This window comes from Candidatus Ruminimicrobiellum ovillum, assembly GCF_002392975.1.
GTDB classification, from domain to species: domain Bacteria; phylum Elusimicrobiota; class Endomicrobiia; order Endomicrobiales; family Endomicrobiaceae; genus Ruminimicrobiellum; species Ruminimicrobiellum ovillum.
In genome coordinates this window covers 239,469-297,139 of record NZ_DGIC01000009.1, presented here as the reverse complement: position 1 = coordinate 297,139, position 57,671 = coordinate 239,469, and the positions used below count along the sequence as shown (strand labels likewise).

Below are 57,671 nucleotides of genomic sequence, written 5' to 3'. Positions count from 1 at the left end.
GTATATATCGGAAGAAATACTCTTCCCATAATAGCTTTTCATCTTTTTAGTTTTAAAGTAGTAATGTTGTTTCAATTATATTTTGGCGTTATTAAATTTGAACAACTTGCAATTTTAAACGGAGTAAATAATAACAATTTATGGTATGTTTTCTACGTCTTGATCGGTGTTACTGTTCCTCTAATGATTAATTTTGCTATTCAAAAAATAAAAATTTTTTTAATTAAACACAGTACTCTTCATAATATAATTAAAAAGTAAGAAACATAATAATAAAAAAGATATGAGAATATATCGTTTTTTGCTTTTTATCTCTATATATTATATATTATGAAGATATAATTATTATTAACTGGGGGGTATTTATGAATGACGATATAAAAGATATTGCAATGAGAATAAGAGATTTAAGAGATATTGCTAACATTTCTCAGGAAAGTTTAGCAAAAGCGCTTAATATTGATGTTGAAACTTATGAACAATACGAGTCGGGTCAAACGGATATTCCTATAGGAATAATTAAAAAAATTGCAGAAAAATTTAAAGTTGAGTTCATAACCCTTATTACGGGACAAGAACCTCATTTAAACAGATATAGTGTCGTGAGAAAAGGTAAAGGAGTGGCTGTAGAAAGAAGAAAAGAATACGATTATCAAGATATAGCTTACGGATTTACCAACAAAAAAGCTCAAATATTTTTGGTAACGGCAAAAGACAGAACAAACGAAAAAGAATTGAAACCTTATTCACACGACGGACACGAATTTGATTATGTATTGGAAGGGACATTGAAAGTATATTTGGACGGAAAATCCGTAGTTTTGGAAGAAGGGGACTGTTTATATTTTGATTCGAATTGCAAACATTATATGACGGCAGTCGGCGGTAAAACAACAAAATTTATAGCAATAGTTTTTTAAAATTTGCAGAGCAATTTTTTGAGGTATAGAAGGATAGAAGGATAGAAAAAGATATTTTGTCATCCCGCACTTGATGCGGGATCTCGTAGTTACTCGTTTCCATACATCCATACTTCTATACATCCATACATCAAAAAAACACAAAGTGTTTTTTAAGGAGCAAGGAAATGATATTAGATAAATATGCAAGACGAGATTTTAAATCTTATGAAGATTTTTTTGAAAATTTTAAAATAAATGTTCCGGAAAACTTTAATTTCGGATTTGATGTGGTTGATGCAACGGCGGATGAAGAACCGAATAAAAAGGCTTTGGTATGGTGCAACGAGCACGGCGAAAACAGAACATTTACTTTTTCGGATATGAAAAAAGAAACAAACAAAGCCGTAAACTTTTTTAAATCTTTAGGTATTAAAAAAGGCGACTTTGTTATGCTTATTTTGAAGAGAAGATTTGAATATTGGATAAGTTTGGTTGCATTACATAAACTTGGTGCCGTAGCAATTCCCGCAACACACTTGTTGAAAGAAAAAGATATTTCTTACAGAGTAAATGCAGCAGATGTTAAAATGATAATAGCGGTGGATTTTTCTGATTTGTTGCAAAGAATAGACAATTGTCAAAAAGATTGTCCTACATTGAAACATAAAGTTGTTGTAGCAGGTAAAAGAGACGGTTGGTACAGTTTTACCGATGAAGTTGCAAAACAGTCCGATGTCTTTGAAAGACCTACAGGTGCTGAAGCAACACATAACGATGACAAAATGTTGATATATTTTACGTCGGGAACAACAAGTTTACCTAAAATGGCATTACACGATTTTACTTACCCGTTAGGCCACATTTTAACAGCAAAATTTTGGCAAAATGTTGAAGAAAACGGTTGCCATTTAACACTTGCGGATACCGGTTGGGCAAAAGCCGCGTGGGGTAAAATTTACGGTCAATGGATTTCAGGGTGTGCGGTATTTGTTTACGATTTCGACAAGTTCCATCCTACCGATGTTTTGGATATTATATCCAAACATAACATTACATCTTTTTGCGGTCCTGCAACCGTTTACAGATTTTTAATTAAAGAAGATTTATCAAAATATGATTTTTCAAAATTGAAATATTGTTGTGTAGCCGGTGAAGCTTTAAACCCTGAAGTTTTCAATAAATGGGAAAAACTTACGGGTCACAAAATTATGGAAGGATTCGGACAAAGCGAAGGCCCTATTTTGGTAGGAAACTTTGTTTGGATAAAACCGAAACCGGGTTCAATGGGAAAACCGTCACCTACATTCAACATAGATATTGTTGATGATGACGGAAACCCCTGTGAAGACGGTAAAGAAGGTAATCTTATAGTTAGAATGCCGGACGGCAAAAAACCTACGGGACTTTTCTGCGGATATTATAAGAGTCCCGACAAAACAAAAGAAGTATGGCACGACAATATGTATTTTACGGGCGATGTCGTTTATAAAGATGAAGACGGCTATTTCTGGTTTGTAGGAAGAGCCGATGATGTTATAAAAAGTTCCGGATATAGAATCGGGCCTTTTGAAGTTGAAAGTGCTTTAATGGAACATCCTGCGGTTTTGGAATGTGCAATTACCGCAGTTCCTGATCCTGTCAGAGGTCAAGTTGTTAAAGCAACTATAGTTTTGGCTAAAGGTTATCATGCAAGCGACTCTTTGGTTGTTGAATTACAAAACCATGTTAAAAATGTTACCGCTCCTTACAAGTATCCGAGAGTAGTTGAATTTGTTGATGAGTTACCTAAAACAATCAGCGGTAAAATAAGAAAAGTTGCAATCAGAGAAGCAGATAAAGCAAAGCATGCAGCAAAATAATTCGTTATATTTCTTATAAAATTTGAGGAGACATAAATGTTACCTAAAGGTTTTTATTGCGGCGGTTTACACAGCGGTATAGCAAAAAGCAAAAGTAAAAATGATTTTGCATTGTTTTATTCCGACAGTCCTTGCACTGTTGCGGGAATGTTTACGGGCAGTTTGGTTAAAGCTGCACCTGTTTTAATAGATATAGACAGAATAAAAAAATACAGATTGTTTCAGGCAATCGTTGCAAATTCCGGCTGTGCAAATGCTTGTACCGGTAAACAAGGTAAAAGAGATGCTTTAATAGTTTGTAAAGAAGTAGCAAAACATCTAAAGATATCCGATACGGATATCTTGGTAGCATCAACCGGTGTTATAGGTGATTTTTTACCGGTAGATAAGATGGTAAAAGCAGTTCCTCAACTTGTAGAAAATATTAAGAAAAAAGATGAACTTGCAGCAGTATCGTCAATTATGACAACAGATACTTACCCTAAATATATTTCCAAAAAAATTAAAGTTTCAACAGGTGAAATAAAAATTTGGGCATGTACAAAAGGTTCGGGAATGATTCATCCCAACTTACAGGGACTTCATGCAACGATGTTGTCTTTTATTTTAACAGATGCTCAGTTATATCAAAAACAATTACAAAAAGTTACGGAAATTGCAGTTAAACAATCTTATAACTGTATTTCTGTTGACGGTGATACATCTACAAACGATACCGTTTTGGTTTTGGCAAACGGGCAAAGTAATACAGGAAAACTTGATGCAAAAGATTTGGAAATATTTCAACAAGCATTAAACAAAGTTACTTTAAAGTTGGCAAAAATGATGGCAAGTGACGGTGAAGGTGCAACAAGAATGATAGAAATTTTTGTTAAAAATACCAAGAAACACGAGGATGCCGAAAAAATTGCCGCAACCGTTGCAACATCTCCGTTGGTAAAAACAGCGTTGTTCGGTTCGGATGCAAATTGGGGAAGAATCCTTGCCGCTCTCGGCAGAGCTGGGGTAAAAGTAAATCCCGACAAAGTTGATATTTATATAGGTGATGTTCTAACCGCTAAAGACGGTATGGCGGTAAAGTTTGATGAAAAAAAAGCAAAAAAAATATTGCAACAAAAAGAATGTATAATTACCATAGATGTGAAATCCGGCGGTAAGCAGTGGGCAAGATATTATACGTGCGATTTCTCTTACGATTATGTGAAAATTAACGGTTCCTACAGAAGTTAAAAAACAGAAATATTTCGGCTGCAATTTTGAAACGCAAGGTCTTGAGTATTATAATACATACACATCGTCCTTGCGTTTCTTCATTTCGCACAAAATATTTTCTGCTTTTTCCTGCCCATAGATTTTTATGGTTTTAATAAAAATAAAAAGCGAGAACAGAAATATTCTCGCTTTTTTCATTGTTGTTAGTTTGTCATCCCGCACTTGATGCGGGATCTCGTAGTTAGTCGTTAATTATAAATTATAAATTGTCGTTTCGTCGTTTCGTCATCCCGCACTTGATGCGGGATCTCTCTGTTGCTGTTAGCTGTTAATTACTAATTGTCGTTTTAAACATATTGTCTCTTCCCAAAACATTTGACGGATCAAGAGACAACTTAAATCTTCTCATTTCTTCTATACCTTCTTTACCGAGCATTGCAAGTAAAAAAGGGTGTTTTACTTTGCCTATCCCGTGTTCGGCAGTAACGGTTCCGCCGAGACTTACGGCTTTTTGTGCAATTTCAAGATATATTTTTCTGCATTTTTCGTATTCTTCTTTAGTTGAAGCGATAATATTTGCATGTAAATGACTTTCGCCGATATGCCCGAAAGTTAAATTAAAAAGTTTATTTTCCGTAAATTTTTGTTCGCAAAAATAAATCATCTCGTGTAATTTATCGTGAGGAACGGCAACATCCGTTCCTACTTTCGGAATTTTATTTTTCTTTACGATTTCGTTTACAACTTCCGGAATTTTATGTCTGAAAATTCTGAATTCTTCCTGTTCTTTAGCATTTGATGCAAACCAAACATCATCTGTATTTATTCCGTATTTTTCTATAATATTTATCCACTTTTCCATTAAAGTATCATAAGTTTCTTTTGTACAATCTTGTTCAAATAAAATTCCCGCATCTACATTGTTCGGAATAATGGGATAATAAGGTTTTATTAAATTAAGTGCATTTTTATCGAAATATTCTACAGACATTGCATTTATATCCAATGAACCTGTTTTTTTATTCTTTTCGGAAAGCTCTCTCACTTCTTTTACAAAATCCCACGATGTCTCTTTTTTATTAAAAAATATTATTCCGCCGAATAACATTTCAAACGGTCTTATTAAAATAAGTTCCGCCGAAATTATTACACCAAGTGTTCCTTCATGGCCGATAAATATATCAATTAAATCCGCATTTTTATAGTTGTAATATCCTGCGGCATTTTTAATATGAGGTAATTTGTATTTCGGTAATTGTAGTGTTTTTGCCCCTAAATTTGTTTTTAATATAACTGTTCCGTTATCGTCGGCAAAAGTTTCACCTCTTTTGATTTTTGCAAAAGAACCGTCACAAAAAACTATTTCTATTGCATTTATATATTTTCTTGTTGTTCCGTACTTAAATCCTCTGCCGCCTGAAGCATCGGTTGAAATATTTCCGCCGATAGTTGCATTTTTTTCCGTAGGATCGGGAGCATACATCCAACCTTTTTGTAAAACATAACTTTTTATTTGATTTACGATTGCACCGCTACCCACGGTTATTAATGCTTTATCTTTAGATACTTCTTGAATTTGTCCTATGAAATTAAACTTTTCCGTGGATAAAATTATTCCGCCGTAAGCAAGACATCCGCCTGTTACACCGGTACATCCGGCAGCTACCGTTACGGGAATTTTTTTATCGGAACATTCTTTTAATAGCAAAGAAACATCTTCTTTAGTTTCCGGAATAAAAAGTTTATCAGCATTTGCTCCTATCATTCCCGAAGCATCTTCTAAATAGTGATTAAAAGTATCTTTATCTGTTTTAATAATCATGCCCGTATTATACCATTTTTTTGTTTTTTCTTCTTTTTAATATTTTTAAATTTTTCAAACGAATAGCTTTAGTGCTTGAAAATGAGAAATTTAAAAATTATCTTTTTCTCTCTATACCTCTATACATTGCCGTTTTCTCTCCAATTTAATATAATAAACATTAGCAATTATTTTAGAGGTATATATGGCAATTTTAAAAATAGTGAAATACGGTGATCCCGTATTAAGAAAAAAAACAGCACCTGTAACGGAAATTACCGACGATATTATACAATTGGCTGAAGATATGTTGGAAACAATGTATGCTGCTCCCGGTGTAGGCCTTGCCGGTCCGCAGGTCGGAGTTTCTTTACAAATTTGTGTTATAGATGTTGTCCCGGAAGGAAAAAGAAACCCTATAGTTTTAATAAACCCGAAAGTTTTATCGGGAGAAAATAAAGTTGAATTGGAAGAAGGTTGTTTGTCTTTTCCGAAAATCTATGAAAAAGTAAAAAGATGGAATAAAGTTCGGGTAGAATATGTTGACTTAAAAGGTAATTTAAAAGAAGTTGAAGTTGAAGGTTTTTTAGCTAAAGCGTTTCAACACGAAATAGATCATCTTAACGGCAAAGTTTTTATAGATTATCTTCCCGATTGGAAAAGAAAACTCGTCGAGAAAGAAATAAGAAGAAGAAAAAAAGGAAAGAACTGGTGAGAATAATATTTTTCGGAACTGCAAACATTTCTAAATATTTTTTGGAAAATATAGATAGTAAACATGAAATAGTATCTGTTGTTACCATGTGCGATAAACCTGTCGGAAGATCAAACAAAATAAAACCGCCTGCGGTAAAAGAATATGCCATAGAAAAAAATATTCCATATATACAAGTTGATAAGTTTAATGATGAAATTGCACAACAAATAAAAGATTATAATGCCGATGTCGGTGTAGTTGTGTCTTTCGGAAAAATTATTCCCGAAAAAGTTTTTACGGCGCCTAAATACGGATGTTTCAATATACATTTTTCATTACTTCCCAAATATAGAGGAGCATCTCCGGTTCAACAAGCTTTAATAGACGGTTGCACAAAAACAGGAGTTACGGCTTTTTATATTGAAAAAGGTTTAGATACGGGAAATATTTTGTTGCAGAAGGAATTGGATATAGATTTAAAAGATACGTCTGAAACTTTGTTCGATAAATTAAATATTTTGGGCGTAAAAGTAATGAATGATGCTTTAGCTTTACTTGACAGCGGTAACTGTTTAGCTAAAAAACAGGAAGGGGAACCTTCTTTTTGTTCCGTGTTTACAAAAGAAAACGGAAAAATAGATTGGAATAAGTCTGCAACCGAAATTTACAATTTATATAGGGGGCTTTATTTGTGGCCGAGAATATTTTGCAGTATCGGAGACGGTAGAATGTCCGGTAAAACAATGAAAATATTAGAGTGTAGTATAGCAAAAGACTTGTCAAACAAGCAGCCCGGGACTATACTTGAAATAAAGAAAGGTTTGGGTTTTACTGTAAAGTGCGGTAAAGATTCTTTGTTTGTAACAAAAGTTCAGCCGGAAAGTAAGGCTCAAATGTCTGCTTTTGATTTTGTAAACGGGGCTCAAATTAAAGTTGGAAGTTTGCTGTTATAGAAAATCAATAATTTATTGATAAATTAAATGTTTTTTTGCTTGACAATATCAGCAACTTTTTATATTATAAATTATGGAAAAATTTGAAATTGACGAAGCTTTGTACGACTCTTTATGTAAAAAGTTAATTAAGACAAGAAAAGAATATAATGATTTGAAAGACAGGTATGCTAAGTTGGAAGTTGAAAATAAGTTTCTTACAAAAGAAATTAAAAATTTAAAAGAAACGAATGTTAAGTTATTGAAATTTCAGGATAAAAAAGAAAGAATAATCAGCAAAATAAAAAAAGTATTGGCAAAGATAGATAATATATAAGGATAAAGATGGTAAATATAAACAGAAAAATAATGGGAATTCCCGTTAATATTATTGACAACGAAATAACAGAATTCGATGCGAATTGTGCTGTTGAGTTGGCAAATAAAATATATGGGCAGGTACAAAAAGAGCATAGTGATATTATGGATACATCCATATTAAGAGCTTATGCAATTTTTAAGATTGTGTTGGAATTACAAACAATCAAGGGTAATCAAGAAGTATTTTTAGATACAAATACTAAAAGAATGAAAGAGTTAATAAAATTGGTTGAATCAATAGATTCTCCGATTTAAAATATATAGAAATATATACCCTGCATTGTTGGTGATTTTTAGTTAGAGTATTTATTCCGATGAAGTTCTTTAGGAGAAAATACATGCGAGTTATGCAAATCAGCATAAACCATGTTTCTCACTTATAAAAAAGGGCTTTAAATACCTAACGGACACGGCAAGTGCGGGGGTTTTTCTTTTTTACAAGACATATATAAATTATATGCTTTTTTGTATAAAAGTTGTGAGGTAAAAAATAATGAATGAATTACAGAATTCGGAAAAGAGTAAGATAAGATACGATTATCTGAAAATCAGAGACAGATTAGAACCGACTTTAAGGTTTGCTTACAGTAATATAATTTTGTCTAGGATAAAGAAGTTAAAAGAGTATCAGGATTCTCAAATGGTAATGTTTTATTTATCTTACGGTTCGGAAGTTGTTACCGATATGATGATAAACGAATTTTTGTTGGACGGTAAGGATGTTGCTGTTCCCGTGATTCAAAATCCGGGAGACGGTATGATGACAGCTGTTAGAATCAATAAACTTGAAGATTGTTTTGATAAAGTTTACGGAATCAGGCAACCGGAATTTAATGAAGATGAAGTTGTGGCTAAAGAAGATATTGATTTGATTTTTGTTCCGGGAATAGTTTTCGATACTAACGGTTACAGGGTCGGTTACGGTAAAGGCTATTACGACAGGTGGCTTGAAGGAACCGATATTTCAAAAAGAATAGGGCTTGCTTTTGAAATACAATTAACGGACAAGATACCTAACGGGAAATACGATTTGCCAGTAGGCAGAATTTTAACGGAAAAAAGAGTAATAGACGTTTCTAAAACTTATAAAAAATAAATATATATACAGGAGCTTAGGGTATGGATATAATTCTTATATCAGGTTGTATTGCAATAGGTTTTATAGTAGGTTTTATTTTAAGGTATGTGTTTGCAAAATTTGATGCAAATTCGGTAGAACAAAGAGCGGATAATATAATTAATGAAGCTAAGATAAAAGGTGATGCAAAAGCTAAAGAAATTATAATGGAAGCAAGAGATAATGCCGAAAAAGAAAGGAAAGAAGCGGAAAAGGAAATAAGAGAGAAAAAAGTTGAAATTCAAAACACGGAAAAAAGATTAAATCAGAGAGAAGATAATCTTGACAGAAAAATGGATTCTCTTGATAAAAAAGAAAGAGACTTGCAACAAAAAGAAAAAAATGTCGAAAATAAAGAAAAAAATATAGAACAAAAAATTGCCGAAGTGGAACAAATAAAGAATGAACAAAAAACCATTTTGGAAAAACTTTCCGGTTTAACAAGAGAAGAAGCAAAAGAAAGATTGGTAAAAGAAATGGTTGATGAAGCAAAAAGAGATGCTGCGATTTTAGGACAAAGAATAGAACAGGAAACAAGAGAGAACGCCAACAAAAAAGCAAAGGAAATTCTTTCCATTGCCATTCAAAAAGTTGCTGCCGATCACACTGTTGATACGACAACTTCCACCGTTCAAATTCCCAACGATGAAATAAAGGGAAGAATTATCGGTAGAGAAGGCAGAAATATCAAGGCTTTCGAACAGGCAACCGGTGTGGATTTAATTATAGACGATACTCCCGAAGCAATTACGATTTCGGCTTTTGACGGCGTAAGAAGGTTTGTTGCCAAAAAAGCATTGGAAAAACTTATTGCCGACGGAAGAATTCATCCGGCAAGAATAGAAGAAGTTGTTCAGAAAATGCAGAAAGAAGTTGAAGAAATGATAAAAGAAACCGGTGAACAAGCCGCAATAGATTCCGGTGTTCCAGGGTTACATCCTGAAATTATAAAATTACTCGGAAGACTTAAATTCAGAACTTCTTACGGACAAAATCAGTTGCAGCATACGCTTGAAGTTACTTGGCTTGCAGGCGCAATAGCAGGTGAACTCGGACTTGATGTAACATTCTGTAAAAAAGCGGGACTTATGCACGATATAGGTAAAGCCGTTGATCATGAGGTAGAAGGAACTCATCATCAAATTTCCGCCGAACTTGCAAAGAAATACGGTGAATCACCTAAAATGGTAAATGCTATACTTGCTCATCATGAAGGTTTTGCGGAACCGCAAAGTCCGGAAGCTTTTGTTATTATAGCGGCTGATGCTATTTCTGCGGCAAGACCGGGTGCAAGAAGAGAAACAATAGAAAATTATCTTAAGAGACTTGAAAAACTTGAAGCTGTTGCAAAAGAGTTTAAAGGTGTATCAAGCGCTTATGCAATTCAAGCCGGAAGAGAAGTCAGAATATTGGTTGAACCTGAAAATATAGACGATACTCAATCACAAATATTGGCACATGATATAGCAAAGAAAATTGAAAACGAATTGGAATATCCGGGACAAATAAAAGTTACGGTTATAAGAGAAGTAAGAGCACAAGATATAGCAAAATAAGAATTTTTGTTTGGCAAAAATTTGAGGTATAGAGGGATAGAAGTATAGAAGTATAGAAAAAGACATTTTGTCATCCCGCACTTGATGCGGGATCTCGTAGTTACTCGTTTCCATACATTCATACTTCCATTCATCCAATCTTCAAAAAAATCCGCAGGATTTTTTAATGGTTGATTTATTTGATTTTCAAAACAATGCCGAAGATGAAAAAGGCGATGACGGAAGATTGATTTATTCCGTTACTCAAATAAATAGTGAAATAAAAACTATTCTTGAGGATTCCTATCGTTCTGTTTGGATTTGCGGTGAAATATCCGGATTTAAACAATATTCTTCGGGACATATGTATTTTAGTCTTAAAGATGAAAATTCTCAAATTTCCGCTGTTATGTTTTCTTTTCATAACAAAAATTTGAAAATAGAATTGAAAGACGGTATGCAGGTTTTGGTGTATGGTAAGATAACCTCTTACATAAACAGGGGAACATACCAAATACAAGTTTATCATGTTGAAGAAAAAGGAATAGGTTCTTTACGGGAAGCATTTGAAAAATTAAAAAAGAAGTTGGCACAAGAAGGATTATTTGACAGTTCTCATAAAAAAGAAATACCTTACTTAGTGAATAAAATAGGAGTAGTAACATCAAAAGACGGTGCTGCTTTGCACGATATATTATCTGTTTTGGATAGAAGATTTTCCAATGTTGAAATTTTAATATATCCCGTAAGAGTTCAGGGAGAAGAAGCGAAGTTTGAAATATCAAATGCAATACGGTATTTGAACGAGAATCATAAAGAACTTGATGTTTTGCTTGTAGGCAGAGGCGGCGGCTCTTTGGAAGATTTGTGGGCTTTTAACGAAGAAATTGTCGCAAGAGCTATATACAATAGCGATATTCCGATAATTTCTTGCGTAGGGCATGAAGTTGATTTTACGATAGCGGATTTTGTAGCCGATTTAAGAGCGCCTACTCCTTCGGTAGCGGCGGAAATTGTAGCCAAAAACAGAACGGATTTGGAAGAAAAACTTTCGATGATAAAAAAAAGAATTGTTAATAATATAACAAATATCGTCGAATTGTATGATGAAAAAGTTAAATTCTTTAAAAATTGCAGAGCATTATCGAAACCTTACGAAATATACGAAGAAAAAATTCAGTATATTGATGAGTTAAACGAAAAATTAATTTTTAATATAAATAATTTAATTTTAAATAAGCAACAAATTTTAAAATTAAATACACAAAAATTGGATTTGTTGTCACCGTTAAAAACATTGAGCAGAGGATATTCCGTTTGTTTTAAAAACGGGGAAGTTGTAAAAAAAACGGACCAAGTTGTTAAAGACGATATTTTAAATATTAATTTGTCCGACGGCAGTATAAAAACAAAGGTTTTGTAAGAGGAAAAATGAAAAAGAATACAAGTTTTGAAGCTTCTTTGAAAAGGTTGGAAACTATTGTAGACGAAATGGAAAATTCTCAACTTGATATAGATAAAGCGATGAAATTGTTCGAAGAAGGAATTTCTTTGGTAAATCAATGTTCTTCAAAACTTGATGAAACAAAGAAAAAAATAGAAATTCTTGTTGAAAAAAACGGTAAACTCGAAAAAGAAAATTTTGTTAAAAAAGAAGGAAACAATGAAGAAAAATAAAGTGCTCGATTTAAAAAAATATTTAAAAGAAAAAGGTAAATTAGTAGACAAATTGTTGAAAAAATATTTGCCAAAAGATAATTCGATAATATCTCAGGCAATGAGATATTCGGTTCTTGCCGGCGGTAAAAGATTAAGACCTGTATTTGTAATGCTCGGTGCGGAAAGTTTTAAACTTGATATAAAAAAAATAGAACCTGCGATTTGTGCGGTTGAATTTTTGCATACATATTCTTTAATTCACGATGATTTGCCTGCAATGGACAATGATGATTTAAGAAGAGGAAAACCTACGAGTCATAAAAAGTTCGGTGAAGCCGCGGCAATACTTGCAGGTGATGCTTTACTTACGGAATCGTTTAATTTAATAGCTAAATCAAATGTCCCCGCAGACAGAATAGTAAAGGCAATAAAAATGTTTTCAGATTATTCCGGATATCAGGGAATGATCGGCGGTCAAGCGGAAGATACTATAGAAGCCGGAAAATGGAATAAACAAAATGTTTCCTTTTGTAAAAAGAAATTGGAATATATCCATATACACAAAACATCGGATTTGATAAAAGCGAGTTTGTTGATGGGCGCAATGCTTGCGGGAGCAAAAGATAAAGATTTAAAAGCTCTTGAAAAATACGGACACAATATAGGTATAGCTTTTCAAATAGCGGATGATATTTTAGATGTTTATGCGGATAAAAAATTGTTAGGGAAAAACGGTAGTGATGCCGATAACGATAAATTGACCTATTTAAGACTTTACGGTAAAGAACAGTCCGAACAAAACGCAATAAAATTGATTGATGAAGCAAAAAAATCAATTTCAAAGTTCAAAGTTAATAAAGAAGTTTTTGAAAGTTTGGCAGATTATATGATAAACAGAAAATTTTAAGGTACGAATAAATGTCTATAATGGATAACATATCATCGCCTAATGCAATAAAAATAGTAAAAAAAGATTTGTTGCCTGACCTTGCACAAGAAGTAAGACAGGAAATAATAGAAACCGTATCAAAAACAGGAGGACATCTTGCATCAAGTTTAGGTGTTGTTGAATTGACAATAGCTCTGCATTATGTTTTCGATGTTGAAAAAGATAAATTTATTTGGGATGTCGGTCATCAGGCTTATGCACACAAAATTCTTACCGACAGAAAAGAAAAATTTAACACATTAAGGCAGTATCAAGGTATAAGCGGTTTTCCCAAAATTTCTGAATCAAAGTATGATTCTTTCGGAGCAGGTCATGCTTCGACTTCAATTTCCGCGGGTTTGGGTTTTGCCGTTGCAAGAGATATACAAAAAGAAAATTATAAAGTTGTATCTATAATCGGTGACGGTTCCATGACGGGCGGTCTTGCTTTTGAAGGATTACAAAATGCGGGAACACTCGGAAAAGATATGCTTGTTATCTTGAATGATAACCAAATGTTTATTTCTCAAAAAGTTGGAGTTTTGGCGGGATATTTTGCAAATATTTTAACCGCTGCGGGTGTCAAAAAAATTGAAGAGAGTGTTTTAAAAATAGTTTCGAAATTAAAATTTTTAAGTTTTAATTCCATAAAAAAGTTGGTTAAAAGATTTAAAACAATTCTCTTTCCGGGACTAATGTTTGAAGAAATGGGATTTACTTATGTAGGTCCTATAGACGGGCACAACATAAATCAATTAATTGAAATATTAACGAAGGTTAAAGAATTTAAAGGTCCGGTTCTTTTGCATATAGTAACAAAAAAAGGTAAAGGATATAAACCCGCGGAACAGGATCCTACAAAGTTTCACGGTATAGGACCTTTCGATATTGAAACGGGGAAAACTCTTTCTTTAAAAAAAGTTACATATACCGAAGTTTTTTCAAAAGCTATAGTTAAACTTGCACAAAAAGATGAAAAAATTGTTGCAATAACCGCAGCTATGCCAGACGGAACGGGATTAAAAGATTTTTCAAAAAAATATCCCGACAGATTTTTTGATGTGGGAATAGACGAAGCTCATGCAGTAACTTTTGCGGCGGCACTTGCCGCGGGCGGTTTAAAACCCGTTGTTGCAATATATTCCACATTTATGCAAAGAGCACTGGATAATATTATTCACGATGTTGCATTGCAAAATCTTCCGGTTGTTATGATGCTTGATAGAGCGGGGATTGTAGGGGAAGACGGAGCAACACATCACGGAGCATTCGATTTATCTTACTTAAAATATATACCGAATTTAACCGTTATGGCTCCGGCAAACGAAACCGAGTTGCAGGATATGTTAAATACGGCATTAACATTAAAAAATCCGTCTGTAATAAGATACCCGAGAGGCAGCGGAACAAGAATCGCTTCTTTCCAAAGAGATTTTGATGTGTTGGAAGTAGGTAAAGCAAAATTGGAAAAAGAAGGTAAGGATGCTTGTATAGTTTGTTTGGGTAACGTTTTACAGGTTTGTTTGGATGCTGCAAAAGATCTTGAAAGTAAAGGTGTCTCTGTATCCGTATTGAATATGAGATTTTTAAAGCCGTTTGACGAACAGGCAATAAAAGATGTTTTAAAATATACGAATAAAATTATAACCGTCGAAGAAGGTTCTTTGATAGGCGGTATGGGAGAAACTGTAAAATCCGTGTTGTCCGGAACCGGTGCAAAAATTTATTCCATAGGTTTACCGGATAAATTTATAGAACACGGAAAACAAAGTTTAATAAGAGAAAAATATGGTTTTTCCGTAGAGAATATAGAAGAACAAATTTTAAAATTAATTAAGGAAGTATAGAGGTATAGAAGAATAGAGGTATAGAAAAAGATATTTTGTCATCCCGCACTTGATGCGGGATCTCGCAGTTAGTCGTTTCCATACATCCATACTTCCATGCATCCATACCTCAAAAAACACGGAGTGTTTTTTATAGTGAAAAAAAGATTGGATGTTTTGATTTTTGAAAAAGGTTTAGCGGAAACCCGTTCAAAGGCGCAGGCTCTTGTTATGGCAGGAACCGTTTCGGTTAACGGACAAAAAGTAACAAAAGCGGGAACACAAGTCAGCGATGAAGATTTAATAGAAATAGAAAAACAAAATCCTTATGTGTCCAGAGGCGGGCTTAAGTTGGAATCTGTTTTAAAATTATTTGAAATAGATTTTACCGATAAAATTTGTATTGATATAGGTGCATCTACAGGCGGTTTTACCGATTGTATGTTGCAGCATGGTGCAAAAAAAGTTTATGCCGTAGATGTGGGAACGGCTCAGCTTCATTACAAGTTGAGAAACGATTCGAGAGTAGTTAATATTGAAAATGTTAATTTCAGATATTTTGATAAAAGTTTATTAAAAGACGATATTGATATAATAACGATAGATGTTTCTTTTATTTCGTTGGACAAAATATTGCCTTTGGCAAGTGAAATAATAAAAAAAGACGGGCTTATTGTTGCTATGATAAAACCGCAATTTGAACTTGAACCGGGTGAAGTAAAAAAAGGTGTTGTTCGTGATGAAAATTTAAGACAAAAGGCAATAGATAGAATAAAAAGATGTGCCGAAAGTTTGAAACTTGAAATTTTGAAGGAACAGGATTCCGGTGTAAAAGGTCCTAAAGGCAATTTGGAACATTTTGTGTTATTAAAAAAATAACAAATATATAGAGGATAAAACAAATGCAAGAGTACAATGTTAGTGAAGTTGAAAAGAAATGGCAAAAAGTTTGGGCAGATAAAAAAGTTTTTAAAGCTCAAAAAGATTTGTCGAAAGAAAAATATTATATTTTGGTAATGTTACCGTATCCTTCCGGAAATTTACATATGGGACATGTAAGAAATTACAGTATCGGTGATGTTTTTGCAAGATATAACAGAATGACAGGTAAAAATGTTATTCACCCTATGGGTTGGGATGCTTTCGGACTTCCTGCGGAAAATGCCGCAATAAAACATAATATCGCGCCTGAAAAATGGACAAAACAAAATATTGCAAGAATGAGAGAACAGTTAAAAATGCTCGGTATATCCTACGATTGGGACAGAGAACTTGCAACATGTGATGTTGAATATTATAAGTGGAACCAATGGATATTTTTGGAAATGTACAAGAAAGGTCTTGTGTTCAGAAAAAAATCCAATGTTAATTGGTGCCCGTCTTGTAAAACGGTTTTGGCAAACGAGCAGGTAAGTGAAGGTCAGTGCTGGAGATGTCACAGCAATGTAGAACAAAAAGAGTTGGAACAATGGTTTATAAAAATTACTCAATATGCGGATGAATTGCTGGAAGGACATAAATTGTTGTCGGGGTGGCCGGAACAGGTATTATCCATGCAGAAAAACTGGATAGGAAAATCTCACGGTGCACAAATGAAGTTTGATATTGCAGGTTCCGATAAAAAATTGGAAATTTTCACAACAAGACCGGACACAATTTTCGGTGTAACATTTATGGTCGTTTCACCGGAACATCCGATGTTAAAAGAATTTAAATCTCAAATTAAGAATTGGGACGAAGTGGAAAAATATATTAATGCAAGTTCATTAAAATCAAATATCGAAAGATCGTCATCAAAAGAAAAAACAGGTGTAAAACTCGACGGTGTTTCTATAATTAATCCGGCAACGGGCAAAAATGTACCTTTGTTTGTTGCAGACTATGTTTTAATGGGTTACGGAACCGGAGCAATTATGGCTGTTCCCGCACACGATCAAAGAGATTGGGAATTTGCAAAAAAGTACGGTGTAGAGATAATTCCCGTGATAACAAGTAAAGATGAAGATATAACAAAATCCGCTTATGAAGGTGAAGGTACAATGGTAAATTCCGGACAATTTAACGGAATTTCTTCACAAGATGCAAGAGTAAAAATGCCTTTATGGGTGGAAGAACAAGGTTGGGGAAAAAGAACAACCAACTATAAATTAAGAGAATGGTTAATATCAAGACAGAGATGTTGGGGAACACCTATACCTATGGTTCATTGCGATAAATGCGGCATAGTTCCCGTGGATGAAAAAGATTTACCTGTTATTCTTCCTACCGATGTTAAATTTACAAACGACGGAAAATCACCGTTACAATCGGATGAAAAATTTGTAAATACAACTTGTCCTAAATGCGGCGGACCTGCAAAAAGAGAAACCGATACCATGGACACATTCGTAGATTCGTCTTGGTATTTTATAAGATATACCGATGCTCATAACGATAAAGCATGTTTTGATAAAGAAGAAGCAAATTATTGGATGCCTGTAGATCAATATGTCGGCGGTATAGAACATGCTTGTATGCATTTGATATATTCGAGATTCTGGCACAAAGTTTTAAGAGATATGGGACTTATAAAAAGTGATGAACCGTTTATGAATCTTTTAACGCAAGGTATGGTTACGTTGGGCGGAAGTGCAATGTCCAAATCAAAAGGAAATATTGTAAGTCCGGATGAAATTGTTTCAAAATACGGAGCAGATACAGCAAGACTTTTTATACTTTTTGCGGCACCTCCGGAAAAACAGCTTGATTGGTCCAGTGACGGAGTTGAAGGTTGTTGGAGATTTATTAACAGAGTTTGGAGATTACAAGAGCTTGTAAACACAAAATCTTCAGTTCCTGCAACCGATAAGGCTAAACAGGATTTGTTAAGAGCTATGCATGTTTGTATAAAAAAAGTAAGTGAAGATATATCCGTAAAACATCAATTTAACACGGCAATATCCGCGGTAATGGAACTTGTAAATGCAATGTACACATATAAACATCACTCAAATGACGACGGATTATCAAAGCAGGTTTATGAAACGATAGTGTTGTTGCTTTCACCGTTTACACCGCATTTATGTGAAGAAATTTGGAGCCTTTTGGGACACAATGATTGTGTATCTGTCGCACAATGGCCTAAATACGACGAAAAATATATTAAACAGGATACAATAGAAATACCTGTTCAGGTAAACGGTAAATTAAAAGGAAAAGTAAGTATTGATGTTACGGCAGATGAACAAACAGTAAAAAATATTGTGTTGAACGATGAAAAATTGAAGTTGATTTTTGAAGGCAAAAATATTATAAAGTTTATATATGTAAAAAATAAAATTATAAATGTAGTTGTGAAATAAAAATCGCAAAGCGATTTTTATAGCTTACAGGTTATAGCTGAAAGCTTACAAGTTTAAAACAATAAAATATCGTCCGTAGGACACCGAAAACTATAAGCTTTAAGCTAAGAAAATGCAAAGCATTTTCGACTAAGCTAAATGGAGATTCGTATGAAAAAATTATTTCTTTTGCTGCTTTTTACAGTAGTGGTTCTTGTTGCTTGTGCATCACCTTATGATCCGGCTCCGCAGTTATTACCTTCTTATGTAAAAAATGTTTATGTAAGACCTGTTGTAAATAACACAAATCAGTACGGATTGGAAGATAAATTTACAAAAGCGATAATAGACGAATTTATGAGAGACGGAAGATTATCAGTCGTAACGACGGAAGAAGAAGCTGACGGTGTTGTTGTTTGTGAAATAAAAAGATATGTGTTGCAACCTTTGACATATGATGAAAACATGGTTACCGAACAGTATAAATTATGGGTGTTGATAAATGTTTTTTTTATTGATAAGCACGAGAATGTTACATTGTGGGCAGAACCGAATATGGAAGGAATACAAATATATGCGGACAGTGTGAAAGGTGGTTTCGGCGGGATGACCGAAGAAGAAGCAAGAGAATATATTTGGGAAAAACTTGCAAGAGATATTGTTAAAAGAACAATAAAAGGTTTCGGAAGTACGGGCGGAATATCGGAAAGAAAAGTTCAAGATTAAAAAATTGCTAAAAACATTGTAATAATATAAAATATATTGTATGAAAACTAAAGAAATAATAGCTGTTTATCCGGGAAGTTTTGATCCGCCTACTAAGGGCCATTTGGATATCATTAGTAGAGCAGCTAAAATTTTCCCGAAAGTAGTGGTTGCCATTACGCACAATTACAATAAAAAACATATGTTTACCTTGGAAGAAAGACTTTCTATGATGGAAGAGTCCGTGTCTGAAATAAAAAACGTAGAAGTCTCGTCTTTTTCCGGCTTATTAGTCGATTATCTCGATAAAATAGATAGTTTTTGTATAGTTAGAGGTTTAAGAGCTTTATCCGATTTTGAATATGAATTTCAAATGGCTCTTATGAACAGAAAATTAAAAAAAGATGTGGAAACAATTTTTTTAATGCCGGAACAGGAATATACATTCTTGTCTTCAAGTATGGTTAGAGAAATTGCTTCTTTGGGCGGTAATTTTAAAAATTTTGTTCCGAATAATGTATACAAAAAAATAAAAGATAAGAGGAAACTAAATGTATAATTTAATGAATTTACTTCTAAAAATTGCAGATAGTAAAGCTTCTGATTTACATCTTGTAGTCGGCCTTCCGCCGATGATGAGATTGGATACATTAATAAGACCTTTAGGCGATGAAAAACTTTCTCCCGATGCGGCAAGGGATTTAATATATTCCGTTTTAAACGAAAAACAGATAAAAAGATTTGAAGAAAAAAATGAATTGGATGCTTCTTTCCCCGTACAGCATAGAGGAAGAGTAAGAATAAATGTTTTCAGACAAAGAGGTTCCATATCTGCGGCATTGAGATTTATTCCTCAGGCAACATATTCGTTTGAAGAGTTACATTTATCGAAAGTTATATATGAAATTGTAAATATTCAAAAAGGATTGGTTTTGGTTACGGGTGCAACCGGTTCCGGAAAGACGACAACTCTTGCATCTATGATAGACTACATTAACGAGAGAAGAAGAAGTCATATAATAACTATAGAAGATCCTATAGAATATTTACATTCGCATAAAAATTGTATAGTAAATCAAAGAGAAGTCGGTTCCGATACGGATTCTTTTGCAAATGCTTTAAAATATGTTTTAAGACAAGATCCCGATATTATATTGGTGGGAGAAATGAGAGATTTGGAAACAATAGCGGCAGCCATTACTCTTGCCGAAACGGGTCATTTGGTTCTTGCAACTCTTCATACTATGGATGCAGGTTCTTCCATAAACAGAATGATAGATGTTTTTCCCGGTAATCAACAATCACAAATAAGATCGCAATTATCACTTGTATTAAAAGCTGTTATGTCGCAGCAGTTGTTGCCGCATGCTTCCGGAAGAGGAATGGTTTTAGCAAGTGAAATTATGATAGTAAACGACAGTATAAAAAATATTATAAGAGAAATGAAAACGGAACAATTATATTCCGTTATACAGACAAGCAGACAATCGGGAATGCAAACAATGAATCAGTCTTTATTCGATAATGTTGTTAACGGTAATATTTCTCCGCAGGTGGCAATAGAATATTCGCCGAGAAAAGAAGAGTTGATAAGATTGTTACAAAGTACGATAAGCTAATGCATTAGGAGAATATTATGACTACGGATAAGAAATTATTGAAAGTCAATATTATAGAAGTAATAATTGCCATACTGATAATTCTGTTGGTTACTTTGGTTGTTTATCCTAAGTTTTTGGATATAATTCGTAAATCAAACGAAGCGGCAAGCATAGCAAATCTTAAGGCTTTAAGAAGTGCTATAGCTGTTTATTACGGAGAAAACGAAGGACATTTCCCGAGCGACAATATTGTTGCGGAATTACTTAGCGGGGATGGAAAATATATAGCGTATATTCCCGAACTATATTGTCCTCCATACAATAATCCTACCAATGAAATAACTACAAAACCTACCGGCAATTCCGGTAAATGGGCTTATCAGGTTGAAGATAGTCAAGACAGACAAGCCGGTGAAATTTGGATAGATTGCGATAAACCTGATTCAAAAGGTGTAATCTGGAATACTTATTAAGGTAAAATCATGTTTATAGAGATTTTCTTTTTGTTTATAATGGGCTTGGTTTTGGGTAGTTTTGCTAATGTGTGTATATACAGAATGCCGAGAGATATGTCTGTAATAAAACCGGCTTCACATTGTACAAATTGTAACGGTTTTATTAAGTGGTACGATAATATACCAATCATAAGTTATTTGTTTCTTAGAGGAAAATGCAGGAATTGCGGATCAAAAATATCTTTCATATATCCTGCAATAGAGTTTCTTTGCGGACTTCTGTTTGTTTCAATGTATTTTGTTTTCGGTTTTACTTACAGTTTGTTACCTTTTTGTTTGTTGGTTTTTTCATTGCTTGTTATAACCGCAATAGATTTTGAATTCCAAATTATCCCGGATGAATTTTCTTTTATGTTGATGATAGTCGGTTTGGTTACAAGTTTTTTTAATCCTTTTTTAGGTGATGTTTTCGGACAAAGAATATTAAATTCTTTTATCGGATTTTTAGCCGGAGGCGGCTCTTTATTTGCAGTTGCCGTTATAGGTAAATGGATTTTTAAAAAAGATGCAATGGGCGGCGGGGATATAAAACTTATGGCGGGTGTCGGTGCTTTTGTAGGTTGGGAAAAAGTGTTGTTTGCAATATTTATTGCTTCCGTTTTCGGAAGTATAGTGGGAATATTTTTAATTTTGTTGAAAAAAATTATAAAAAGACAGGAAATAGCATTCGGACCTTATTTAGCATTGGGTTCATATTTGGTTTTATTTTTACCGTCTCCGAATGTAATAATCGGTTATTTAATGGTTGCCGAAGAGAATTTTTTGGCAAAATATATTTTTTCTAATTTACAGAATTTTTAGGTAATATAAATATATGTTGCAAATAAAAAAAAGTAATTCTATCATCACAGCTTTTATTTTGTCTGTTGCAATGGTTGTATCAATCTTATCAAAATTTTCTTTTGTTTTTCCGATTCAGATTGTAATATTTTTGCTTGTTTTTTCTTTGTTTATTTATTTGGTAAATACAAATAAATTCAAAATAGATTTATATATAACCGCATTAATTGTTTTTTTTATAACAACTTGCTTATCATACATAAATGCCGATTTTAAATTGAATGTAAGAGATTATATTATAATTTTAAGTTCTGCACTTATGGCTGGATTTTCTTTTTCTTTTTTATCCGTAGAGTGGAAAAAGAAAATTTTTATTGTTCCGATATTTATTGCATTATGGTTGTCAATGATATTGTTTATAAGATTTCTTACAAATCCTCAGGGATTCTTTTACGGTGATAATTTCTATGAAACAATGGCATTGAATATAAATGTTATAGCTGGTTTTTTGGCTTTAATATATCCTTTGTTTTTTATCTATGTAAAAAACAAGCAAAATAAAAAAGCTTTTATAGCATTAACGATATTTGTTTTAATTGCAATATCTTTAACAAAATGCAGAATAGCGATTCTTTTATCGTATATTTCAACAATTATATTTCTATTCGAATATCGTAAAAATAAAATTATCAAAGCGTTAATAGTTTTATCAATTGTACTGTTGGTATGTTCGATAGTTTATGTTTCTTCTTTAAAATCCTCTTTTAACAGTATCGGAGACAGATTTGTATGGTGGAAAACTGCATACTTGATATTTAAGGAAAATGTGATATTCGGTTGCGGTTTCGGTAATTATATGGTTCTTTTTAAAACTTTTAGACCGGAATTAGTGGTAAATACTCTGTTTGCACATAACATTTTTATGCAACTGTTGGCAGAAACAGGTATTGTCGGAGTTTTAGGTTTTAGCGTTTTGTTGGTATCTTTTTACATGAAATTTATAAAAAGAATGAAAGAAGGGGAAAATTCTTTTTTTTATATATGTATAGCAACAAGTATAACATCTTTTATTATAATTAATTTGGTTGACTACAGTTTTTTTGTTCCGGCAAATATGTTAATGTTTTTTATTGTTTTTTCATCAATGTTTTATATCGAAACCGAGCAAAGAAAAAATTTAAAAGTTAATCTTTATATATGTTTGTTGATTTTTGTTATTGCGGTTTTTTTTCTGTCTAAACCTATAATAGCAAATAATTATTATAAAAAAGGTATTGATTCCTATGTGTCCGGATATTATAAATTATCAATAGAAGAATTTGAAAAAGCAATAAATTATGATAAAAAAAATCCGGAATATTATGCGCAAATTTCACGGGCTTATTTTGCTCTTTACCATAATAACAGAGGAGAACAAGGGCAAATTTATGCCGATAATTCTATAAGGTATTTGAAACAAGCAATAGATTTAAACAAATATTCGGCACAACTTAAAGAATCTTTAGCAGCCGTTTATTGGAATAATGATAAAAAAGAGGAAGCTTTGAAATATATACAAGAAGCCGTAAAATATGATAAATATAATCCTTATTATGAGGAAGAATATTATAAAATAAAAAATTCTTAAGAAAATTGAGGTATAGAGGTATAGAAGAATAGATGTATAGAAAAAGATATTTTGTCATCCCGCACTTGATGCGGGATCTCGTAGTTAGTCGTTTCCATACATCCATACTTCCATGTATCCATACCTCGGAAATTGCAAGGCAATTTCTAAGGGGAACTTATAAAAAAACATATTTTTAAAATTATCTTAGGCTGTTTAATAAGTTTACTGTTAATATATCTGTGTATCAGAAACATAGATTTTAAACAGTCTGTTTCTTTATTGAAAAATGCCAATATTTCTTTAATAGTGACAGGTGTTATTATATATATTTGCTCCTATCTCGTTAGAGGTTTTAGATGGGATTATATCCTTGCACCGTTAAAAAAGATGAAGATGTTCCAAAGCTTTTTTTATTTGGTGTTCGGTTTTTTTATGAACAATATTTTACCTTTAAGATTGGGCGAATTTGTAAGGGCAATCGTTGCAGGTAAAAAACTTGAAATATCAAGAAGCGGAGTATTTGCGACAATAGTTGTGGAAAGATTGATGGATATAGTTATATTTATAATATCATTCTTTGTTATAGCAATGTTTGTTCCGAACATTCCCAACTGGTTACAAAAATCTTTTATTGCTTGTACTGTAATTTTCGGTTTAATGTTTGTTGTTTTATTTTTTATGTCAAAAGATGAAGATAAATTTTTAAAATTGTTGTCTAAATTCCATTTGCCGTCGAAGATTAATGAAATAATAAAATCTCTTTTTCTGAAATTTGCAAGCGGTTTAAAATTTTTTCAAAATAAGAAGTTATTTTTTATCGTTCTTATAACCTCTATTGTTGTGTGGATAATAGAAGCTTATGCATATAAAACATTATTCGCCGCTTTCGGTTTGAATGTGACGGCAGTACAATGTTTGTTTGTTATCGTAACAACAGGTGTTGCCACCATGATTCCTACGGCACCGGGTTTCATAGGTGCAATAGAAAGCGTGGGAATGGTAACATTGGGCATATTCGGTGTAGAAGAAACTATGGCATTTACGGCTATGGCAGCAACACATTTTATAGAAATGATGGCTGTTTATGCTTTAGGTATAACAGGTATGATAAAAGAAAGAATTTCTTTTTCCGATTTATTTAGTTTCGCACTAAAACAACATTCGGAACAAGAGGAACAAAATGGAAAATAAAAAAAGTAAAGTGGTTGTTGTTATGCCGGCATATAATGCCGCACAAACATTAAAACAAACTTTAGATGCTATTCCCGAAGGATCTTGTGACGAAGTGTTGTTGGTAGATGATAATTCAAACGACGATACCGTAAAAGTGGCAAAAGAGTTGGGATTGAAAGTTATAAAACACGATAAAAATATGGGCTATGGCGCAAATCAAAAAACCTGCTACAAAACAGCACTTGAAATGGGTGCAGATATTGTTGTTATGGTTCATCCAGATTATCAATACGATCCGCGGCTTGTTCCTTTTTTGGCGGGATTAATCGAACAGGATATTTGCGATGTTATGTTTGCTAACAGAATAAGAACAAGAAAAGAAGCATTAAAAGGCGGTATGCCTTTTTATAAATATTTTTTTAACAGATGTTTAACGATACTTGAAAATGTTGTTCTGGGACTTAATTTGGGTGAATATCATACGGGATACAGAGCATATTCGAGAAAAGTTTTGGAAACAATAAATTTTGAAGCAAATTCCGACGATTTTGTCTTTGATCAACACATTGTTGTTCAAATGGCACTTGCAGGTTTTAGAATAGGGGATATTCCCGTTCCTACAAAATATTTTGCTGAAGCTTCATCTATAAATTTTAAGAGAAGTGTTCAGTATGGTCTTGGAATATTGTGGATATTAGTTAAATATATACTACACAAATGGAATATTGTAAAATATAGACAATTTGAAATTAAAAAATAGTAGATTAAAGCTTACAGCTGAAAGTTTAAAGTTTATTGTAAAAATTCACAGAGTGAATTGTTGATATTTATTAGAAAAATTTATTTTACAAATTTTTACCGAAAACTACAAGCTAAAAAATCCGCAGGATTTTTTACTAAGCTTTAAGCTATAAGCTAAAAATCGCAAAGCGATTTTTAAAGGAGAAAAGAATGGCTTACAAAATTACTTTAGTCAGAGGAGACGGAACAGGTCCGGAACTTACGGAAGTTACGGCAAAAGTTATAGAAGCAACCGGTGTAAAAATAGACTGGGAAGTTATGGAAGCAGGTGTAGACATTATGGAAAAGGAAGGGACTCCTTTACCGGATAAAACATTACAGTCGATAGCAAAAAATAAAATAGCATTAAAAGGTCCTATAACAACTCCTATCGGAACAGGTTTCCGTTCTGTAAATGTTGCTATAAGAAAAGAACTTGATCTTTTTACATGTTTAAGACCCTGCAAAAGTTATGTAGGAGTAAAATCAAGATTTTCGGATATAGATTTGGTAGTTGTAAGAGAAAATACAGAAGATTTATATGCAGGTGTGGAATTTCCTGAAAGAACGGATGAAGCAAACAAAATAATAGAACTTTCAAAAGGAAAAATCAGACCTGAATCTTCTATATCAATAAAATCTTTTTCCGAATTCGGGTGTGAAAGAATAGTAAGATTTGCTTTTGATTATGCGGTAAAAAATAACAGAAAAAAAGTTACTGCAGTTGCTAAAGCTAACATAATGAAATGTACCGACGGTATGTTTTACAGAGTAGCAAGAGAAGTCGCAAAAGATTATGAAGGTAAAATCGAATACGAAGAAAGATTAATAGATAACATGTGCATGCAACTTGTTCAAAAGCCCGAACTTTACGATGTAATAGTTCTTCCTAATTTGTATGGAGATATATTGTCAGATTTATGTGCAGGTTTGGTAGGCGGTCTCGGTGTTGCTCCCGGAGCAAATTTGGGTAAAGATTGTGCGGTATTTGAAGCTGTTCACGGTTCTGCACCGAAATATAAAGGTTTAAACAAAGTTAATCCTATGGCACTTATTTTGTCGGGAAAAATGATGCTCGATTATTTGGGCGAATTTGATGCGGCAAAAAGACTTGATAAGGCTGTTGCCGAAGTTGTAGCAGAGAAAAAGTTTGTTACTTACGATTTGGGCGGAACGGCAGGCACAAAAGAAATGGGACAGGCCATAATAGACAGAATAAAAAACTCATAAAAGTGTATATAAAAAGAAACGGAGAGATATTAAAATCTCTCCGTTTTTATGTTTTGTATAAAAATTTTAATTTTGTATAATACCAATATTCATTTTATAGTTTTTTTTGTCATTGCTAGCGTAGCGTGACAATCCATTGTCTGTCATCCCGCACTTGATGCGGGATCTCGTTGTTGTAGTTGTCGTTAATTATAAATTGTAAATTTTAAATTATAAATTGTCGTTTTAAGAGGGGAAATAAAATGAAAGTCTTAGTAGTAAATTGCGGTTCATCGTCGGTAAAATATTCATTGTTTGATATGGAAAAAGAACAAAAAATCGCTTGGGGACTTGTAGAATGTATAGGTCTTGAAGAAGCTTTTTATAAAAGACAAACAATAACCGTTCCGCAGGTAAAAACATCTTGTAAAGTTGCAAACCATTTCGAAGCTGTTCAAATAATAATAAAAGATTTATTGGATGAAAAAACAGGCAGTATAAAAGATATAAAAGAAATTGCAGTTGTAGGCCACAGAGTAGTTCATGGTGGTTATAAATTTTCAAAACCTGTATTGGTAAACGAGCAAGTAAAGAAAGATTTAAAAGAATGTTATTCCATAGCTCCGTTACATACCCCTCACCATTATGCAGGTATAGAAGCAGTTGAAAAAATGTTGCCCGGAATACCTTCCGTATTGGTATTTGATACGGCATTTCATCAAACAATGCCGGATTATGCATACAGATATGCAATACCTTCCGAATATTATGAACAAGATCATGTAAGAAGATACGGTATGCATGGAACATCACACAAATATGTAACACAAAAAGCAGCTGCAATGTTAAATATACCGGTAGATAAAGTAAATCTTATTACATGTCACTTAGGTAACGGAAGTTCCATTACAGCAATTAAAAACGGTAAAGTTATAGATACATCAATGGGATTTACACCTTTAGCAGGTCTTGTAATGGGAACAAGATGCGGAGATATAGACCCTGCGGTTATCGTTCACATATTGGCAAAATATCCTAAAATGACATCCGATGAATTGAACAACCTTTTAAATAAACAAAGTGGTGTTGCTGCGGTTTCGGGTATTGCGGGCGGAGACATGAGAGAAGTTGAAGATGCAATGCTTGCCGGAAATAAAAAAGCCGAACTTGCATTCAATATGTTATGTTACAGCGGTAAAAAATATTTATGTGCATATTACGGAATATTGAACGGAATTGACGGTATAGTATTTACCGCGGGTATAGGCGAAAATTCTCCTTTAACAAGAGAAAAAATGTGTGAAGGTTTAGATAATTTAGGTATCAAAATAGATAAAGCTTTGAATGAGCCCAGAAGCAGCAAAGAAAGATTTATTTCTGCGGCGGATTCAAAAATAAAAGTTATGGTTATACCTACAAACGAAGAATTGATGATAGCAAGAGAATCTGTTGAAGTCTTAAACGAAAATAAGTAAAATATAATAATGACAATTAGTAATTAGAAATTTTAAATTAGCAATTAATGTATTTTTTGCTTTGCAAAAAATCTAAAATTTGAAAATACCGAGATTACTAATTACTAATTGTTAATTGATAATTGTAGTTTTGGGGCTATAGCTCAGCTGGGAGAGCGCTTGCATGGCATGCAAGAGGTCAGGGGTTCGATCCCCCTTAGCTCCACCTTATAACGACCTTAATATTTTGGTTATAATTTTGCAACACAGAATCTTGAGTACCGCAAAGAGTACACATCGATTCTGTGTTTCTTCATTCTAACACAAAATCTTAAGGTCTTTAATGAACACTACAATGACGAATTTAAAATCTTGAAATCCTTTGAATGTTAAGAACAAAAATAGACAAATTTTTAATATTCTAATGAACAAAAATATAAACAAAAAACGGGAAGAAAAATCTCTTCCCGTTTCTTTATTATTAATTATAATTTGCCTTTCTTTTTGTCATCCCGTACTTGATACGGGATCTCTCTGTTCGTCGTCGTTTTCAATCTTCCAATTATCCAATCTTCTGTTCTTCCGTTGTCAACCCGTTTAACCAATTAATTATTTTATTCTTAACTTGTTCGTTATATTTTGAATCTAAATTATTGAAAGCTTCACCTTTCAAAATGTTTGCATTTTTAGCTTTTGCTTTAAAATCTTCAAAATATGTTCCGTAGTTGCTGCCTTGTGTTGAGAAAGGAACTACATTTTTGTTTTGGAAATCAAACTCTTTCAAAAATTCAAGTACAACAGGTGCTGCGGTATACCACCATATAGGTGAACCTACAAAAATTGTGTCGTATTCTTCAATGTTAGGAAAATCATTTACTATTTCAGGATAATTGCCGGAAGAAATTTGTTTTTTAGATGTTAAATATAATGCCGGTCCTTGTTTTATTTCTTCTTTCGGTTTAATTTCATAAAGATTTGCATTTGTTAAAGATTGTATTTGTAATGCAATATCTTTTGTGTTCCCCGATAAAGAATAATAAATAACAAGAGTCTTACCTAAGTTTGCGTTTAAATTTACTTTGGTTGAATATTTTGCCATTTCCGTTTTGTTTCTGTTTGATACTTTGTATAAATGTATTAAAGAAGAAACACCTGCAATTATTGCTGCAATCAGTATTATGTATAAAGCTATTTTCATAATATAACTCCTTAAAAATTTTTTTAATTATAGCATATTTTTTTATAAATAAATTTTGTAAAATATCAAAATATAAATATTTGCATGTGGGGGAAAATCTAATGAAAGTTCTGCTTATTAACGGAAGTTCTAACAAAAACGGATGTACATTTAGGGCATTGACGGAAATAGTAAATGTTTTAAGCAAAGAAAATATTGAAACCGAGATAATACAGTTGGGCTCTAATCCCGTAAGAGATTGTATAGGTTGTCGCGGTTGTGCACAAAACGGAAATAAGTGTGTGTTTAATGATGATATAGTTAATGAAATTATTGAAAAAGCCAAAACTTGTGACGGGTTCGTTTTCGGATCGCCCGTTTACTATGCTCATCCTTCAGGAAGAATTTTGTCTGTATTGGACAGAGTTTTTTATGCCGGCGGAAAATTTTTGGCATATAAACCGGGAGCGGCTGTTGTATCAGCAAGAAGAGCGGGAACTACAGCTTCAATAGATGTAATAAACAAATATTTTACAATAAATAATATGCCGATAGTTTCTTCTCAATATTGGAATATGGTTCACGGAACAAAAGCCGAAGACGTTGAAAAAGATTTGGAAGGTATGCATGTAATGAGAACCATAGCAAAAAATATGGCATGGCTTTTAAAATCAATAAAACAAAATGCTCATCCCGAACCGGAATCAAAACCGCTGACAAATTTTATAAGATAAAAAAGTTATTGACATTAGAGCAACTCTAAGATGTAGAATTATCGGAAATATAAAATGAGGTTATATTTCTTATGAAAAAAATAAAAAAAGAAACCCAATTGGACAAAACTCCGAAGTATACCGTAAAAGATGTCGCAAAAATTATGAATATTTCCGCATATACCGTTAGATATTACGATAATGAAGGCTTAATACCTTTTGTCTCGAGAACACAAAGCAATGTAAGAATGTTTTCCGATTATGATTTATCTTGGTTTAAAACAGTCCATTGTTTAAGAGCTACGGACTTATCCATAAATGATATTAAAAATTATATAAACTTGTGTTTAAAAGGTAATAAAACCATACCGCAAAGAGCAAAAATAATTTTTGACCAGGAAAAAATTTTAAAAGAAAATTTAAAAGAGTTACAAAAACAGATGAAAGTTCTTCAAATGAAGAAAAAATATTATACGGATCTTTTGAAGAATAAAACAAAAGATGTTTGGAATCCGTACAAATAGAAGAATATAGGGATAGAGGGATAGAGGGATAGAATGATAGAGGTATAGGGACGGCAAACTTTAAGCTATAAGCTATCAGCTATAAACTAAAAAATCGTAAAGTGATTTTTAAGGAGTAAAAAAAATGAAGAAAAAAGTTTTGGCATTATTTTTGTTGTTATGTTTTGTTTTCATTTCTTCCGGTAATGTTTTTGCGGAAAATGAAAAATGCGGAGATTTTACGATAGAAGAACTTGCACTGAAATTAGAAAATCATAGTTTGTTGGTATATCAAAAAGGTAAAATTTCTTTCCAAGATGAGCGTGGTATAAAACCGTTACTCATACAAATAAAGAAGAAAGGTTTAAAAAATGCCGTAGCGGTAGATAAAGTTATAGGTAAAGCCGCAGCTCTTTTAATGGTTTACGGGAAAGTAAAACAAGTTCACACAAACATTATAGCCAAAGATGCAATTCCCGTTTTTGAAAAATATAAGGTAGAATATTCTTATAATGAAATTGTAGATTATATTCAAAATGACAGAAAAGACGGTATGTGCCCTATGGAACAGAAAGTTTTAAATATAAATAGTCCCAAAAAAGCATACAAAATTTTCACAAAGAAACAGTAGTCGTTGCGGTTTGTTGTTTGCGGTTGCCGTTAAACTTTAAGCTATAAGCTTTAAGCTAAAAAAATCCGGAGGATTTTTTTTATGAACAGAAGAGAATTTCTAAAATTTGCATTATTTACAACAATAGGTGCCGTGGTGTTATCCGCATGTAAAAAAGTTACGACAGGAATAAAAAGTTATGTGGATAAAGTTTCTACAAAAAAATATAAAAATTTGGATATATCCGTAATAGGTTTCGGTGCAATGAGACTTCCTCAAAAAGACGGTGAACCCGATATTGAAAAAACACAAGAAATGGTAGATTATGCGATGGAACACGGCATAAATTATTATGATACCGCATGGTTTTATCATGGAGGAAAATCCGAACTTGCCGTAGGTGAAGTGATGAAAAAGTATCCGAGAAACAGTTATTATTTGGCAGACAAAATGCCGTTAAGAATATTAAAAGATAAATCTGAAGTTATACCTACGTTTGAAGAGCAATTGAAAAAATGCCGAACGGATTATTTCGACTTTTATTTGGCTCATAATATAAATAAAACCGAATGGAAAACTTTAAAAGAGTGTAATGTTTACGAACAATTGTTACAGAAAAAACAAGAAGGGAAAATAAAATATTTAGGCTTTTCTATTCACGATACTCCGGAACTTTTGGAAGAAGTTGTAAATACATATAAATGGGATTTCGTTCAACTTCCCATTAACCCTATAGATTGGAAAACAGTAGATGCAAAAAGGCAATATGAAATTGCAACAAAAGCAGGGCTTCCTGTCGTTGTGATGAATCCTTTGAAAGGCGGACAATTATCAACATTAAGTGAAAAAGCCGTTGATATATTAAAGAATGAAAATCCTGATGTTTCGCCGTCATCGTGGTCTTTAAGATATGCCGCAAGTTTACCTAATGTTTTTGTAGTGTTAAGCGGTATGACGGAAATGGAACACGTTACAGATAACGTTAAAACATTTACAAATTTTAAACCGTTAAGCGAACAAGAGCAAAAAGTTCTTGGTGATGCTATAGCCGCTTACAATGCTTCCGGTGCGATTTCTTGTACATATTGTCAGTATTGTACAGGATGTCCCGTAGGAATAGATATACCGAAAAATTTCTTAATGTACAACCAGTATAAATCAACAAACAGAAAAGACAGATTTGTTTTAGCATATGAGTCAATTAAAGAAGAAAGCAGAGCGGATAAATGTATAAATTGTGGAATATGTAAAACAAAATGTCCACAGAAACTTGATATTCCCAACTTGTTGAAAGATGTAGCGGATTTATACAAAGAATTGAAGCAATAAGTTATAAAATTACATTATAGGGTATAATAAATGTCTAAGAATAAAACAATATATCGGTTAAGATTATCGTTATCGGCAATAGCTTTAATAATTTCGTTTCTTGCATTTACTGCAACATTTTCTTTCTTTACAAAATTTTTTGCCATACAGTTAGGTCCCGGTATTGCAAGTTTGGTTGCTTCTTTTTCAATAACAGTTTTAATATCTGTTTTAGCAATACTGATTTTTACTTTTTTATTCGGAAGATTTTATTGCTCTTTAATTTGTCCTTTGGGAATATTACAAAATTTTATAGGATTTTTATCTTTTAAAAACAGTAAAAATTATAAGAATATGGCAAAAACAAGATATACCATAGCGGCATTAGTGTTCGGCGCTTTGTTTTGCGGGTGGGCGGTAGGATTTAAAATTTTGGATCCGTATACAAATTTCGGATTAATAGCATCAAGTATTTTTACACCGCTATATAATCTTATCACAAAAACACAAAATTATGATTTTACAATACCGACTTTGATAATATCTTTAATTCCTTTTGTAATATTAATCCTTTTGGTTTTGTTCAAAAGAAGATTTTTCTGTACCGCAATTTGTCCGGTAGGAACACTTTTGGGACTATTTGCCAAATATGGTGTTTTTAGGCTTAATATCGGGGAAAAATGTGTAACTTGCGGAGCTTGTTTTAGAAACTGTCCTTCCGGCAGTATAAACTTAAAAGATAAAAAAATAAATAATGAACTATGTATAAGATGTTTAAAATGTGTAGCTGTTTGTCCCAAGCAAGCAATAAGTTTCGGAACAGAGAATAAAAAACAAGCTTCGACATTTAACCGAAGCAGAAGAAATTTCATTTTAGGTTCCGTTTTTGTTTTGGGTGGTATTGCAACCGGTGTAGGCAGTGCAATAATCAGAGGAAAAAATTTTTTGAAAGATAAAATAAGGGCAATATTGCCGCCGGGAGCAGATGATTATTCGAGATTTTCTTCAAAATGTACAAGTTGTCAGTTGTGTGTTGCAGTGTGCCCGAACAAAGTTATTCATCCGAGAGATTTTAATCATTCTGTAATTTATATGGATTATTCGAAAAATTATTGTAAGTATGATTGTAATGCTTGCAGTTCGGCTTGTCCTACGGGTGCAATAAAAAAGATTACATTGGAACAAAAACAACATACAAGAATAGGTCTTGCAAAAATTAACAGAGATTTATGTATAAATTGCGGAATTTGTGCTTTTAAATGTCCGGTAAAAGCATTAAGTATAGAAGAAGATTCTAACGGAGACAGAGCATTAAAATATAATGCGGCCGTTTGTATCGGTTGCGGTGCTTGTCAGGTTTCTTGTCCGCACAAAGCAATAGAAATAGTCGGAATTGTTGAACAATCCAAAACTATATAAATATATGGTTCTTCTTTTGCCAGTTGCAGCTTGCGTCTGTCATTCCGCACTTGATGCGGAATCTCGTCGTTGTCATTTCCAATCTTTTAAAAACTTTTTACTTTTGTTGACAAAGTTTTTATAATATGTTATATTACTTACCGTTCGGTAGATAAAATTAATATTTTTTAGAGAATAAAATGAGAACTAAAATATTAAAAACAGCATTTAATTTAATGGGGAAAAAACCCGTAAAAGATGTTTCTATGCAAGAAATAGCTACTATATGTAATATAACAAAACCATCACTGTATTATTACTTTAAAAGCAAAGATGAAATTTGTTATACGATAGCAAGATATGTTTTGGATGATCAAAATAAAAGAATTAAACAATACATAGACCAAAAAATCTCTCTGAAAGATTTTTTGACTGATATTTTTCAAAAGACATATAATGCGAAGACAAAAAAATCTTTGGAGTTCTTTTTACATATGGTAGATTACATTAAAGGTGTTCCTTCTCTTGAAAAAAAATTCAAACCTTTAAAAGAAGAAAATGAAAAAAATGCGAAAGAACTTTTTAACAGAGCGGCCAAAAATAAAAGTATACCGGAAAATAATGTTGATCTTGCTCACTATTTGTTTGAATCCTGTTTGTATCATATTGTTTTTGCACCTATAAAAGATATAAATTTAGATCCGAAAGATATAGTAATGTCGATTTTAAAGGCAATAGATTATAAAAATTGTTGAAAAGCAATTTGTTTAAGGAGTTTATAAGAAAATGAAGAAGTTTTTGAGTTTATTCTTAACATTAGTGTTTAGTACAAATGTTTTTGCTGTCGATTATTCTAAAAATAATCCGATGAATACGAAATTGTTTGAAGAAATACAACAAAAGTCGGGAACGAAAATAACAATAAAAGATGCCGTTAAAATGGCACTGAAAGACAGTTATCAGGTTTATGCCGCAAATAAAATGAAAGAAATAAGTGATGAAGTGTATGGTCAAATGAAATCTTCATATTATCCTTATTTGGATTTTAATGCGAGTTATAACAGAGCATTGTTAAGAGCAAAAGCATTAACTAAAATAGATGGTGAAGAAAAAATGGTGGAAGCCACACCGGTAAATAATACATATACCGCACAATTACAAGCCAACTGGGTTTTATGGACCGGCGGTAAGGTAAAAAATACAAAAGAATACGGAAGATTGCAGGCTGAAAGTGCAAAATATCAATTGAGAGATACGAAAACAGCCGTTGCCAAACAAGTTACTCAATTTTGTTATTTAATAATTTATGCTTCCGCACTTGTTCATGTTCAGGAAACATATTTGGATATTGCTAATCAACATTTAGATGAAACAAAAGCAAGATATAAACAGGGATTATCGAGTAATTTGGATGTTTTAACTCAGCAAGTAAGAGTAGATAATATCGTTCCGCAGGTTTTACAGGCGGAAAAAAATGTTGAACTTGCAACTTTGCATTTAAGACAAATATTGGATAAAGATCCGGAAACACCGATATATTTAACTTGGACAGAAGAAGATTTGGCTCTTCCGAGCACAAAAAATCTTCAGCAATTGTACAATATGGCTTATGAACAAAGACCTGAACTTATAGTATCGAAATTAGCTGCCGATATCGCGGAAGCCAATTATAAAATAGCAAAAGCGGATCATTTTCCTATTCTTTCCGCTTATGGAAACTATGGCTACAACGGTTCCACGATAGAAGGACTTCCGGATGAAAATCATTATTATTGGGGCTCAAATGTAGGTTTACAGTTTTCTATGCCTATATTTCACGGATATTCGGTTTCTTCTCAGGCAAAACAAAAAGAAATGTATTATGAAAACGCAAAAGCAAGTTACGAAAATTTAAAGAAAAATATAAGAATACAAGTAAAAGAAGCATGGCTAAGTTTGGAAGAAGCCAAAAAAAGAATAGAATCTACAAAAGGTGTTGTGGAAAGAGCACAAGAAAATTTGAACTCAAAAATGTTGAGATATAGAAACGGATTAATAAGTCAATTAGAGTTAAACGATGCAATATCGGATTTGAACGATTCCAATTTAACATATGTTCAAGCCGTATATGATGCACATGTAGCTTTATCAAACTTAAATTATGCCGTAGGAATGGAGACAGAAGATTATGAATAATCAAGATTTAAAACAAACACAGAAAGACACCTCAATGGGTGCAATTGTCGTATGGGGAATTATTTTATTGGTAGCGGTTTTTATTGTTTATCAGGTAGCATTTAAAAAAGATAATGCGGCAGTTTTAGATACCGTTTCAAAGGATGTTTTTGTCGTTAAAACGGAACAAGTTCAAAAAAGAGATTTGAAACATCAATTAATAACATCGGGTAATGTAAAAGCTTTGGAAGAAGCCGTGTTGTATCCGAGAATTAACGGTAAATTGCAGAAAAATGTATTAAAAGAAGGTGACAGAGTTAGAAAAGATCAGACTGTATCTTTAATAGACAGAGATGAAGTCGGTGCTAAATATGAGCCTGTAGTTGTTCCTTCTACATTAACAGGTGTTGTAGGCAGAGTTTATCTCGATCCGGGTGAAAATGTTACTACACAAACACCGGTGGCATTGATAGTAAATCAGTCTGTATTAAGAATAAAAGTAGATGTTCCCGAAAGATATGTTAACGAAATTTATAAAGGACAAAGAGCTCTTCTTTCCGTTGAAGCATATCCCGATAAAACATTTGAAGCAAAACTCGACATTATAAGTCCGGTTGTGGATTCTTTAAGCAGAAGTGTTGCCGTAGAGTTTAAGGCTGATAATTCCAAAGGATTGTTAAAATCCGGTATGTTTGCAAAAGTAGATATTTCTTTAAAAGAAGTAAAAAATGTTTTGTCGTTATCCAAAAAGAGTATTTATGAAGATGAAGAAGGCAAAAATTATGTTTTGGTTCCTTCCGAAGATAAAACAACTGCCGTTAGAAAAGATATAGAAGTGAAATTTAAAAACAATAACAATTGGCAAATAGAAGGTCTTGAAGAAGGTGACGAAGTTTTGGAATTCGTTTACGGTATTAAAGACGGCAGTAAGATAGAGATACAACAGTAGGAGCTAAAAATATGCAAGAAAATAAAACTGAAAAAAGACATAGCGGTTTTGCCGCATTTTTTATACACAGACCCGTATTTACAATAATGATAAGTGTTTCATTAATGTTTTTAGGGTTTATGGGTTACAGAAATATGGGTGTAAGTATGTATCCGAGTATGGATATTCCCGTTACACTTGTTCAAACCGTTTTACCCGGAGCAAGTCCTGAAGAAGTAGAAACATCAATATCAAAATATATTGAAGAGGGTGTGAATGAAATTTCAGGCGTTGATGAAATTCATTCATACAATATGGAAAGTGTTTCAATCGTGTTTATTAAATTTGATATGGATAAAAATCCGGATGTCGGTATTCAGGAAGTAAGAGATAAAATCGAACAGGTTAAATCTAATTTCCCGGACGGAACAGAATCTCCGGTGGTTTTAAAGCTTGATATGGATGCTGCAGCTGTTTTAAATGTTGTTGTTACCGGTCAAAGAGATGTTATAGAACTTACCGAGCTTACTAAGAAAAAAGTTAAAGAAATTATAGAAAACACTTCCGGTGTGGGTTCTGTAAATATAGTAGGTGGTAGAGAAAGAGAAATACATGTTACAATAAATCCTTTGAAACTTTATTCTCTTCAAATTCCTATAACAAGTGTTACATCCGCTTTGGCTCAACAGAATTTTGAAATTCCGGGCGGAAAAGTAGAACAGGAACACAACTCTTACAGTTTAAGAATTTTAGGCAGAATTCCTTCAGTGGAAGATTTTAAAAATATATTTATTGCAACCAAAAACGGAGTTCCTATAAAACTTTCCGATGTTGCTGAAGTTGAAGACAGCGGAGAATATGAACAGCAAAGCACATTGTTGGACGGACTTAGATGTGTGACTTTGGAAATAACAAAACAAAGCGGTTCAAATACATTGAAGGTTATTGATGGTGTTAAAGAAAAAATTAAGATGATAGAACAAACTCTTCCTGCGGATATGAAAATCGTTGTTATGTCCGATCAAAGCGGCTCTATCAGAGCATCCGTTAATACGGTATTGGAACATCTTTTCTTAGGTGCAATTTTGGCAGGTATAATGGTTTTGGTGTTTATGGGATCTTTGAGATCTACATTTATAGCATTTTTGGCTATACCTATATCGGTTGTGGGTGCATTCCTTTTTATGAATATGAACGGCTTCACTTTAAACAGTATAACATTATTGGGGTTGACGGTTGCTGTGGGTATTGTTATTGATGATGCTATTGTTATGCTTGAAAATATTTACAGACATATGGAAAAATATAACAAAACTCCTGAAGATGCGGCCGTTGACGGTGCAAAAGAAATTACATCCACGGTTGTTGCAACAACACTTGCAATTCTTGTTATATTTTTACCTTTAGCATATATGGATGGTATGGTAGGAAGGGTTTTGAGCAGTTACGGTTGGACGGTGGTTTTTGCTATTGCTCTTTCCGGTATAGTGGCTTTAACTTTAACTCCTATGCTTTGTGCAAAGTTGTTAAAGAAAACGGAAGGGGAAAGTAAAATAGATAAAATTGTAAGCGGCATAAACGAATATTTGGTTAAACTATATATTCCTGTTTTAAATTGGGCTATTCATCATAAAATAATAATGGTAGTTCTTGCTTTCTTATGTATATTTGCAATATTTCCGATGATAAAAACCATGGGAGGTGAATTTTTTCCGGAAGAAGATTCCGGCAAAATTCAAGTTCAGGTTAAAGCTGAAGAAGGAACAAGTTATACCGATATTCAAGAAATTTTAGGACAAATTGAAACCGATGTAAGAAGACTTCCGTATATAAAAAGTATTTTAACGGTTGCAGGTAAAGGCGGAGACGGTTTAAGTTCTTTCTCCGATTCCGCACCGACAAATAAAGGTTACTTGGAAGTTGAACTCGAAGACAGATTAAACAGAAATAAAATAAGAACAAAAAAATATGCTCAAGTAATAAGAGAAATGATGAAAAAGTATTCCGGTCTTACAACTGCAGTTTTTGTCAGAAGTGATGGCCCTTCCGGCGGAAATAAAGCTGTTCAGTTAAGTTTATTAGGACCGGATCTTACAAAGTTAATAGGTTATGCTAATGCTACAAAAGATAAACTTGTTCAAGATAAACGATTTATAGATGTAGATTTATCCGTAGATTTGGCAAAACCGGAATACAGAGTTGTAATAAACAGAGATAAAGCCAACAATTTAGGTGTTAATGTTACTGCTGTTGCTGCTGCACTTAGAACAATGGTCGGCGGAGAAGACGATATTACAAAATATAAAGAAGGCGACGAATTATACGAGGTAAGAGTCAGAGTTGCCGAAACATACAGAAATACAAAAGAAGCTATTTCCGCACTTATGATACCTGCGGTTATTAACGGACAATCAACGGTTGTTCGTTTAGACAGTATTGCCGAACTTGAAGAAGGGTTTGGACCCAGCCAAATCAACAGAGCAGAAAGACAAAGAGAAGTTAGGGTTGAAGCTAACTTAAACGGACTTGATACAAGAACGGCAACAAAAATAATGCAAGATACATTTAACTCTTTAAATCCTGATCCTGAATATACAATTATGCAAAGCGGTATAGCAAAAGAAATGACAAAAATGTTTATTGCTTTCTTATTGGCCTTTGTTTTGGCATTTATATTTAAGTATATAATTCTTTGTTGCTTAATGGAAAAATTCACACATCCTGTAGCAATTATTATAAGTTTGCCGTTAACAATACCTTTTGCATTATTTGCACTTATGATAACACATCAAACATTGAATATATTCAGTTTGCTCGGTATGTTCATGTTAGTAGGTGTTGTTAGTAAAAATGCTATTTTGCAAACGGATTATACTAACCAGTTAAGAGCAAGAGGATACGGAAGAACAAATGCTATACTCCAGGCAAACAGAGTAAGATTAAGACCTATTTTAATGACGACATTAACGCTTGTTGTTTCCATGATACCTATGTTGATATCTAACGGAGAAGGTGCCGATGTTAGAAGAGGTTTGGCTATAGTTATTGTCGGCGGGCAGTTGTTATCGTTGTTGGTTACATTGCTTATGACACCTGTTACATATATTATTGTTGATTCTATTGGTGATTGGTTTAAACATAAAGTTTCCGGAACGCCTATTCCGAAAGATGAAGATGCTCCTGTTATTTTAGAGACAGTTCCCGAAAAATATTAATAATTTAAATCTGTAATAAAAAAACAGATGAGTTTAATTAAACTCATCTGTTTTTTTTGTTTCTGTTAAATATTTTATTTTTTCTGTGCAGTGTTGTTTTTTGCTTGAGCGGCAGCTTTTTCTTTTACGCTATCCGGAATATTTACTTTCGGTGCTTGCCCTTGCGGACTAACGGGCGGTCTCTGTATGTTCGGTATATTGGTAACGGGAGGTCTTTGTACTCTCGGATTTTGAATTTTTGGAATATTCGGAATTCTCGGCGGTGTTCTCGGAATATTTCTTGAATTAAAAGGTCTGTTTATCGCCGCTCCGGAAACTTTTGCCAAAGATTTTGTTCCTGCATAATAACCTATAAAAAAGCAGAGCAAAGAACAAACGATAACTATTATTATGCATTTTGAACAACATTTTTTTGAGTCTGTCGGACATTCTTGTTTTACATTTTCTTCCATACAAATCTCCTTTTTTTTAGTATCGTAAATTTACAATATTATATAAACTTGTCGTTTCAAAAATCAACTTTTTTATAAATTTTTATTTTTAATATTGCTAAAAAATATTGCTTTTGATAAAATATATATAAAGAATTTGCCCGATGGTGTAATTGGTAACACATCTGTCTCTGGAACAGAATAGTCCTGGTTCGAGCCCAGGTCGGGCAGTTTTGCTCTAGTCTGTTAAAGATTAGAGTTTTTTTATTTGCATTCGGTGGGAAAATGCTTATTTGGGAAAAATTCAGAAAAAATATTATTGATAATAAATTAGTCGTTTCCGGTGATAAAATCCTGCTTGCCGTTTCAGGCGGAGCCGATTCAATGGTTATGGCAAGTTTATTTTCTATGCTTACGAAAAGTTTAAATATAGAACTTGTCGTTGTTAATTTTAATCATAATTTAAGAAAAGAATCCGTGAAAGAAGCTAAAATCGTAAAAAAATATATTTCATCTTTGAATATGGAATGTGTTTTGAAAAATTTGAATACAAAAGAATATGCAAAGAAAAATAATATATCGGTAGAAACCGCAGGAAGACAATTAAGATATTTAGGCTTGGAAGAAGTGGCAAAAAAGTATAAATGCAACAAAATTGCTACCGCTCATAATATGAACGATAATGCCGAAACTGTTATCATGTGGTTGTTGAGGGGGACGGGAACCGACGGACTTACAGGTATTCCCATGACAAGAAAGATAAATAAAAATTTATCGGTAATAAGACCGCTGCTTCCTATATCAAGAGATTTAATAGACGATTATGCAAAGAAAAAACAGATTGATTTTTGTACCGATAAAACAAATTTTAAGTGCGATTACACGAGAAATAAGATAAGATTAAATGTTATTCCTCAACTTAAACAAATAAATCCTTCCGTTATAGAACATATATACAATTTGTCTTGTATAGTAAAAGATGAAACGGAATATTTCAAAAATAAAGTAAATTTATTTATATCAAAATATGTTAACATATCTAAAAATAAAATAGTATTGAATTTAAGAGCATTTTACAGACAAGAAAATATTCTGCAATATAAAATTTTAAAAGAGATACTTCCCGACAAAAAAAGAGCAGTCCAAATAAATAATATTTTTATTTGGTTAAAAGATAACGAATCTAAAAAATATATTATTTCAAAAATATGGACCGCAAAAAAGTTCGGACAAAAGTTATACTTTATTTCAAAATAGAATTTTAATCTTCTTTATATGTTGGTAAAGTTATTTTTACCGAAGTTCCTTTTTGTTCTTGGCTTGAAATGTCTATTTTGCCGTTATGCATTTCCGTTATTTGTTGTGCAACCGTAAGTCCCATTCCTACCGCTTTAGCTAATTTTGTTGAAAACATAGGGTCGAAACAATTTTCCAATGTTTCCGCATTCATTCCTTTTCCGCAATCGGATATAACGGTAACTATTTTATCTTCTTCAATATTCATTGTTATTGTAATGGTTCCCGAATTACTCATTGCGTCTTTGGCATTTTTTATAATATTTGAAAAGACTTGTTTCATCCTTTCCGGATCGGCATATACTTTTACGGAAACCAAACTTTGCTCGAAATTTATTCCGTCGATTTTGTTTTCTTCTATCGCTTTTATTATTAAATTTTGTAAATCACAAACGGATTTATTTAATTGTTTTACTCTTGTCATATCCAAAACTTCGGTTATTCTGTTATTAAGAGTTACAACTTCCGTCGCCAATAGGTCTAACATCTTTTTTTGAGTTTCACTTTCCGGTTTTACTGTTTTTGAAAGATAATATGAAATATTGGATATTCCGCCGACAACATTTTTTAAATCATGAGAAGCTACTGAAGCAAATTTAGACAAAACTTTATTTTTTTCGGCATTCAACTGCTTTTTTGTAAAAACATAAGTTTTTTCTTCCATAATTTTATTTTCCTAATATTTTATTTATTAAACCTATAACGTTTTCTATTTCAAACGGTTTTGTAAGATAGAAACAGCCTTTTTGTTTAACTGCTTCCAAGTTTTTATCGTCGTTCAAAATATAAACAGAGCCTATGTTCGGAAACTGCTCCTGCAGTTTATCGTGGAATTCAGCAATGTTTGTATCTATTTTTACATTAATCAAAGCCATGTCAAAGAAAGACTTATTAATTTCTTCAAATAATTTATCACAGTTTGGATAAGATAATAAATGAAAACCTTTATCTCTGAGATTGTTGCATAGAGGTTCAAAATCTTCGGAGTCCATATTTACCACGGCAATATTAAGTTTTCTTTTTTCTTTTCCCAATAAATCGAAAATTTGTTTTATATTTATAGGCTTATCAATAAAATCAACAATTCCCAAAGTTTGTACTTCTTCCATAAAAGTTGCATTTTGTTCTTTTTCGATAATGACTGTTTTGGGAATTTTTCCGAACATTTCTTTTAGTTTTTTCAAAATTACTAAAGTTCTGTTTTCATCTTCTTTTGAATTAATTGCAACAATTAAAATATCGGGTTTATGTTTAAACATAAAATCTATTTTTGCGGAATCGATTTCACCGGAAGCAACATTTAAACCGCAATTTTTTAAAGAATTCAAAAAATTTTGGTCGATATTCGCATCTTTATCTATTACCACGGCAAAAGGTCTTGATGTTATATCTTTTATTGTAGATAAAACTGTTTCTATTTCGAAAGGTTTGCTTAAACATGCAAAAGCGCCGGTATTGAGAGCATCCGTAATTAAATCGTTAAGAGCATATGCCGTCATCATTACACCTATAATATCGGGTTTAATTTTTTTTATTTCTTTAAAGGTTTCGTTTCCCGTTATCCCCGGCATTCTTATATCCGAAAAGAGAATATTGAATTCTTTCTTTTTTGCAAGTTCTATTGCTTTATATCCGTCTTCGGCAGTATCTACTTCGTATCCTTCCAATTCAAGAATACTTGCCAAAGATAATCTTAAAGAATCTTCATCATCTACAATTAAAATTTTTAATTTATCGGTCATAAAAATCTCCTATTGCAAAGGTATTTCTATTTTAAATGTTGTTCCGACATTCTTTGTGCTGGTAACCGTTATTTTTCCCTGATGAGCATCAATTATTTCTTTCACTATCGGTAAACCTAAACCTATACCTTTCAATTTTGTCGTAAACAAAGGTTCAAATAAATGAGATAAAGTTTCTTCCGTCATTCCGCAAGCATTATCTTTTATTAATATTTGACACATGTTTCCGTTTTTTCTTGTTATTATTTTTATTTCTCCGCCTTCAGGGGGCATGGCGTCTCTTGCATTTGTAATAAGGTTTATTAAAACCTGAGTGATTTTATCGGGGTCCATAACAACATCAAATTTTTCCAAATCCGTTAATAATGCTATATTTGTCGGCAGAGGGACCGCCGGTATAACTTTATCTATAAAAGAAATAATGTCTACGGATAATTTGTTCAATTTTTTCGTTCTCGAATAATCAAGTAAATCCGTTATTATTTTGTTTGCTCTCAATACTTCCGACGATAACATATTGACCATCTGTTTTGATTTGTTATCGCTGTATGCTCCCATTTTCGATAAGAAATAAGAAATGTTTTTTATCGCTGCTAACGGATTTCTTAACTCGTGAGCAACCGAAGAAGCAAGTCTACCGATAGTTGCGAATTTTTCCGATTTTATTAAATCTTGTTGTATGTTTTGAACTTTTTCCAAAGTTTCTTCCAATTCCTGACTTCTTTGTTCGAAAGCAATTTTAAGGTTCAGCAATTCTTTTTTTTCTTTGTTCAGTTCTCGTATATGTATTTCCATATCACTGGCCATGGAATTAAATGATGTGGCAAGTTCCCTGAACTCATCGTTTGAATTTAAAGGAACTCTGTAGCTTAAATTTCCAACAGCTATTTTTTTTGTTCCGAGCATTAATTCTCTTATAGGGTGGACAATTATTTTTACTAAAAAGAAAGACATTACAATTCCGGCAAGCACAACTATCAGTGTAATTAAAATTATGCTTTTTGCCATTCTTTCTATTTGATAATTTATTCTTTCAAGAGTAATACCTACTCTTGCGGCGCCTATTACGACTTCTTTTTTATTTGATGCTTTAATCTTTATTGTAGGAGTAAAATCTTTTGAAATTATGGGAACGATAACATCCAAAACTTCTCCTATATTCGGCAGTACGCTGACATTTTTTTGCAATTTACTTTTTTCCAATTCGGTTATTGTGTTTGTGTCCACTGAAAAAGATGCGAGAAATCTGTTAATATCTTCGTTTGAAATGTTTTCTTTTGATAAAATAACCCCGTTTTCGTCATAGATAATTGAATAGATTACATCTTCTTCTTTTAAATTGTTTTTTGTAAGACTCGCCAAAAATTCTCTGCTCGACATCAAAACTCCGTGTTCGCTTGATGTTGCCAAAGAATTGGCTAAAATAATTGCTCTGTTTTCCGTGAAATTTTTTAGAAGTAACGATTGGGCCGTTACGAAAAACCAAGTTAAGATTATGGAGGTGAATATTATTATGGAAGAAATTATAACTATGAATTTAACGCTTAATCCGAAGTATATTTTTTTTCTCATAATTTCTAACAGGCAAGTTTTATTAAAAGCCGACGAAAGGACTTGAACCTTCGACCGATGGTTTACAAAACCATTGCTCTACCAACTGAGCTACGTCGGCACAAATATCTTATGTGGTAAAGGATACAAAAATATTAAAATTTTGTCAATCAAAAATTTATTTGTGGCTTTAAAATTAAAAAAAATATACAATTGTAAAAATTATGATTGTTTTCAGGAGTTTTTGATAATGAATTCGGTAAAAAAAGTTATTTTGCAGGCGGGAATACTATTGCTTTTTTCAAATTTTTTATTTGCGGAGTTTACAATAGGTTTATACGGTGTAAAAACATCAAGCGATGTAATATCGGCGAAAGAAGCCGGTTTTAATTGTGTTCAATCCTATATTTCTTCTCCCGAAACAATAAATCTTCTTGCTGAAGAAGCCGAAAAAAACGATATTAAATTGGTGGTTTATCCGACAAAAATAATGTCTTCCAAATATAAAGAAGTCGCAAAGAGATATCCGATAAAAGCCTGGTATTTATTTGATGAACCAGATGTTTGGAACTGTTCCAAAGAAAAGTTGCTTTCATTGGAAAAAAATACAAAAAAAATGTATCCCGAAATTCAAACAACCTTTGTTATAGGAGAAGGGTTTACTAAAGTTCCGTATTATGATATTGCCGATATTTTGATGGTGGATTGGTATCCCGTTCCGCATTTACCTTTGGAAAGTTTCGGGGAAAATGTTGCTCTCGCAAAACAAGGACTTATAATGATGGGAAAGGAAAACAAAGAACTTTGGGCGGTAGTTCAACTTTTTGATTGGAAAGAATATAAACAGTATAGAAAAGATGAAGACAGAATAGGGCGTTTTCCGAAAAAGGAAGAAATAAGATTTATGTCCTATGATGCTGTTTTTAACGGTGCAACGGGATTGTTTTATTTTACTTGTTATTCGAACGGGAAACCTTTGTCGGAGTCGAGACCTAAAGAATGGGCAAAAACAACAGAGGTTATACAAGAAATGTCTTTTGTCGGAGAAATTGTCGATAACGGCAAAAAAATAGAAAATCCGATAGAAATAAAAGAACCCTTGAAAGGGCAAAGCTTTGAATACGGGGGAATAAAATATACATTTATAATAAATCCCACATCAAAAAGACAAACTTTGCCGTCTTTGTTTTTTCAACCTCAATTTGATGTTATGTATGAAAAAAGTACGAATATAAAGAAGATAATGAGAAAAACGAAAAACAATTTACAGCCGTATAGAGTTCTTGCTTTCAGATATGAGTAAATTAAGCTTGACAAAGTGCACATATTTTTGTAATGTTAATAGCTGTTAGTATTTATTAAAAAGAGGAAGGTGTAAGTATGTTGAAAAAAATTTTAATTTTTTCGATGTTTTTGTTTTTGGGAGTGACGAGTTCTATTGCAGACATAATAGTTGATGCAGAAGGAAAAATTCAAAAGTATCCTAACGGAAGTACATTGAATGTGTCTGCCGCAAAGAACTTATACATAGAATATTACGGAGTTAAAATCTTTGTTCCCAAAGGAGAAAAAATATCTTTAAGATTTTCCGATAAAGATGAAGATAATATGATTTACTGCTCCGGAGATAAATTTAATAATATAAAAATAGGCGATACGGCTTTGTCTTCGGAAGGTAAAACTTCTTTTGCAGTTTCTCAAGACGGAGATTTAAAAGTTGAAAAAGGTAGCTTGATAATAAAAGATAACGAAGAAAATGTTGCTATTTTATCTCAAGGTAATTCTCATAAAATAGAAACGGATTCTTCATCATCGGATTCTTTTATATCTTTAAGTGAATCTTCAAGTGAAAGTTATGAACAAATACAGAAAGACTTGGTATTAAGTCCTTCTGCACCAAGAAATTAGGAGTTGCAAAATGAAAAAAATAACATCTTTATTAGTATTAATGTTTTTAGTAGTATCGGTTGCTTATGCAGATAAGCCTTTGCAGTTTATATTTTCCGAAGATATCAGTTATGATGATAATATTTACTCAACCAAAGACGATAAAAAATCTTCGGCAATAAGTTCTTCTCAATTATTTGCAAAATATTCCGGCAACATTCCTAATTCCGGATTGAAAATCGGTGCAAATGCAAATATCGGATATAATGCATATTCAGAAGAACCCGCAAAAAATGATTATATGAATGCAGGTGCAGGTCTTAATATCGGAAACAGTAAATTTTCTTTGGATGAAAAGTTCTTGTATACCGCAGATCCTGCAACATCCGAATTAACGGAAAGAGCAAAAAGAATAAATAATACCGCATCATTTAGATTTAAAACATCTTTGGAAAAAATGTTTTCAATAGGATTTTTGGTATCCGATATTTTTGATAAATATATCGATGATGAATATAAGAGTTTAAATAGAAATCGTATAAATGCAGGTGCTCAATTGTATTATAATGTATCACCTAAAACTTCTTTCTATTTCGCATACTTATTTTCTAACATAAAATATGAAGACAATGAAAATTATGATTCTACCGGTAACAGTTTCAGTTTGGGTGTAAACGGTAATGTTACTAAGAAAGTGAAAGGAACCGCACAAATTTCTTATGATACAAGAAGTTATGACAAAGATATTGAAGGTATGGATAATGACTTTGGTATATTCGGTTACTTACTTTCTTTAACGTATGAACCTACAAGCAAAGATTCTCTTCTCTTAAAAGGTGAAAGAAAAATGGAAGAGTCTACTTTTGCCAATAACAGATACTATATATCAACGGAAGTCGGATTGGAATACAAACATAAAATACAACAAAAATGGACACTCGGTTTGTTAGCATCTTATGAAAATATCGGTTATCCCGAAACGGTTGAAAATCTTAACAGAACGGATGATTTGATAAAGGTAAAACCTTCAATAGAATATAAGTTTAAAGATTATTTGTTTGCAAGTATTTGGTATCAATTTAAGAATAAAGCATCAAATTATGAATCTGTTGAGTATTCCGATAATAAAGTCGGTATACAAATGAAATTATGTTTTTAAGAATTTAATTTGTTATCGTAAAGATTTAATATAAGACTTTTTATATTGTTTGCGGCTTTTTTAAATTTTTTACCTTCGAGAGATATAGGATCTTCTATATCTCTCGTTTTATTTGATACATATTCTCCCAATATGTATACTTTGTCGGAAAATTCCGAATATTTATCGGTAATTTCGTCATATTGATGTTTTGTCATGACAAAAATGAAATCGCTTGAAGCAATGTCTTGTTTGCTATATTGTATTGGTGTGTGATTGGTATAGGTAATGTTATTTTCAGCCAAAAAATCTTTTATCTTTTTCGGAACGGTAAGATAATCCAAAACATAAGTTCCTCTGGATATAACTTCAATATCGGTTCTGTTATCTTTTTTTAAAAGATATTTTAAAATTTCCTGCGAAATAAAACTTCTGCATATATTTGCATGACATATAAAACATATTTTCATAATAAAAGAATATATCAAATTTAAATTATAGTTTAAAGTATTATTTTTTATTGTAAATAAATTTTATTTTTTATAAAATAAAAAGGCTATGAATATTATAAAAGATATAGACGAAATAGTTTCTTTAGCACTTAAAGAAGATTGTGCATATAACGATGTTACCTCCAAAAGCTTGAATTTGGAAGGTAAAACCGCATCTGCCGTATTAATAGCAAAAGGCGACGGAATATTGTGCGGTGTTGATGCTTTTAAACATGTGCTTTTGAGATTAAGTAAGAATTTCAAATTTAAAGTGTTTAAAAAAGATGCACAGACAGTAAAAAAAGGTGATATTATATTAACCGTTAAAGGTCCTGCGGCACCTTTACTTGCAGGTGAAAGAACGGCATTAAACTTTATACAAAAACTTTCCGGTATAGCAACTACTACAAACCAATTTGTTAAAATAGTTAAAGGTTCTAAAGCGGGTATATTTGATACAAGAAAAACTCTTCCGGGTTTTAGAAATGTTTCAAAATATGCCGTTAGGTGCGGCGGCGGAAAAAATCATAGAATGAATTTGTCCGATATGGTTTTAATAAAAGATAATCATTTGGCTTTAATAGATGACTTAACTTTAAAAGTTAAAGAAATAAGGAAAAAATATAAAAAATTGAAAGTTCTTATAGAATGTGAACATGAACAACATGTCAGAAATGCAATAGCTGCAAAAGCAGATATCATAATGCTCGATAATATGAAACAAAAAGATTTGGTAAAAATGGTAAAACTTATCAGATCAAGTTCGACATCGACTTATAAACCTTTAATAGAAATTTCCGGCGGAGTAAATTTTAAAACAATAAAAAATTATGCAAAGCTCGGAATTGAAAGAATATCAATAGGAATGATTACTCATTCCGCACCGTCATTGGATATTTCTTTGGAAGTTGATGTTCATAAATAATTATCGGAAATAAACATGCCTCATTTTTATGTTAATCCAAAAGATATAAAAGATAAAGCTTTTATTATAGAAGACGAACAGTTTCACTATTTATCGAATGTTCGCAGATTTTCCGTTGGTGATGAAATAAATATTTTTGACGGGATGGGGAATTCTTATAAAGCAAGAATTGATAATATAGATAAAAAAAGTATGAAGGGAACAATAATATCTTCTAAAACTCTTATGTTGCCCGACAAAAAAATATCGTTGTACACTGCAATACCGAAAGGGGAAAGATTTGATTGGCTTATAGAAAAAGCGAGTGAAATAGGTGTATCAAAAATTGTTCCCATAATTTATTTAAGAAGTGTGGTAAAAGACTTATCCGAAAATAAAATAGAGCGATACAAAAAAATATCAATATCGGCAAGTTCTCAAAGTTGGCGGGCGGATATTATGCCGATAGATAAACCCGTAAAGTTTAATGCAGCGGCGGAAAAAGTATCAACAGAAAAAGATATATTAAATGTTTTACCTTGGGAAAGCGAAGAAGATAAAAATATTTTAAGTTTGTTGAATGAAAATAAAGATGTAAAGAATATAAATATTTTTATCGGTCCCGAAGGCGGGTTCGATAAAACGGAAATAGATGTTGCGTTAAAAAACGGTTTTAAAACGGTTACTTTAGGTAAAAATATTTTAAGAGTTGAAACTGCGGCAATAGTTGCTGCAAGCATTTTGACATCAATTTATAATTTATAATTTACAATTTATAATTAAAGTCGCTTAGCTAAAAATTATGTTTAAATTATTTATCTATACCTTTGGTTGTAAAATAAATCAGTATGAAAGTCAAATAATAAGAGAAAAATATTGTTTGAACGATTATATTTATGTCGATAACTTTGAACAAGCAGATGTTATCATTATAAATTCTTGTTCGGTTACGGCTCATGCCGATAAACAATGTGAACAGATAATAAAAAAGTTTCATACAAAAAACGACAAAGCAAAAATTATTTTAACTGGTTGTTTTGCTAAAGTTGCAAAAGAAAAAATATTACAAAAATTTCCTTTTATTGAAATTTTGTTAAAAGAAGAAGTTTTGAAAGGCAGTGAACAACGAATAAAAACTTTTGATAATCATTCAAGAGCATTTATAAAAATTCAAGACGGTTGTAACAGCTTTTGTTCTTATTGTATAGTTCCTTATGCAAGAAATGTTATGTGGTCAAAACCGGCAGATAAAATAATCGAAGAAATAAAAAATTTAACCGATATCGGTTACAGCGAAATAGTTCTTACCGGAATACATATAGGCAAATATGATAAAGGAATATCTTACCTTTTATCGCATATATATAAAAATATAAATAAACTTTTCAGAATAAGATTGTCTTCAATAGAGGTTAACGAAATAACAGATGAACTTATAGATATAATGAAAAACGAAAAAGAAAGATTTTGTCATCACTTACATATACCGATACAATCGGCTTCGGATACTGTTTTGAAAGATATGAACAGAAAATATTTGTCTAAAGATTTTTTAGAAAAAATGAACTTACTGAAACAAAATTTTAACGATATATCTATAACAACGGATGTTATATGCGGATTTCCTACCGAAACCGATAAAGATTTTGATATAACATACAACTTTTTAAAAGATAACGAATTTGCAAGGTTGCATGTATTTCCTTTTTCACCGAGACAGGGAACAAAAGCTTATTCTTTAAAGCAAGTATATAAAAACGGTCAGTTAAAAATAAGAACCGATAAATTATTAAATTTAAGTAAAGAATTGGAACAAAATTACTTTAAAAAGTTTGTGGGTACAAAAAGGAAAGCTGTTTCTTTAAGGGGAAACAAAGCCTTAACAGATAACTATTTAACTATAGAAAATATTGAAAAACATACCGGCATATTTGAAGTTGAAGTAAAATAACCTAATTTTCGTTTGACAATAAAATTATATTTTTATAACATTTCTTTTGTATTTATGTAGGAAAAAATAAGCAAGACTTATTTTAATATTAAATTGGAGGCAGTTAAAATGTCAGTAAAAGTTGCGATTAACGGATTCGGAAGAATCGGAAGATTAGCATTCAGACAAATGTTTGGTGCAAAAGGTTATGAAGTTGTTGCTATTAACGATTTGACAAGTCCTAAAATGTTGGCTCACTTGTTGAAGTATGATTCAGCACAAGGTGGATATTGCGGTAAATTCGGTGAAGAACCAAAACACACAGTATCTTATAAAGAAGCTGTATTGGCTGAAGATGGAAAAACAGTTAAAGAATTCGGTTCAATAACTGTTGACGGAAAAGAAATTACAATCTATGCAATTCCTAAAGCAAACGAATTACCTTGGGGAAAATTAGGTGTTGATGTTGTTTTGGAATGTACAGGTTTCTATACATCAAAAGCAAAAGCACAAGCTCACATTGATGCAGGTGCTAAAAAAGTTGTTATCTCTGCTCCTGCAGGAAACGACTTACCTACAATCGTTTACAATGTAAACCACAAAATCTTGAAAAAAGAAGATAAAATCATATCAGCAGCTTCTTGTACAACAAACTGCTTGGCTCCTATGACAAAAGCTTTGAATGATTATGCTCCTATTCAATCAGGTATCATGACAACAGTTCATGCTTATACCGGAGACCAAATGATTCTTGATGGTCCGCAAAGAAAAGGTGATGTTCAAAGAGCAAGAGGCGGAGCAATCAACATTGTTCCTAACTCAACAGGTGCTGCAAAAGCTATCGGTTTGGTTATTCCTGAATTGAACGGAAAATTAATCGGTGCTGCACAAAGAGTTCCGACAGCAACAGGTTCAACAACAATTCTTCACGCAGTTGTTAAAGGTAAAGATGTTACCGTTGAAGGAATCAATGCAGCTATGAAAGCTCAAGCTAACGAATCATTCGGATATACAGAAGAGAAATTGGTTTCTTCTGATATTATCGGTATGAGATTCGGTTCTTTGTTTGATGCTAACCAAACAATGGTTGCAAAAATTGATGACGATACATATCAAGTTCAAGTTGTTTCTTGGTATGATAACGAAAACAGCTATACAAGCCAAATGGTTAGAACAATTAAGTTTTTTGCAGAATTGAACTAATAAAATTGGTTTAGCTTAAATAGTCTTAATTTATATTGGGTTCAGTCTGATTATATTTAGTTGGCTGAACCCAATCTTCATAAGAGGAGAATACAATGTTAAACAAAAAGACTGTAGACGATTTAAAAGACATTGCAGGAAAAAAAGTTTTAGTAAGATGTGATTTTAATGTTCCTTTAAAACAAGGTGTAATTCAAAACTATAAAAGAATAGATGCTGCTCTTCCTACAATAAAGAAATTGTTGGAACAAAAAGCAAAAGTTATTCTTTGCTCTCATATGGGAAAACCTAAAGGTGAACCGTTACCGGAACTTTCACTTGCTCCTGTAGCAGTTGCATTAAGTGAGAGATTAGGTGTAACCGTAAAATTTGCAGATGATCCTAAAGTTACAAGCGATTCAACAAAACAAATGGCAAAAGATTTGAAAGAAGGTGAAGTTTTACTTCTTCAAAATACAAGATACAGAAAAGAAGAAACAAAGTTGGAAAAAGATGAAACTGCAATAAAATTTGCGGAAGAACTTGCAGCACTTTGCGATAACGAAATATTTGTTAACGATGCATTCGGAACAGCTCACAGAGCACATTGTTCAAATGTTGGTGTTACAAAATTCGTTAAAGAATCTGCAGCAGGATACTTGGTGGAAAAAGAAATTAAGTTCTTGGGTGATGCATTAAATGCTCCGGTTAAACCTTTCTTGGCTATTTTGGGCGGTGCAAAAGTTTCCGACAAAATAAATGTTATTGAAAATCTTTTAGGTAAAGTAGATGCAATTATAATCGGCGGAGCAATGGCATATACATTCTTAAAAGCTCAAGGATATAAAACAGGAAAATCTTTGGTAGAAGAAGATAAGCTCGATTTAGCAAAAAGTTTATTGAAAAAAGCCGAAGATAAAGGCGTAAAATTCTTGTTGCCTATAGACCATGTTATAGCAACAGCGGTAGACTTCGAAAAGAAAGAAGTTCCTGCCGGTGCAACGGTAAAAAATACCGACGGACTTGATATTGAAGACGGATTTATGGGAGTAGATGCAGGTCCTAAATCAATAGCAAAATTCAGCGAAATAGTAAAATCCGCAAAAACAATAGTTTGGAACGGACCGTTGGGAATATTTGAAGTTCCCGAATTTTCTAAAGGAACTGTTGAAATTGCAAAGTTGGTTGCGGAAGCAACAGATAAAGGTGCAATTTCCGTTGTCGGCGGAGGAGATTCCGTATCTGCGGTTAAGAAAGCCGGTGTAGATAAAAGAATTTCTCATGTGTCGACGGGCGGCGGTGCATCTTTGGAATTTTTGGAAGGTAAAGATTTGCCGGGTATAGCAGCCTTGCCAACAAAATAAAAATTTTATATAATCTTGTCCTGCATAATAATAAAAATTGTGCAGGACAAAAAAAATACTTGCAAGAAAAAAATTTTTTTGATACAATACAATAATTATGATACTTTATTACATTATAGTAACATTACATTTTATAGTTTGTGCAGCATTGATTGTTATAGTTCTTCTCCAAGCAGGAAAGAGCGGCGGAATGGCCGGTATTTTCGGTGGCGGAGGATCTGATCAGATATTTAGTGCTCCCAGCGGAATGGCATTTATAAAAAAGCTTACTGTAGGTTGTGCCATAGTTTTTATGGTAACATCTCTTACATTAACTTTGATGTCTTCAAGATTGAGCATGAAATCGGTTATTGATCAGGTTTCAAATATACCTATAGCTGCTACTCAGCAAGCGGCTGGTGAATAAAGCAGCAGGATTGCTGGGGTGGCGGAACTGGCATACGCGCACGCTTGAGGTGCGTGTCCTTAACCGGGTACGGGTTCAATTCCCGTCCCCAGCATATTAAAGGAAATTTGCGGGCATAGCTCAGTGGTAGAGCGTCTCGTTGCCAACGAGAATGTCGTGGGTTCAAGTCCCATTGCCCGCTCTTGAATATAAAATCAAAATTCAGTCGAAAGACTGAATTTTTTTTGTCTTAATGTTTGTAGTTTAAGATTTTTATTGAAAGTTCGAATGAATTATTTCTTGAATAGTAGGAAAACCTTTTTTATTAAAAGGAATATAATACAAAGAGGCAATTCTATTAATATTGCGAAATACATATAAATATTTGTCTTATAATCTTTTATAAAATTGAAAAAACTGTTTACTTTAAAGAAATGATTTTTAGAAGTTAAATTAAGAGCCAACATAGGAATTAAAACTTTAATCAATACTTTTCTTTTTTCCTTTTCATAGGACTTTTTTGATATCAATCCCTTGTTTAGATAATATTCATATATTTCTAAATATTTTTTTCCGTGAACATTAAAAGCATCTACGGTTCCTTCTTTTTTTATTCTGAAAGGATTATAAAAGTTTTTAATATAAACAGTTGCCATTTTATGCTTGTTTAATATATCTAATGTCCAATCCACCTGCATAAATTGGTTGTGTAAAAATCTATCTTTGTTTTCTATTAATTCAAAATGTTCCTTCCAACAGCCGAAGTTTGCAATCCAAGTGGAAGCTGTTGAAATAGAGTTAATAAAATTATCAATACTGTTAAAAGAAAATTCTTTTAGCGGATCTTTTAAATTAAATAACTTTTTTATATTCTTAGAAATTTGATTATGAATCAAAGAGTGAAAAAAAATAGGAGTTTTTTTGTCGATATTTTTTTCTATTTTGTTTAATATAATTTTTAAAGTATCCTGTTTAAAACCTACTATATCGTTGTTCAATTTTAAATATTCACCCGAACCTAAAGATAATGCTTCTATAAAATTTCTATCTGCAAAATCTGTCGGTGTCGTTCTTTTAAAATAATAAATGTTTTTATATTTGTTAGTCCATTCTTTTATAATTTCGGATGTATCATCTGTTGAACAATTGTCGGAAATAACAATTTCAACATCTCTTTCATTAAATCCGTCACTTTCAACAATAGATTTAATTGTTTTAATTAAATATTTTGAACGATTATATGTTGGAATACAAATTGACAATAACGGTTTGTCCGGCATAAGAAATCTCCATCTAATATTCAAGTAAGATATATGCTATAAAAAATATTAACAATTTACAATTTTTTATATATAATTAAATAATATTATTATAATATTCCGGGAGATAAAATGAAAGTAGTTATTTTGGCCGGTGGTTTTGGAACAAGATTGTCGGAAGAAACAACTTTAATACCTAAACCGTTAGTGGAAATAGGCGGAAAACCTATTTTATGGCATATAATGAAAATTTATTCCTATTACGGGTTCAACGACTTTATTATTCTTACCGGATATAAATCACATTTAATAAAAGATTATTTTATAAATTATTATAATCGTTATTCCGATATTACGATAGATATGTCGACAAATTCCGTTGAAATTCATAAAACATATACGGAGCCGTGGAAAGTTACCATTTTATATACGGGTCAAAATACAATGACCGGCTCAAGAATTAAAAAAGCTCAAGAATATATCGGCAAAGAACAATTTTTGTTAACTTACGGAGATGGTGTTGCCGATATTAATATACAAGATTTAATAAAAGCGCATAATAATTCGAAAAAAATAATTACCATGACGGCAGTTCAACAAACCGGCAGATTCGGTGCTTTAGTAATAAAAGATAATAATATGATTACATCTTTTATGGAAAAGCCAAAGGGCGAAGAAAGTTGGATTAACGGCGGTTTTTTTGTTTGTCAACCTGAAGTTTTTAATTATATTCCTAATAATGATGATAATATAATTTTTGAAAGAGCTCCTCTTGAAAATTTAGCAAAAGATAATCAATTAAATGCTTTTAAGCATTTTGGTTTTTGGAAACCTATGGATACGTTAAGAGAAAAAGAAGAATTAACCGATATGTGGCAAAAAGGAAAAGCTCCTTGGTCGGTTTGGCTTAACAAAAAATGACGATGTTTAATAATATATATAAAAATAAAAAAGTTTTAGTTACAGGTCATACCGGTTTTAAAGGCACTTGGCTTTGTTTGTGGTTGGAAATGTTAGGTGCAAAAGTCATAGGTTATTCAATTGATATTCCTACCAAACCTTCATTATTTGAATTAACAAAACCGAAATGTGTTGATATCAGAGCAGACATAAATGATTTTAAAAAATTAAAATCCGTAATAAAAAAATATAAACCGGAAATAATATTTCATTTGGCAGCACAACCGTTGGTAAGATTATCTTATGAAGAAACTCTAAATACTTTTAACACAAATGTCATAGGAACAGCAAATGTTTTAGAAGCAGTAAAAGAAAATAAATTCGTTAAAGCCGTAGTTGCGATTACAACCGATAAAGTATATCTTAACAACGAAACAGGAAAAGCATTTAAAGAAACAGATTCTTTAGGCGGTTACGATCCTTACAGTGCATCGAAAGCAGCTTGTGAAATAATAATTTCTTCCTACAGAGATTCTTTTTTCAATATAAAAGATTACGGCAAAACACATAAAACACTAATAGCTTCGGCAAGAGCAGGAAATGTTATCGGTGGCGGAGATTTTGCAAAAGACAGATTAATACCTGACTTTATTAAAGCCGTGCTTTCCGCTAAAAAACTGGAAATAAGAAGTCCGCAGGCAATAAGACCATGGCAGCATGTTTTAGAGCCTATTAGCGGTTATTTGATGTTAGGTGCGAATTTATTAAATGGTAAAAAACAGTTTGCAACCGCTTGGAATTTCGGACCCGAAAAGAAAGATACAAAAAACGTGGAACAGATAGTTAGAATTTTATGCAAAATTTTTCCCGGTGCTAAATATACTGTAACCAAAACCAAACAACCTCACGAAGCACATTATTTAAAATTGGACATATCAAAAGCAAAAAAAGAGTTGAAATGGGTTCCGAGATGGAACATAAATACTACTCTAAACAAAATTGTAGATTGGACAAAATCATATCAACAAAAAAAAGACATGAAAAAAGTTTGTGTTGAACAAATAAAAGAATTTTGCAAAACAAAAAAATGTTGAAAATTTTTGGAAAAAAATATGAATAAAAACGATACATTAAGAAATTCGGTAAAAAAAGCAGCAGGTTGTTATTTTAAATTTAATAAGCCAAAAAGAGATTTGAAAAAATATATTCC

The 57,671-nt window shown here is 32.3% G+C and carries 55 protein-coding genes, 5 tRNA genes and 1 other RNA gene (1 of these 61 only partly in view); 52 read left to right on the top strand and 9 right to left on the bottom strand.

Going from position 1 to position 57,671, the window contains the following annotated elements; translation table 11 throughout:
- From B2Y85_RS04300 to argJ, 4 genes are all read left to right on the top strand, one after another.
- Positions 1-261 carry the end of an acyltransferase family protein gene (locus tag B2Y85_RS04300; protein ID WP_372519238.1) on the top strand. It extends 873 nt beyond the left edge of the window, so only the last 261 of its 1,134 coding nucleotides appear in the window; its start codon lies off the left edge, out of view; it ends in the stop codon at positions 259-261.
- Between the two features lie 104 nt (positions 262-365).
- The gene (locus B2Y85_RS04295; protein ID WP_372519237.1) at positions 366-920 is read left to right on the top strand and encodes a helix-turn-helix domain-containing protein; all 555 of its coding nucleotides are present in this window, start codon (positions 366-368) and stop codon (positions 918-920) included.
- 170 nt (positions 921-1,090) lie between these two features.
- Complete coding sequence (locus B2Y85_RS04290; RefSeq protein ID WP_372519312.1) at positions 1,091-2,761, top strand: AMP-binding protein; 1,671 nt, start codon at positions 1,091-1,093, stop codon at positions 2,759-2,761.
- 36 nt (positions 2,762-2,797) lie between these two features.
- A complete protein-coding gene (gene argJ, locus B2Y85_RS04285; RefSeq protein ID WP_372519236.1) occupies positions 2,798-3,991 on the top strand; it encodes a bifunctional glutamate N-acetyltransferase/amino-acid acetyltransferase ArgJ in 1,194 nt (397 codons plus the stop codon).
- Between the two features lie 310 nt (positions 3,992-4,301).
- Here the strand turns inward: argJ and B2Y85_RS04280 are convergent, their stop codons facing one another.
- Positions 4,302-5,795, bottom strand: a complete 1,494-nt coding sequence (locus B2Y85_RS04280; protein ID WP_372519235.1) for an FAD-binding oxidoreductase — start codon at positions 5,793-5,795, stop codon at positions 4,302-4,304.
- 184 nt (positions 5,796-5,979) lie between these two features.
- On the opposite strand from B2Y85_RS04280, the gene def reads away from it, so the two are divergent.
- From def to B2Y85_RS04165, 24 genes are all read left to right on the top strand, one after another.
- A complete protein-coding gene (gene def / locus B2Y85_RS04275; RefSeq protein WP_372519234.1) occupies positions 5,980-6,489 on the top strand; it encodes a peptide deformylase in 510 nt (169 codons plus the stop codon).
- Complete coding sequence (gene fmt / locus B2Y85_RS04270) at positions 6,486-7,424, top strand: methionyl-tRNA formyltransferase (protein WP_372519233.1); 939 nt, start codon at positions 6,486-6,488, stop codon at positions 7,422-7,424. Before def ends, fmt begins: the two co-directional genes overlap by 4 nt.
- Before the next feature lie 73 nt (positions 7,425-7,497).
- On the top strand, positions 7,498-7,740 hold the full coding sequence (locus B2Y85_RS04265; RefSeq protein WP_372519232.1) for a hypothetical protein: 243 nt from the start codon (positions 7,498-7,500) through the stop codon (positions 7,738-7,740).
- A gap of 8 nt (positions 7,741-7,748) precedes the next feature.
- On the top strand, positions 7,749-8,039 hold the full coding sequence (locus tag B2Y85_RS04260) for a hypothetical protein (protein ID WP_372519231.1): 291 nt from the start codon (positions 7,749-7,751) through the stop codon (positions 8,037-8,039).
- A gap of 14 nt (positions 8,040-8,053) precedes the next feature.
- A non-coding RNA gene (ssrS, locus tag B2Y85_RS07605) (6S RNA) lies at positions 8,054-8,213 on the top strand.
- Positions 8,214-8,277: 64 nt separating this feature from the next.
- Positions 8,278-8,880 (top strand): 5-formyltetrahydrofolate cyclo-ligase, encoded by a 603-nt coding sequence (locus tag B2Y85_RS04255; RefSeq protein WP_372519230.1) that lies wholly within the window; start codon positions 8,278-8,280, stop codon positions 8,878-8,880.
- Between the two features lie 23 nt (positions 8,881-8,903).
- Positions 8,904-10,457: a ribonuclease Y gene (gene rny / locus B2Y85_RS04250; RefSeq protein WP_372519229.1), complete on the top strand. Its 1,554-nt coding sequence runs from the start codon at positions 8,904-8,906 to the stop codon at positions 10,455-10,457.
- A 166-nt stretch (positions 10,458-10,623) separates the two neighbouring features.
- Positions 10,624-11,859 (top strand): exodeoxyribonuclease VII large subunit, encoded by a 1,236-nt coding sequence (gene xseA, locus B2Y85_RS04245; protein WP_372519228.1) that lies wholly within the window; start codon positions 10,624-10,626, stop codon positions 11,857-11,859.
- A gap of 8 nt (positions 11,860-11,867) precedes the next feature.
- Complete coding sequence (locus B2Y85_RS04240; RefSeq protein WP_372519227.1) at positions 11,868-12,113, top strand: exodeoxyribonuclease VII small subunit; 246 nt, start codon at positions 11,868-11,870, stop codon at positions 12,111-12,113.
- The gene (locus B2Y85_RS04235; RefSeq protein WP_372519226.1) at positions 12,100-13,002 is read left to right on the top strand and encodes a polyprenyl synthetase family protein; all 903 of its coding nucleotides are present in this window, start codon (positions 12,100-12,102) and stop codon (positions 13,000-13,002) included. The genes B2Y85_RS04240 and B2Y85_RS04235 overlap by 14 nt, the downstream gene beginning before the upstream one ends.
- A gap of 11 nt (positions 13,003-13,013) precedes the next feature.
- A complete protein-coding gene (gene dxs / locus B2Y85_RS04230) occupies positions 13,014-14,870 on the top strand; it encodes a 1-deoxy-D-xylulose-5-phosphate synthase (protein ID WP_372519225.1) in 1,857 nt (618 codons plus the stop codon).
- A 135-nt stretch (positions 14,871-15,005) separates the two neighbouring features.
- Positions 15,006-15,728, top strand: coding sequence for a TlyA family RNA methyltransferase (locus B2Y85_RS04225; protein WP_372519224.1), 723 nt, complete (start codon positions 15,006-15,008; stop codon positions 15,726-15,728).
- A gap of 23 nt (positions 15,729-15,751) precedes the next feature.
- Complete coding sequence (gene leuS, locus B2Y85_RS04220) at positions 15,752-18,190, top strand: leucine--tRNA ligase (RefSeq protein ID WP_372519223.1); 2,439 nt, start codon at positions 15,752-15,754, stop codon at positions 18,188-18,190.
- A gap of 150 nt (positions 18,191-18,340) precedes the next feature.
- Positions 18,341-18,895 (top strand): LPS assembly lipoprotein LptE, encoded by a 555-nt coding sequence (lptE, locus tag B2Y85_RS04215; RefSeq protein ID WP_372519222.1) that lies wholly within the window; start codon positions 18,341-18,343, stop codon positions 18,893-18,895.
- A gap of 40 nt (positions 18,896-18,935) precedes the next feature.
- Positions 18,936-19,433, top strand: a complete 498-nt coding sequence (gene coaD / locus B2Y85_RS04210; RefSeq protein ID WP_372519221.1) for a pantetheine-phosphate adenylyltransferase — start codon at positions 18,936-18,938, stop codon at positions 19,431-19,433.
- The gene (locus B2Y85_RS04205; RefSeq protein ID WP_372519220.1) at positions 19,426-20,493 is read left to right on the top strand and encodes a type IV pilus twitching motility protein PilT; all 1,068 of its coding nucleotides are present in this window, start codon (positions 19,426-19,428) and stop codon (positions 20,491-20,493) included. The genes coaD and B2Y85_RS04205 overlap by 8 nt, the downstream gene beginning before the upstream one ends.
- 17 nt (positions 20,494-20,510) lie before the next feature.
- Entirely contained in the window at positions 20,511-20,948 is a 438-nt protein-coding gene (locus B2Y85_RS04200; protein WP_372519219.1) for a hypothetical protein, read from the top strand.
- A 9-nt stretch (positions 20,949-20,957) separates the two neighbouring features.
- The gene (locus B2Y85_RS04195; RefSeq protein ID WP_372519218.1) at positions 20,958-21,791 is read left to right on the top strand and encodes a prepilin peptidase; all 834 of its coding nucleotides are present in this window, start codon (positions 20,958-20,960) and stop codon (positions 21,789-21,791) included.
- A gap of 13 nt (positions 21,792-21,804) precedes the next feature.
- Entirely contained in the window at positions 21,805-23,397 is a 1,593-nt protein-coding gene (locus tag B2Y85_RS04190; RefSeq protein WP_372519217.1) for an O-antigen ligase family protein, read from the top strand.
- Positions 23,398-23,556: 159 nt separating this feature from the next.
- Positions 23,557-24,570, top strand: a complete 1,014-nt coding sequence (locus B2Y85_RS04185) for a lysylphosphatidylglycerol synthase transmembrane domain-containing protein (protein WP_372519311.1) — start codon at positions 23,557-23,559, stop codon at positions 24,568-24,570.
- Entirely contained in the window at positions 24,560-25,312 is a 753-nt protein-coding gene (locus B2Y85_RS04180; protein ID WP_372519216.1) for a glycosyltransferase family 2 protein, read from the top strand. Before B2Y85_RS04185 ends, B2Y85_RS04180 begins: the two co-directional genes overlap by 11 nt.
- A gap of 191 nt (positions 25,313-25,503) precedes the next feature.
- A complete protein-coding gene (locus tag B2Y85_RS04175; protein WP_372519215.1) occupies positions 25,504-26,562 on the top strand; it encodes an isocitrate/isopropylmalate dehydrogenase family protein in 1,059 nt (352 codons plus the stop codon).
- 242 nt (positions 26,563-26,804) lie between these two features.
- The gene (locus tag B2Y85_RS04170) at positions 26,805-28,016 is read left to right on the top strand and encodes an acetate/propionate family kinase (protein WP_372519214.1); all 1,212 of its coding nucleotides are present in this window, start codon (positions 26,805-26,807) and stop codon (positions 28,014-28,016) included.
- A gap of 132 nt (positions 28,017-28,148) precedes the next feature.
- A tRNA-Ala gene (locus B2Y85_RS04165) sits at positions 28,149-28,221 on the top strand.
- Positions 28,222-28,557: 336 nt separating this feature from the next.
- Here the strand turns inward: B2Y85_RS04165 and B2Y85_RS04160 are convergent.
- Positions 28,558-29,193 (bottom strand): flavodoxin, encoded by a 636-nt coding sequence (locus tag B2Y85_RS04160; protein ID WP_372519213.1) that lies wholly within the window; start codon positions 29,191-29,193, stop codon positions 28,558-28,560.
- 101 nt (positions 29,194-29,294) lie between these two features.
- Here B2Y85_RS04160 and B2Y85_RS04155 point away from each other — a divergent pair, with 101 nt between their 5' ends.
- The 9 genes from B2Y85_RS04155 (at position 29,295) to B2Y85_RS04115 (ending at position 40,001) form a co-directional block, all read left to right on the top strand.
- On the top strand, positions 29,295-29,906 hold the full coding sequence (locus B2Y85_RS04155) for a flavodoxin family protein (protein WP_372519212.1): 612 nt from the start codon (positions 29,295-29,297) through the stop codon (positions 29,904-29,906).
- Positions 29,907-29,977: 71 nt separating this feature from the next.
- On the top strand, positions 29,978-30,409 hold the full coding sequence (locus tag B2Y85_RS04150; protein ID WP_372519211.1) for a MerR family transcriptional regulator: 432 nt from the start codon (positions 29,978-29,980) through the stop codon (positions 30,407-30,409).
- A 124-nt stretch (positions 30,410-30,533) separates the two neighbouring features.
- Positions 30,534-31,019, top strand: coding sequence for a DUF1893 domain-containing protein (locus tag B2Y85_RS04145; RefSeq protein WP_372519210.1), 486 nt, complete (start codon positions 30,534-30,536; stop codon positions 31,017-31,019).
- Between the two features lie 81 nt (positions 31,020-31,100).
- Positions 31,101-32,327, top strand: coding sequence for an aldo/keto reductase (locus B2Y85_RS04140; RefSeq protein ID WP_372519209.1), 1,227 nt, complete (start codon positions 31,101-31,103; stop codon positions 32,325-32,327).
- Positions 32,328-32,357: 30 nt separating this feature from the next.
- On the top strand, positions 32,358-33,725 hold the full coding sequence (locus tag B2Y85_RS04135; protein ID WP_372519208.1) for a 4Fe-4S binding protein: 1,368 nt from the start codon (positions 32,358-32,360) through the stop codon (positions 33,723-33,725).
- A 179-nt stretch (positions 33,726-33,904) separates the two neighbouring features.
- The gene (locus tag B2Y85_RS04130) at positions 33,905-34,459 is read left to right on the top strand and encodes a TetR/AcrR family transcriptional regulator (protein WP_372519207.1); all 555 of its coding nucleotides are present in this window, start codon (positions 33,905-33,907) and stop codon (positions 34,457-34,459) included.
- 31 nt (positions 34,460-34,490) lie between these two features.
- Positions 34,491-35,879, top strand: a complete 1,389-nt coding sequence (locus tag B2Y85_RS04125) for a TolC family protein (protein ID WP_372519206.1) — start codon at positions 34,491-34,493, stop codon at positions 35,877-35,879.
- Positions 35,872-36,807: an efflux RND transporter periplasmic adaptor subunit gene (locus tag B2Y85_RS04120; RefSeq protein WP_372519205.1), complete on the top strand. Its 936-nt coding sequence runs from the start codon at positions 35,872-35,874 to the stop codon at positions 36,805-36,807. Before B2Y85_RS04125 ends, B2Y85_RS04120 begins: the two co-directional genes overlap by 8 nt.
- 11 nt (positions 36,808-36,818) lie before the next feature.
- Positions 36,819-40,001, top strand: a complete 3,183-nt coding sequence (locus B2Y85_RS04115; protein ID WP_372519204.1) for an efflux RND transporter permease subunit — start codon at positions 36,819-36,821, stop codon at positions 39,999-40,001.
- 74 nt (positions 40,002-40,075) lie between these two features.
- Here B2Y85_RS04115 and B2Y85_RS04110 read toward each other — a convergent pair whose 3' ends face one another.
- Complete coding sequence (locus B2Y85_RS04110; protein WP_372519203.1) at positions 40,076-40,453, bottom strand: hypothetical protein; 378 nt, start codon at positions 40,451-40,453, stop codon at positions 40,076-40,078.
- A 137-nt stretch (positions 40,454-40,590) separates the two neighbouring features.
- Between B2Y85_RS04110 and B2Y85_RS04105 the strand changes: the two genes are divergently transcribed.
- Positions 40,591-40,663: transfer RNA gene (locus tag B2Y85_RS04105), tRNA-Gln, on the top strand.
- Positions 40,664-40,717: 54 nt separating this feature from the next.
- Positions 40,718-41,689: a tRNA lysidine(34) synthetase TilS gene (tilS, locus tag B2Y85_RS04100; protein WP_372519202.1), complete on the top strand. Its 972-nt coding sequence runs from the start codon at positions 40,718-40,720 to the stop codon at positions 41,687-41,689.
- Between the two features lie 4 nt (positions 41,690-41,693).
- Here tilS and B2Y85_RS04095 read toward each other — a convergent pair whose 3' ends face one another.
- The 4 genes from B2Y85_RS04095 to B2Y85_RS04080 all read right to left on the bottom strand — a co-directional run bounded on the left by B2Y85_RS04095 (position 41,694) and on the right by B2Y85_RS04080 (position 45,142).
- Complete coding sequence (locus tag B2Y85_RS04095; protein WP_372519201.1) at positions 41,694-42,392, bottom strand: sensor histidine kinase; 699 nt, start codon at positions 42,390-42,392, stop codon at positions 41,694-41,696.
- Between the two features lie 4 nt (positions 42,393-42,396).
- The gene (locus tag B2Y85_RS04090; protein WP_372519200.1) at positions 42,397-43,470 is read right to left on the bottom strand and encodes a response regulator; all 1,074 of its coding nucleotides are present in this window, start codon (positions 43,468-43,470) and stop codon (positions 42,397-42,399) included.
- 9 nt (positions 43,471-43,479) lie between these two features.
- A complete protein-coding gene (locus tag B2Y85_RS04085; protein ID WP_372519199.1) occupies positions 43,480-45,042 on the bottom strand; it encodes a sensor histidine kinase in 1,563 nt (520 codons plus the stop codon).
- Between the two features lie 27 nt (positions 45,043-45,069).
- Positions 45,070-45,142, bottom strand: a tRNA-Thr gene (locus B2Y85_RS04080).
- Positions 45,143-45,271: 129 nt separating this feature from the next.
- Between B2Y85_RS04080 and B2Y85_RS04075 the strand changes: the two genes are divergently transcribed.
- The 3 genes from B2Y85_RS04075 (at position 45,272) to B2Y85_RS04065 (ending at position 48,067) form a co-directional block, all read left to right on the top strand.
- Positions 45,272-46,324, top strand: a complete 1,053-nt coding sequence (locus B2Y85_RS04075; RefSeq protein ID WP_372519198.1) for a hypothetical protein — start codon at positions 45,272-45,274, stop codon at positions 46,322-46,324.
- Positions 46,325-46,401: 77 nt separating this feature from the next.
- On the top strand, positions 46,402-46,929 hold the full coding sequence (locus B2Y85_RS04070) for a hypothetical protein (RefSeq protein WP_372519197.1): 528 nt from the start codon (positions 46,402-46,404) through the stop codon (positions 46,927-46,929).
- A gap of 10 nt (positions 46,930-46,939) precedes the next feature.
- Positions 46,940-48,067, top strand: coding sequence for an outer membrane beta-barrel protein (locus tag B2Y85_RS04065; protein ID WP_372519196.1), 1,128 nt, complete (start codon positions 46,940-46,942; stop codon positions 48,065-48,067).
- On the opposite strand, the gene B2Y85_RS04060 is transcribed toward B2Y85_RS04065, so the two are convergent.
- The gene (locus B2Y85_RS04060; protein WP_372519195.1) at positions 48,064-48,516 is read right to left on the bottom strand and encodes a hypothetical protein; all 453 of its coding nucleotides are present in this window, start codon (positions 48,514-48,516) and stop codon (positions 48,064-48,066) included. The two genes, B2Y85_RS04065 and B2Y85_RS04060, sit on opposite strands and share 4 nt — an antisense overlap.
- An 88-nt stretch (positions 48,517-48,604) precedes the next feature.
- Here B2Y85_RS04060 and nadC point away from each other — a divergent pair, with 88 nt between their 5' ends.
- The 8 genes from nadC to B2Y85_RS04020 all read left to right on the top strand — a co-directional run bounded on the left by nadC (position 48,605) and on the right by B2Y85_RS04020 (position 54,504).
- Entirely contained in the window at positions 48,605-49,462 is an 858-nt protein-coding gene (gene nadC / locus B2Y85_RS04055) for a carboxylating nicotinate-nucleotide diphosphorylase (protein WP_372519194.1), read from the top strand.
- Positions 49,463-49,477: 15 nt separating this feature from the next.
- The gene (locus B2Y85_RS04050; RefSeq protein WP_372519193.1) at positions 49,478-50,206 is read left to right on the top strand and encodes an RsmE family RNA methyltransferase; all 729 of its coding nucleotides are present in this window, start codon (positions 49,478-49,480) and stop codon (positions 50,204-50,206) included.
- A 37-nt stretch (positions 50,207-50,243) separates the two neighbouring features.
- Positions 50,244-51,392, top strand: coding sequence for a MiaB/RimO family radical SAM methylthiotransferase (locus B2Y85_RS04045; protein WP_372519192.1), 1,149 nt, complete (start codon positions 50,244-50,246; stop codon positions 51,390-51,392).
- A 108-nt stretch (positions 51,393-51,500) separates the two neighbouring features.
- A complete protein-coding gene (gap, locus tag B2Y85_RS04040; RefSeq protein ID WP_372519191.1) occupies positions 51,501-52,574 on the top strand; it encodes a type I glyceraldehyde-3-phosphate dehydrogenase in 1,074 nt (357 codons plus the stop codon).
- Between the two features lie 95 nt (positions 52,575-52,669).
- Complete coding sequence (locus B2Y85_RS04035) at positions 52,670-53,917, top strand: phosphoglycerate kinase (RefSeq protein WP_372519190.1); 1,248 nt, start codon at positions 52,670-52,672, stop codon at positions 53,915-53,917.
- A gap of 97 nt (positions 53,918-54,014) precedes the next feature.
- Positions 54,015-54,323: a preprotein translocase subunit SecG gene (gene secG / locus B2Y85_RS04030; protein WP_372519189.1), complete on the top strand. Its 309-nt coding sequence runs from the start codon at positions 54,015-54,017 to the stop codon at positions 54,321-54,323.
- Positions 54,324-54,335: 12 nt separating this feature from the next.
- Positions 54,336-54,417: transfer RNA gene (locus tag B2Y85_RS04025), tRNA-Leu, on the top strand.
- Positions 54,418-54,432: 15 nt separating this feature from the next.
- Positions 54,433-54,504, top strand: a tRNA-Gly gene (locus tag B2Y85_RS04020).
- Positions 54,505-54,595: 91 nt separating this feature from the next.
- On the opposite strand, the gene B2Y85_RS04015 is transcribed toward B2Y85_RS04020, so the two are convergent.
- Positions 54,596-55,582 carry a glycosyltransferase family 2 protein gene (locus tag B2Y85_RS04015; RefSeq protein ID WP_372519188.1) on the bottom strand — a complete coding sequence of 329 codons (987 nt, stop codon included), beginning with the start codon at positions 55,580-55,582 and terminating at the stop codon, positions 54,596-54,598.
- Positions 55,583-55,693: 111 nt separating this feature from the next.
- Here B2Y85_RS04015 and rfbF point away from each other — a divergent pair, with 111 nt between their 5' ends.
- Both rfbF and rfbG read left to right on the top strand, forming a co-directional pair.
- Positions 55,694-56,482 (top strand): glucose-1-phosphate cytidylyltransferase, encoded by a 789-nt coding sequence (rfbF, locus tag B2Y85_RS04010; protein ID WP_372519187.1) that lies wholly within the window; start codon positions 55,694-55,696, stop codon positions 56,480-56,482.
- A gap of 2 nt (positions 56,483-56,484) precedes the next feature.
- A complete protein-coding gene (rfbG, locus tag B2Y85_RS04005; RefSeq protein ID WP_372519186.1) occupies positions 56,485-57,555 on the top strand; it encodes a CDP-glucose 4,6-dehydratase in 1,071 nt (356 codons plus the stop codon).
- The last annotated feature ends 116 nt before the right edge of the window (positions 57,556-57,671 follow it).

Excerpts from the sequence above, each read along its gene's own strand:
- B2Y85_RS04295 (WP_372519237.1), top strand. The coding sequence starts at position 366 with ATGAATGACGATATAAAAGATATTGCAATGAGAATAAGAGATTTAAGA.
- argJ (WP_372519236.1), top strand. The coding sequence starts at position 2,798 with ATGTTACCTAAAGGTTTTTATTGCGGCGGTTTACACAGCGGTATAGCA.
- B2Y85_RS04280 (WP_372519235.1), bottom strand. The coding sequence starts at position 5,795 with ATGATTATTAAAACAGATAAAGATACTTTTAATCACTATTTAGAAGAT.
- def (WP_372519234.1), top strand. The coding sequence starts at position 5,980 with ATGGCAATTTTAAAAATAGTGAAATACGGTGATCCCGTATTAAGAAAA.
- B2Y85_RS04265 (WP_372519232.1), top strand. The coding sequence starts at position 7,498 with ATGGAAAAATTTGAAATTGACGAAGCTTTGTACGACTCTTTATGTAAA.
- B2Y85_RS04260 (WP_372519231.1), top strand. The coding sequence starts at position 7,749 with ATGGTAAATATAAACAGAAAAATAATGGGAATTCCCGTTAATATTATT.
- B2Y85_RS04255 (WP_372519230.1), top strand. The coding sequence starts at position 8,278 with ATGAATGAATTACAGAATTCGGAAAAGAGTAAGATAAGATACGATTAT.
- rny (WP_372519229.1), top strand. The coding sequence starts at position 8,904 with ATGGATATAATTCTTATATCAGGTTGTATTGCAATAGGTTTTATAGTA.
- xseA (WP_372519228.1), top strand. The coding sequence starts at position 10,624 with ATGGTTGATTTATTTGATTTTCAAAACAATGCCGAAGATGAAAAAGGC.
- B2Y85_RS04240 (WP_372519227.1), top strand. The coding sequence starts at position 11,868 with ATGAAAAAGAATACAAGTTTTGAAGCTTCTTTGAAAAGGTTGGAAACT.
- B2Y85_RS04235 (WP_372519226.1), top strand. The coding sequence starts at position 12,100 with ATGAAGAAAAATAAAGTGCTCGATTTAAAAAAATATTTAAAAGAAAAA.
- dxs (WP_372519225.1), top strand. The coding sequence starts at position 13,014 with ATGTCTATAATGGATAACATATCATCGCCTAATGCAATAAAAATAGTA.
- leuS (WP_372519223.1), top strand. The coding sequence starts at position 15,752 with ATGCAAGAGTACAATGTTAGTGAAGTTGAAAAGAAATGGCAAAAAGTT.
- lptE (WP_372519222.1), top strand. The coding sequence starts at position 18,341 with ATGAAAAAATTATTTCTTTTGCTGCTTTTTACAGTAGTGGTTCTTGTT.
- coaD (WP_372519221.1), top strand. The coding sequence starts at position 18,936 with ATGAAAACTAAAGAAATAATAGCTGTTTATCCGGGAAGTTTTGATCCG.
- B2Y85_RS04205 (WP_372519220.1), top strand. The coding sequence starts at position 19,426 with ATGTATAATTTAATGAATTTACTTCTAAAAATTGCAGATAGTAAAGCT.
- B2Y85_RS04200 (WP_372519219.1), top strand. The coding sequence starts at position 20,511 with ATGACTACGGATAAGAAATTATTGAAAGTCAATATTATAGAAGTAATA.
- B2Y85_RS04195 (WP_372519218.1), top strand. The coding sequence starts at position 20,958 with ATGTTTATAGAGATTTTCTTTTTGTTTATAATGGGCTTGGTTTTGGGT.
- B2Y85_RS04190 (WP_372519217.1), top strand. The coding sequence starts at position 21,805 with ATGTTGCAAATAAAAAAAAGTAATTCTATCATCACAGCTTTTATTTTG.
- B2Y85_RS04180 (WP_372519216.1), top strand. The coding sequence starts at position 24,560 with ATGGAAAATAAAAAAAGTAAAGTGGTTGTTGTTATGCCGGCATATAAT.
- B2Y85_RS04175 (WP_372519215.1), top strand. The coding sequence starts at position 25,504 with ATGGCTTACAAAATTACTTTAGTCAGAGGAGACGGAACAGGTCCGGAA.
- B2Y85_RS04170 (WP_372519214.1), top strand. The coding sequence starts at position 26,805 with ATGAAAGTCTTAGTAGTAAATTGCGGTTCATCGTCGGTAAAATATTCA.
- B2Y85_RS04160 (WP_372519213.1), bottom strand. The coding sequence starts at position 29,193 with ATGAAAATAGCTTTATACATAATACTGATTGCAGCAATAATTGCAGGT.
- B2Y85_RS04155 (WP_372519212.1), top strand. The coding sequence starts at position 29,295 with ATGAAAGTTCTGCTTATTAACGGAAGTTCTAACAAAAACGGATGTACA.
- B2Y85_RS04150 (WP_372519211.1), top strand. The coding sequence starts at position 29,978 with ATGAAAAAAATAAAAAAAGAAACCCAATTGGACAAAACTCCGAAGTAT.
- B2Y85_RS04145 (WP_372519210.1), top strand. The coding sequence starts at position 30,534 with ATGAAGAAAAAAGTTTTGGCATTATTTTTGTTGTTATGTTTTGTTTTC.
- B2Y85_RS04140 (WP_372519209.1), top strand. The coding sequence starts at position 31,101 with ATGAACAGAAGAGAATTTCTAAAATTTGCATTATTTACAACAATAGGT.
- B2Y85_RS04135 (WP_372519208.1), top strand. The coding sequence starts at position 32,358 with ATGTCTAAGAATAAAACAATATATCGGTTAAGATTATCGTTATCGGCA.
- B2Y85_RS04130 (WP_372519207.1), top strand. The coding sequence starts at position 33,905 with ATGAGAACTAAAATATTAAAAACAGCATTTAATTTAATGGGGAAAAAA.
- B2Y85_RS04125 (WP_372519206.1), top strand. The coding sequence starts at position 34,491 with ATGAAGAAGTTTTTGAGTTTATTCTTAACATTAGTGTTTAGTACAAAT.
- B2Y85_RS04120 (WP_372519205.1), top strand. The coding sequence starts at position 35,872 with ATGAATAATCAAGATTTAAAACAAACACAGAAAGACACCTCAATGGGT.
- B2Y85_RS04115 (WP_372519204.1), top strand. The coding sequence starts at position 36,819 with ATGCAAGAAAATAAAACTGAAAAAAGACATAGCGGTTTTGCCGCATTT.
- B2Y85_RS04110 (WP_372519203.1), bottom strand. The coding sequence starts at position 40,453 with ATGGAAGAAAATGTAAAACAAGAATGTCCGACAGACTCAAAAAAATGT.
- tilS (WP_372519202.1), top strand. The coding sequence starts at position 40,718 with ATGCTTATTTGGGAAAAATTCAGAAAAAATATTATTGATAATAAATTA.
- B2Y85_RS04095 (WP_372519201.1), bottom strand. The coding sequence starts at position 42,392 with ATGGAAGAAAAAACTTATGTTTTTACAAAAAAGCAGTTGAATGCCGAA.
- B2Y85_RS04090 (WP_372519200.1), bottom strand. The coding sequence starts at position 43,470 with ATGACCGATAAATTAAAAATTTTAATTGTAGATGATGAAGATTCTTTA.
- B2Y85_RS04085 (WP_372519199.1), bottom strand. The coding sequence starts at position 45,042 with ATGAGAAAAAAAATATACTTCGGATTAAGCGTTAAATTCATAGTTATA.
- B2Y85_RS04075 (WP_372519198.1), top strand. The coding sequence starts at position 45,272 with ATGAATTCGGTAAAAAAAGTTATTTTGCAGGCGGGAATACTATTGCTT.
- B2Y85_RS04070 (WP_372519197.1), top strand. The coding sequence starts at position 46,402 with ATGTTGAAAAAAATTTTAATTTTTTCGATGTTTTTGTTTTTGGGAGTG.
- B2Y85_RS04065 (WP_372519196.1), top strand. The coding sequence starts at position 46,940 with ATGAAAAAAATAACATCTTTATTAGTATTAATGTTTTTAGTAGTATCG.
- B2Y85_RS04060 (WP_372519195.1), bottom strand. The coding sequence starts at position 48,516 with ATGAAAATATGTTTTATATGTCATGCAAATATATGCAGAAGTTTTATT.
- nadC (WP_372519194.1), top strand. The coding sequence starts at position 48,605 with ATGAATATTATAAAAGATATAGACGAAATAGTTTCTTTAGCACTTAAA.
- B2Y85_RS04050 (WP_372519193.1), top strand. The coding sequence starts at position 49,478 with ATGCCTCATTTTTATGTTAATCCAAAAGATATAAAAGATAAAGCTTTT.
- B2Y85_RS04045 (WP_372519192.1), top strand. The coding sequence starts at position 50,244 with ATGTTTAAATTATTTATCTATACCTTTGGTTGTAAAATAAATCAGTAT.
- gap (WP_372519191.1), top strand. The coding sequence starts at position 51,501 with ATGTCAGTAAAAGTTGCGATTAACGGATTCGGAAGAATCGGAAGATTA.
- B2Y85_RS04035 (WP_372519190.1), top strand. The coding sequence starts at position 52,670 with ATGTTAAACAAAAAGACTGTAGACGATTTAAAAGACATTGCAGGAAAA.
- secG (WP_372519189.1), top strand. The coding sequence starts at position 54,015 with ATGATACTTTATTACATTATAGTAACATTACATTTTATAGTTTGTGCA.
- B2Y85_RS04015 (WP_372519188.1), bottom strand. The coding sequence starts at position 55,582 with ATGCCGGACAAACCGTTATTGTCAATTTGTATTCCAACATATAATCGT.
- rfbF (WP_372519187.1), top strand. The coding sequence starts at position 55,694 with ATGAAAGTAGTTATTTTGGCCGGTGGTTTTGGAACAAGATTGTCGGAA.
- rfbG (WP_372519186.1), top strand. The coding sequence starts at position 56,485 with ATGTTTAATAATATATATAAAAATAAAAAAGTTTTAGTTACAGGTCAT.